Raw genomic sequence first — 57,671 nt, forward strand, 5'->3', positions numbered from 1 at the left:
GATCGCCCGCTCCAGGTCGGAGAAGCGCAGCACCCGCCCGCCGAACAGGTGGAACAGGATGACGAGCTTCCAGCGGCCCTCGAGCAGCTTCAGCGCCTGCTCGACGCCGGCGGCCGCGCTCTCCGGCGTGTGGCGCTCACCGGCGGGTGCGTGACTTACCTTCTCGTGCGTTCTTGTCATTCGGCGAGGATGGGACGATCTCCGGGGCCGACGCAACACAGCACCGGAATCGTCGCATGCCCCTCGTCCTGGCCCCGCCCGTCGCCGCCTATTTCGCCGCAGCGCGTCGCGGCGCCGATATCGGCCCCTGCTTCGGCGAGACCGCCGTCGTGGTGGACGAGCGCGCCACCCATGCGGGCCGGGCCGCCATCCGCCGCTGGCACGACGCGGCGACGGCCACGTACCGTCATGTCGCCGAGCCGCTCGCGGTCGCCGAAGCCGAGGGCCGCACCGTGGTGACGGCGCGGGTGACGGGCGCGTTTCCGGGCAGCCCGATCGACCTGCGCTACGCCTTCGTGCTCGACCGCGACACCATCGCGCGGCTGGAGATCGCGCCCTGACGCGCCAGCGTGGCCCGGGCGACGAGGGGCGAGACGGATGCGTCGGTCGGCAAAGGCGCGGGACGCCCCGTGCCCACGCAGCCCAATCTCGCGACCCGTCGACCGCGTGGGCCCCTCGGCTTTGGCTCCGGTGATCCCCGATCACCACCACGTGACAGAGGTGCGACCAGACGCGCAGCCCCGGCGGATTGTCGGGCCGCCCGCCACCGGATAGCGTCGGTCCGGGGTCACCTCTGTCGCGACCCGCCTGCGCCCACAAGACGAGAAGGTGTCGAGCTTCTCGTCCTCGCCCGGACAAGGCGCAGCGAGCCCATCGGCACATCACCCGTACGAGCGTCGGATCGCGTCGTGCCGCGGAGCATCTCCGCGGCCGCGGCGTCGTGCGCCGGCGCCGTCATGCGTGCCCGCAGCCGCGGGTGCGCCGTGCCCCAGCAAAGGAAACGCTCATGCTCCGCAAGACTTTTGGCGTGACGGTCGCGATCGGCACCCTGGCCGTCGTGACGATCTCGGCGGCCCCGGCCATGCCGCTCGCGCCCGCCGCACCGGACGCCGCGACGCGCGACGTGACCCTCGTCCGGGACGGCTGCGGCCGCGGGATGCGCTTCAGCTATCGGCGCCAGAGCTGCGTGCCGGACTTCGACGGCGGCCCGGGCTACCGGGGCGGACCGGCCTATTACCAGGGCGGCGGACCGACCTACTATCGGGGCGGCGGGCCGACCTACTACCAGGGCGGCGGGCCCAGCCCCTATCGGGGCGGTCGCCCCTACCGCGACGACGGCGGCGCTGCGGCTGCGGCGGCCGCGGCGGCGGTGACGACCGGCGTCGTGCTCGGCATCGTCGCCGGCTCGCGGAAGAACCAGGGCACCACGGTGCGCCGCGGCCCGGGCGGCCCCGGCGGTCCGGGTAGCCCGGGGGGGCCGGGGGGGCCGGGTGGTCCGGGCCGCCGCAACTAGGCGGAAGACACCTCCGGCGCGGGCGGGCGTCGCCTGCCCGCGCCGACCCGAACGGCGCCCCGACGCGTGGGGCGAAACGCCGTGGTCAGGCCGCGGAGGATCGCGGCACGTCCAGGCGCACGTACGAGACGATGGCGTCCGAAAGGTCGTCGGCCAGGGTGGGGTCGCGGCGGATCGCCTCGAAGCTGCGTGGGCGCGGCAGAGGCTCGCCGTCGGCGACCATCAAGGCCAAGTGCCCGCCGAGCGCCGCGGAGGCGTTGTCGAGCGCCTCCTCCAGCGTGTCGCCGGCCGAGATGCATCCCGGCACATCGGGAAAGCTGACCCCGTAGCTCGTCCCCTCGTCCTTGTGCACCAGCGCCAGATAACCTGCCATCACCGCGGCTCCGTGATCCCCGCAGCCCGATAGATCGAGCGTACGGTCTTCGGGTGCAAGTCCTTCCTCGGATGCGGCACCGTGACCTTCCCCGGCTTGATCGGATGCTTGAAGTGATGATGGCTCCCGGTGGCGCCGACGTAAATCCAGCCGTCGCGCTCCAGATCGCGAATGATTTTCCGCGAGTCCGATCCCACGCCACCCTCCGCTGCAACCGGAAGCTGTCGCGAGAATAGCATGCTCATCCTTTGTGAGGTACGCCGGGTGAAGCGTCGCCCGCCCTCACACGGCCTGCACCTCGACGACGCCGGGGACGGCCTTGATGGCGCCGGCGATCTGGGGGGAGACCTTGTAGCGGCCCTTCAGCTTCACCTCGATCTCGGCCTCCGACAACAGGAGGACGATCGACACGTCGCCGCCGCCGCTCTCGCGCGCCGCCGCCGGCGCGATCCCGCCCGGGCGTCCCGCGACGCCCCCTCCCCCGGCCGCCGGACCGCCGCGGCCGGCGCCCTGGCCCCCGGCCGGCTCCAGGCGTTTCGCCACGGCCTCGATCGGAGCCTCGTCGCGCAAGAAGATGCGAAGGCCCTTCTGCTGCTTGGCGGCGGCTTCGTCCAACAGCTCGACGGTCTGGATGCGGGCCCGCACCTCCTCGCCCTCGGCATTGGCGGCGATGAACAGGAGCACGGCGCGGCCGGGCTCCAGGAGGTCGCGGTACTGCGCCAAGGCTTCGGCGAACAGGATCGCCTCGTAGTGGCCGGACGGATCGCTGAGGCCGATGATGCCCATCTTGTTGCCGGTCTTGGTGCGCCGCTCGGTGCGCGACACCACGGTGGCGCCGAGGCGCCCGGCCGTGGCCCCGGCCTTCACGCTGCGCGAAAACTCGGCCCAGGTCTGCAGGCGCAGGCGCTTGAGGAGATGCGCGTAGTCGTCGAGCGGATGGCCGGTGAGGAAGAAGCCGATGGCGTCGTACTCGCGCTGCAGTTTTTCCGCCGGCAGCCAGTGCTCGTAGGCGGGGAGGCGCAGCGGCTCGGGCGCCGCGGCGCCGCCGAAGAAGTCGGTCTGGCCGCTCGCCGCCGCCTCGTGGGTGCGTTGCGCGGTGGCGAGCACCGCCTCGACCGAGGCATGCGCGCGCGCACGGTCCGGCTCGATGCAGTCGAAGGCGCCGGCGGCCGCGAGGCTCTCCAGCACGCGCTTGTTGACCTGGCGCGGATCGATGCGGCGGGCGAAGTCGGCGAGATCGCGGAACGGCTTGCCGTCGCGGCCGGCGACGATCGCCTCGACGGCCTGGCGGCCGATGCCCTTGATGGCGGCGAGTGCGTAGAAGATCGTGTTGCCGTCGACGTCGAAGTCGACGCCCGACCGGTTGACGGAGGGCGGCGCGACCTTGATGCCGAGCCGCTCGGCCTCCGAGCGGAAGTCGGAGAGCTTGTCGGTGTTGCCCATGTCGAGCGTCATCGACGCCGCCAGGAACTCGACCGGATAGTTCGCCTTCAGATAGGCGGTCTGGTAGGAGACGAGCGCGTAGGCGGCCGCGTGGCTCTTGTTGAAGCCGTAGTCGGCGAACTTGGCCAGCAGGTCGAAGATCATGTCGGCCTGTGCCTTGTCGACGCCGCGCTCCATCGCGCCGTCGACGAAGCGGATGCGCTGCTTGTCCATCTCGGCGCGGATCTTCTTGCCCATGGCGCGCCGCAGCAGGTCGGCCTCGCCGAGCGAGTAGCCGGACAGCGCCTGCGCGATCTGCATCACCTGCTCCTGGTAGATGATGACCCCGAAGGTCTCGCGCAGATACGGCTCCAGCTTGGGATGGACGTATTCGGGCTGCTCGTGCCCGTGCTTGCGGGCGCAATACGTGGGAATGTTCGCCATCGGACCGGGGCGATAGAGCGCGACGAGCGCGATCAGATCCTCGAGCCGGTCGGGCCGCATGTCGACGAGCGCGCGCCGCATGCCCTGGCTTTCCACCTGGAACACGCCGACCGTCTCGCCGCGGGTCAGCATCTCGTAGGTCTTCTTGTCGTCGAGCGGGATGTGGGCGAGGTCGATGGTGATGCCGCGCCGCGCCAGGAGCTTGACGGCGGTGTCGAGCGTCGTGAGCGTCTTGAGGCCGAGGAAGTCGAACTTCACCAGGCCCGCCTGCTCCACCCATTTCATGTTGAACTGGGTGACCGGCATGTCGGACTTGGGGTCGCGATAGAGCGGCACCAGATGGGAGAGATTGCGGTCGCCGATCACGATGCCGGCGGCGTGCGTCGAGGCGTGGCGGTTGAGACCTTCGAGCTTCTGGGCGATCGCGAAGGCGCGCGCCACCACGGGCTCGGTGTCGCGGGCCGCCTGCAGCTTCGCCTCGCCCTCGATCGCCTCCTTCAGCGTGACCGGCTTGGCCGGGTTCTGCGGGACGAGCTTGCACAGCTTGTCGACCTGGCCGTAGGGCATCTCCAGCACGCGCCCGACGTCGCGCAGCACGCCGCGGGCCTGCAGCGTGCCGAACGTGATGATCTGCGCGACGTGATCACGTCCGTAGCGCTTCTGGACGTAGTCGATCACCTCGCCACGGCGGTCCTGGCAGAAGTCGATGTCGAAGTCCGGCATCGACACGCGATCCGGATTGAGGAAGCGCTCGAACAGCAGGCCGAAGCGGATGGGATCGAGATCCGTGATGGTGAGTGCCCAGGCGACCACCGAGCCGGCGCCCGAGCCGCGGCCCGGCCCGACCGGGATGCCCTGGCCCTTCGCCCACTGGATGAAGTCCGACACGATCAGGAAGTAGCCGGGAAAGCCCATGCGGGCGATGACACCGAGCTCGAAGGCGAGGCGCTCGCGATACTCCTCCTCGGTGTGGCCGGGGGCGACGCCGTGCGCCTTCAGCCGCGCCTCCAGGCCCTCGGCGGCGCGCGCCCGCACGGTCGCCTCCTCGTCGAGATGCTCGCCCGTCTCGGTGCCGTAATGCGGCAGGATCGGTTTTCGCGTGCGCGGCCTGTAGGCGCACCTTTGAGCGATCTCGACCGTCGCGGCGAGCGCCTCCGGGAGATCGGCGAACAGCGCCGCCATCTCGGCCCGGGTCTTGAAGCGGTGCTCCGGCGTGAGGTGCCGGCGGTCCTCCTCGGCGAGCAGCCGGCCCTCGGCGATGGCGAGCAGCGCGTCGTGCGCCTCGTAGTCCTCCGGGCCGGCGAAGAACGGCTGGTTGGTGGCGACGAGCGGCAGGCCGCGCGCATAGGCGAGGTCGACCAGCGCCGGCTCGACCAGCCGCTCGGCCTGGGTGCCGTGGCGCTGCAGCTCGACATAGAGGCGGTCGCCGAACAGGCGCTCCAAGGTGGCGAGCCGGCTCGCGGCGAGCGCCCCCTGCCCGGCAACGATCGCCTTGTCGAGCGGCCCGTCCGGCCCGCCGGTGAGCAGGATCAGCCCATCGCTGTGCCCCTCCAGCCAACCGATCTCGATGTGCGGCGCCTCGGTCGACGGGGTCTCGAGAAAGGCCCGCGAGTTGAGCCGCATCAGGTTGCCGTAGCCCGCCTCGCGCGCCGCCAGGAGAACGATGCGCGGCAGCGTGCGGGCATGCGGGCCGGCGCGGCCGATGGCACCGCCGGGCTGCTCCTGGTCGCCGAAGTCGACGGCGAGCGAGATGCCGGCGATCGGCTGGATGCCGTAGCCGGTGAGCTTCTCGGAGAATTCCAGCGCGCCGAACAGGTTGTCGGTGTCGGTCAGGGCCAGCGCGGGCTGGCGGTCGGCCTTGGCGAGGCCGGCGAGCTTGCCGATCGGCAGCGCCCCTTCGAGCAGCGAATAGGCCGAGTGGACGTGCAGGTGGACGAAGCCCGGGTCCTTGGCGAGCGGCGGCAGCGGTGGCGGCGCGGGTGCCGGCGCGGCCGCACCGGCGTCCGCTGACGGCGCCGCGGCATTCGGCGTCCCGGCACCTAGGACGGACGGGGTCGAGCTCGGTACGGTCACGGCGGCACTCGCAAGGGTCGGCCGGCCGCCCCGCGGCCGTGCGCACGGCCCGACTCGCCGGCCGGGCCCTCTGCCCCCACATTCGCGAACCGCGCGGGCTCCTGTCTACCGACCGCCCGTCGTCACCCACAGCCGCGACGCGGCAATGCCGCCCGCCGCCCGGCGGCACCTCCGTGCGATCGTCAGATCACCGCGAACAGCTTCGCCCAGACCACGAGCGTGCCGACCAGCAGGGTCATCGAGGTCAGGGCTCGCATCAGATCGCTGGCGGCGGCGCGCATGATCGTCTCCCTCGACATCCTCGACATCGGAAAAGAACATGACGAGAACATTAGTTCTTCCTCCGTTCCTCTGTCAAGTCGGAACGACACGGCCGCGGCGATCAGCGAGCATACGACCCGCCTCCCTCCTGATGGTTTAACGACCCCGACTTTTCGCGATCCAATTAATCGAAATGAAAACCGCGGCTGGCATGGTGCTGCCGATCGCCGGCGGTAACGGGTGGAGCGCGAGGAGGCGCAAGTGGAAGAGCGCCGCAAAGCCAATCGTCTTCGGGTTCTCAAGACGGGCCGCATCGCCACCAGCGACAAGGCCCCGAAGATCGAGTGCGCCGTGCGCAATCTCTCCGACGCCGGCGCCTGCCTGCAGGTCCATTCCGGCACCTTCGGCATCCCGCGCGAGTTCGAGCTGGTCATGGAGGGCGGCCAGCGTCAGGCCTGCCGGGTGATCTGGCGGACCGAGAACCGGCTGGGTGTCAGCTTCGGTTGACGCCAGGCGATCCGAAAAATCGAAGCGTTCCAGAAGTTTGACCGGGACCAATCCGGCGTTCGCGGTGCGTTCCGCCGTCGATGGCGAGTAGCGAGGAGCGAGGAGCGAGGAGCGAGGAGCGAGGAGCGAGGAGCGAGACGGTGGCTCGGCCCCGGGTGCGGTCAAGCGCCAACTACTCGCTATTCGCCATTCGCTACTCGCTCGCGCCCCTACTCCAGCTCGATGATCCGCCCGTCCTTCAGGGTGACGCGGCGGTCCATGCGGGCAGCGATGTCGAGATTGTGGGTGGCGATCACGGCGGCGAGCCGCGAGGCGCGCACCAGCTGGGTCAGCGCCCGGAACACGTGCTCCGAGGTCTTGGGATCGAGGTTGCCGGTCGGCTCGTCGGCCAGCAGGAGGCGCGGCGCGTTGGCGACCGCGCGGGCGATGGCGACGCGCTGCTGCTCGCCGCCCGACAATTCGGACGGCCGGTGTGGCAGCCGATCCTTCAGCCCGAGATAGGACAAAAGCTCCTCGGCCCGATCCTCCGCCTGCTTGCGCGGCAGGCCGCGGATCATCTGCGGCAGCATCACGTTCTCGAGCGCCGTGAACTCGCCGAGCAGGTGGTGCGCCTGGTAGATGAAGCCGACGTCGTTGCGGCGGATACGGGTGCGCTCGCTGTCGGAGAGGCCCGAGGTCGGCACGTCGTCGATGAACACCTCGCCGGCGTCCTGGTGCTCGAGCAGCCCGGCGATGTGCAGGAGCGTCGACTTGCCCGAGCCGGACGGCGCGATCAGCGCCACCATCTGGCCGGACCACACGGCGAGCTCGGCGCCCTTCAGCACGTCGAGCACGACGTCTCCCTGCCGATACTGACGCTCGATCTGGTGGAGGAAGACGACGGGGCTTTCGGTCGCGGCCATCAGGTTCGCCTACTCGTACCGGAGCGTGTCGACCGGATCGAGACGGGCCGCGCGCCATGAGGGATAGAGGGTCGCCAGCAGCGACAGGCCGAGCGCCATCACGACGACCGCGATGGTCTCCGAAGCGTTCATCTCGGCCGGCAGCCTGGAGAGGAAGTAGAGCTCGCGCGGGAACAGATCCGTCTGCGTCACCCAGGACAGGAACTGGCGGATCGAGTCGATGTTCACGCACACCAGCGTGCCGACCACGAAGCCGGTCAGCGTGCCGACCACGCCGATCGAGGCGCCGGTGATCAGGAACACCCGCATGATGGCGCCCTGCGTCGCCCCCATGGTGCGCATGATGGCGATGTCCTGGCTCTTGTCCTTCACCAGCATGATCAGGCCCGACACGATGTTGAGCGCGGCGACCAGCACGATCAGCGTGAGGATCAGGAACATGACGTTGCGCTCGACCTGCAGGGCGTTGAAGAAGGTCGAGTTCCGCTGCCGCCAGTCGATCATGTAGATGGGCCGCTGGGCGGCGTCGGCGACGAGCTTGCGGTAGCGGTCGATCGCGTCGGGATCGTTGGTGTAGACCTCGATCGCCGTCACGTCGTTCGAGCGGTTGAAATAGGCCTGCGCCTCGGGCAGCGGCATGAACACGAAGGCGGCGTCGTATTCCGACATGCCGATCTCGAAGACCGCCACCACCTTGTAGGGCTTTATGCGCGGGGTGGTGCCCATCGGCGTGACGGCGCCGCGCGGCGCCACCAGCGTCAGATTGTCGCCGACCTGCAGCGAGAGCTGATCGGCGAGCCGGCGGCCGATGGCGATCCCCTGCCCCTGGTCGAAGCCCTCGAGCGTGCCCTTCTTGATGTTCTTCGACACCGAGGCGAGCTTGTCGAGGTCGGCGGCGCGCATGCCGCGCACCAGCACGCCGTTCGCCGCGAAGGGCGACGAGGCGAGCGCCTGCCCCTCGACGATCGGCGCCGCGAGCCGGATGCCGGGCACCGCGGCGATGCGCTGCGCCACCGGATCGTAGTCGGTGAGCGGCGATTCGAGCGGCTGGATCAGCAGATGGCCGTTGAGGCCGAGGATCTTGTCCAAGAGCTCGGTGCGGAAGCCGTTCATCACCGCCATGACGATGATCAGCGTCGCGACGCCCAGCATGATGCCGAGGAACGAGAACCCGGCGATCACCGAGATGAATCCCTCCTTGCGCCGCGCCCGCAGATAGCGCAGCGACAGCATCCATTCGAAGGGTGCGAAGGGTCTCGTCCCGGCAGCGTCGGTCATGGCGGCTCTTTCCCCGCGGGATTACACCCGATTCTGCCGGATTCGCGAGCCCCGCGTGTGGGTCGCACCGCGTTACCCGCAGGTTTGATCGGCCCTTCCGATTTCATTGAAATCGGGCGGAATCGGGCCGGGACGGCGAAGCATGCTCGGGTTCTGGAAACGGCACCTGTCTTCCCTCTCCCCGCGCGCGGGGAGAGGTGACACGGGGAACGCCCTCACCCCACCGGCGCCAAGCGCTCCAGCACGTCCGCCGGCGACAGGAGCTCGCGGTCGCCGCCGGAGCGGCGCTTGAGCTCGACCTTGCCCTCCTTCAGCCCCTTCGGGCCGACCAGGATCTGCCAGGGCACCCCGATCAGATCGAGGGTGGCGAACTTGGAGCCGGGGCGCTCGTCGAGATCGTGATACAGCACCTCGACGCCGCGCGCCGTCAGCGCCCGGTACAGCTCGCCCGCGGCCGCGTCGGTCGCCGCGTCGCCCTGCTTGAGGTTGGCGATGCCGACCCGGAACGGCGCGACGGGCTCCGGCCAGACGATCCCGGCCTCGTCGTGCGACGCCTCGATCAGCGCCGCCACCAGCCGGGTCGGGCCGATGCCGTAGGAGCCCATGTGGACCGGCTTCTCGCTGCCGTCCGGATGGGCCACCACGGCCTTCATCGGGGCCGAGTACTTGGTGCCGAAATAGAAGATGTGCCCGACCTCGATGCCGCGCGCCGACACCCGGTCGGCCTCGGGGATCGCCGCAAAGGCGGCCTCGTCGTGCTTCTCCGAGGTCGCGGCGTAGTGCGAGGTCCAGCGGTCGACGATCGCCTGGATGCCGGCGACATCGTCGAAGTCGACGCCCGCCTCCGGCACCGGCAGGTCGAGATAGTCGCGATGGCAGAACACCTCGCTCTCGCCGGTCTGGGCCAGGATGATGAACTCGTGGGAGAGGTTGCCGCCGATCGGGCCGGTGTCGGCGACCATCGGGATCGCCCGCAGGCCGAGCCGCGTGAAGGTCCGCAGATAGGCGACGAACATCTTGTTGTAGGCGTGCTTGGCGCCCTCGTAGTCGAGGTCGAACGAATAGGCGTCCTTCATCAGGAACTCGCGCCCGCGCATCAGCCCGAAGCGCGGCCGCACCTCGTCGCGGAACTTCCACTGCAGGTGATAAAGATTCAGCGGCAAGTCCTTGTACGACCGCACATAAGCGCGGAAGACCTCGGTCACCATCTCCTCGTTGGTGGGACCGTAGAGCATCTCGCGCTCGTGCCGGTCCTTGATGCGCAGCATCTCCTTGCCATAGTCGTCGTAGCGCCCGCTCTCGCGCCACAGCTCGGCCGACTGGATGGTCGGCATCAGCATCTCGACGGCGCCCGAGCGGTCCTGCTCCTCGCGGACGATTCGGCAGACCTTGTTCAGGACGCGCAGGCCGAGCGGCAGGAAGGCGTAGATGCCGGCCGATTCCTGCCGGATCATCCCGGCGCGCAGCAGCAGCCGGTGCGACACGATCTCCGCTTCTTTTGGCGTCTCGCGCAGAATCGGCAGGAAAAACCGGGACAGGCGCATGTCGAAACTCCTCGAGGAATGGTGCAGAGAAACCGGATTAGCGTCGAAAATACAAGGGTGATCGAAGACCGGCCGGACTGCCGGCGGCGTTGCTCTCCGGGCGCTCCGTTTCGTTCACCAAGACAACTCCTGCGCATGCTGCAGCGCGAGACAACTGGGGTGACAAGGCGGAATCCTTTCGCTATGAAACGAACGTCGTTCCTGACGTTCCGGGATTGAAATAATGTTGCGTCAGGAACGCGGTCCAGGTCTGTGGGAGGAAGAGCCAAACGGCGCGCTCGATCGCAGCCGCCCCTAGAACAACATAGCGGGGAAATGGCAAAAAACTCGGCGTAGAAGGCAGGACCGCGGTCCTGCTTTTTTTTTGCCTGCGGGACCGACTCGGCGGCATGCGCAACAGGCCGCCCCATCGGAGCTGCCACGATTTCGAGCCTCTACCCTCGTCCCGAGGAGCCGCCGAAGGCGGCGTCTCGAAGGACACGGCCCGTGCGCTGCCGCGCCCAGTCGGGCGCCGGGTGGCCTCATGGTTCGAGACGGCCGCTTCGCGGCCTCCTCACCATGAGGGGGAGAGCAAGTCTCGTCACCTCGAGGGGGAAGCCGGCGTGGCGCCCGGACCTCGCCCGCCCCTTCACCGCGGGAACAGCCCCCATAGCGTGACAAATCGCTCGATGTCGATCAGGCCGCCCGTCACGGCGAACCAGAACGCGGCGACCAGAACCGTGGTGACCAGCGTCGTCCAGCCCGCCTTGGCGAGGAGCCGCGGCGCCGCCGGGGCCCCCGGATCGGTGCCGGGCGCGATATCGCCGGTCTCGTGCTGCGAGCGCACGCCGAACGGCAGGATCGCGAACAGCACGATCCACCAAGTGACGAAGTAGATGGCCGCGAAGGTGGTCCAGGGCATGGGGGTGAGTGCCCGTCAGGTTCGCCAGGAATTCGTGTCCGTCATGCCCGGCCTTGTGCCGGGCATCCACGTCCTTGCCCGACGCGACTACCCGGCGTGGATGGCCGGGACAAGCCTCGCCATGACGACTCACGACGGCAGCGCGAACGCCCCTGCCCTTCACGCCTGCTCGAGCTCGACCAGCGTGCCGTTGAAGTCCTTCGGGTGCAGGAACAGCACCGGCTTGCCGTGGGCGCCGATCTTCGGGTTGCCGTCGCCGAGAACGCGGGCGCCGCCGGCCTTCAACCGGTCGCGGGCGGCCAGGATGTCGTCGACCTCGTAGCAGATGTGGTGGATGCCGCCGTCCGGGCTCTTCTCCAGGAACTTGGCGATCGGCGAGTTCTCGCCGAGCGGATGCAGGAGCTCGACCTTGGTGTTGGGCAGCTCGATGAACACCACGGTGACACCGTGCGCCGGCTGCGGCAGTGGCTCGGAGACCTTCGCGCCCATGGTCTCGCGGTAGAGCTTGCAGGCCTTCTCCAGATCGCCCACGGCGATCGCGACATGGTTGAGACGTCCGATCATGTCGGTCCCCTCTGGCTGGCGTCGCGGACCACCCGCGCCGCCCGTTATGCCCCTTTATGCCCGATCGCGGCCGGTCAGACTGTCAGTACGTGTACGAGGCAGAGCGGCTTCTTGCCCCAGGACGCCGCAATGCCGCCGCGCACCGCACGGCGCACCGCCTCGGCGACCGTGTCGGGATCGCGCCGGCGGGCGCGCGGGAGATGCTCGACCGTCTCCGCCGCGGTCTGCACGGCCTGCGCCGCGAAGCTCTTGCCGCGGGCGTCGGTCTCCGGGATGCCGATCAGCTCGACTTCCGGATCGGCGCACAGCGTGCCGGCCTCGTCGAGCGCGAGCGCGACCGAGACGACCCCGACGAAGCCGAGCCGCCGGCGGTCCGCGACCGTGCGAGCCTCGGCCTCGACGATGAGATAACCGTCCTTGTAGAGGCGGCCCTGCGGAACCTCGTCGACAATGCCGGCCGGTCCCGGCGCGAGGCGCACGAGGTCGCCGTTGCGGCAGCCGACGACCTCGGGCACGCCGAGCGAGCGGGCGAGCTTCGCGTGCGCCGCGAGGTGCAGCGGCTCGCCGTGCACCGGAATCATGATGCCGGGCTTCACCCAGCCGAGCAGCTCCTTCAACTCGTCGCGCCGCGGGTGGCCCGAGACATGGACGAGATGATCGCGCTCGGTGATCACCTCGACGCCCTGCGCGGCAAGGCCGTTGATGATCTTGTTCACGGCCTTCTCGTTGCCGGGAATCGTGCGCGACGAGAAGATCACCTGATCGCCCTTGGCGAGGCCGATCTCGGGATGCGAGTCGGAGGCGATGCGGGCGAGCGCGGCGCGCGGCTCGCCCTGGCTGCCCGTGCACAGCGCGACCACCTTGTCGCGCGGGAAGTAGCCGTAGTTCGAGGCGGAGCGGAATTCCGGCACGCCGTCGAGATGGCCGGTCTCGCGCGCCACCTGGACGACGCGCTCCATGGCGCGGCCGACCAGCACGACCTCGCGGCCGCAATCGCGGGCGGCGAGCGCGATCGAGCGGATGCGCGCGACATGCGACGCGAAGGTGGTGATGGCGACGCGCTGGGGCGCCGCGGCGATCAGCTTCGCCAGCGTCGCGCCGACCTCGCTCTCGGAGGGCGAGCGGCCGTCGCGCACCGCATTGGTCGAGTCGCCGACCAGCGCGAGGCACCCCTCCTCGCCGAGCCGGCGCAGCCGCGCCTCGTCGGTCGCCGGGCCGACCACGGGCGTGGGGTCGAGCTTCCAGTCGCCGGTGTGCAGAACCTTGCCGAGCGGCGTGCCGATGATCAGGGCGTTCGACTCGGGGATCGAATGCGACATCGAGCAGAGCTCGACCGTGAACGGGCCGAGCTTGATCGTGCCGCCGAGCGGCACGACGTTGACGGGAATCTCCGGCGCGCCGGGCTCCGCCTGGCGCTTCGCCTCGAACAGCGCGGCCGTGAAGGGCGTCGCGAAGATCGGCACCTTCAGGCGCGGCCACAGGTCGATGATGGCGCCGAAATGATCCTCGTGGCCGTGGGTGAGGATCAAGCCGTGAAGGCTCTTGCGCTCCTCCAGCAGGAATCGGATGTCCGGCATCACGAGATCGACGCCGGGCAGATCCTCGCCGCCCCCGAAGGACACGCCGAGATCGACCGCGATCCAGGATTTCTTCCGGCCGCTGCCGTAGCCGTAGACGGAGAGATTCATCCCGATCTCGCCGACCCCGCCGAGCGGGGCGTAGACGAGCTCGTCGGCCTTGGTGATCATGCGTCGTGCCGGTTCGAGGGGAGCGCGTCCGGCCGGTGAAGCGGAAACACGTCGCCGGCGGCGATCTTCTGGACGCCCTCGTCACCGGTGATTAGCAGATTCCCGTGGGTGTCGATGGTCTCGAATCGGCCGGCCGTCTCGGTCCCCTCGAATCGCACCACCAGCGGAGTCCCGGGCACCGGTCCGCGGGCGAGCCAGGCGTCGCGAATCGAGGCGAAGCCGCGGCTGCGGTCCCATTCGGCGAGACGCGCCCGCATGGCGCCGGCGAGCGCCAGGAACACGGCGGCCGGGCTCGCCGCGGCGCCCTCGGCGGCGAGGTCGGTCGCCGGATAGAGCGTGTCGTCGGGATGGTGGGCGCAGTTGACGCCGATGCCGACCACCACCACGAGGCCGTGCCGGGTCTCGCCCTCGACCAGGATGCCGGCGAGCTTCTTGCCGCCGCACAGGAGGTCGTTCGGCCATTTCAGCGCCAGGCGCGGCGCCAGCGCCGGCGCGACGGCGCGGACCGAGTCGTGCACGGCGAGCGCGGCGACGAAGGAGATCTGCGAGGCCTCGGGGATCGGCGCCGGATCGGACAGAAGAAGACTCGCGAACAGGTTGCCGGGCGCCGACGTCCAGGCGCGGCCGCGCCTGCCGCGGCCCGCCGTCTGGCGTTCGGCCGTGATCCACACGGGACCGCGCTCGCCGTCGCGGGCACGGCGCAAGGCCTCGGCGTTGGTGGAGTCGATCTCGTCGAAGGCGAGGTGCGGGATGTCGGCGGCGGTCTCGATCATCTGAATCGAGAGCCCTCAGTCCGGCGCCACCCCCCTCCCCAGCCCTCCCCCACAAGGGGGGAGGGAGCAGGCTGGAGATTGCCGCGGCTCACGATGAGTCCCGGTCTCGGTGAATTCGAAGGACCCGAAGCCTCGGCTCCAGCGTTCCCTCCCCCCTTGTGGGGGAGGGACAGGGAGGGGGGTGAGCCCCAGCCCGTGACCTGTCGAAATCGCCTCGTCACCAGCCCGAGCAGTCCAAAATCAAAACAGCGACTTCGCCGCCGCCGAGGCGGCGTCGACCAGCGGGGCCGGCCAGACGAAGAACAGGAGGACGAACAGTCCGGTCACGGTGAGCACCACGCCGAGCTCGCCGCGCATCGGCGACAGCGCCGGCGCCGGCTCGTCGAAATACATCACCTTGACGATGGCGAGATAGTAGTAGGCGCCCACGACGCTGGTCACCACGCCGATCACGGCGAGCGCATAGAGGCCGGCGTTCACGGCGGCGAGGAACACGTAGAACTTGGCGAAGAAGCCGGCGAGCGGCGGAATGCCGGCGAGCGAGAACATCATCATGCCGAGCAGGAAGGCGACGCCGGGCTTGGTGCGCGCGAGGCCGGCGAGGTCGGCGATGTTCTCGACCGGCCCCTCCTCCCGCTTCATCGCGATGATGCAGGCGAAGGTGCCGAGCGTCATCGCGACGTAGATCGCCATGTAGATCAGCACGCCCTGCACGCCCTCGGCCGTGCCGGCGGCGAGGCCGATCAGCGCGAAGCCCATGTGGCCGATCGACGAGTAGGCCATCAGCCGCTTGATGTTGGTCTGCCCGATCGCCGCGAAGGAGCCGAGCGCCATCGAGGCAATCGAGACGAACACGACGATCTGCTGCCACTGTGGCACCACGGTCGGGAACGCCGTGGTGGCGAGCCGCACGAACACGGCCATGGCGGCGACCTTGGGCGCGGCGGCGAAGAACGCCGTGATCGGCGTCGGTGCGCCCTCGTAGACGTCGGGCGTCCACATGTGGAACGGCACCGCCGAGATCTTGAAGCACAGGCCGGCGAGCAGGAAGACGAGCCCGAAGGTGAGCCCCACCCCGCCCGCGGCCGCGCCCTGCGCGATGCCGGCGAAGGTGACGCTGCCGGTCGAGCCGTAGACCAGCGAGGCGCCGTAGAGCAGCATGCCGGACGACAGCGCGCCGAGAACGAAATACTTCAGGCCCGCCTCGGTCGACTTCAACTTGTCGCGGTCGATCGCGGCGACGACGTAGAGCGACAGGCTCATCAGCTCGAGCCCGAGATAGAGCGCGATCAGGTCGCCGGCCGAAATCAGCATCAGCATGCCGGTGGTGGCGAGCACGATCAGCACCGGATACTCGAAGCGCGCCCGGTCCGGCGACGACAGGAACTCGCCCGACATCACGATCGCGACGGCCGAGCCGATCAGCGCCAGCAGCTTGAAGAACTTCGCATACGGGTCGAGCACGAAGCTGCCGCCGAAGGTGGTCTGTGTCTCGGCCGGCATCAGCGCGACGACGACGCCCGCCGCGATCAGCAGCATCACGGCGAAGCCAGACACCGCGCCGGTCGACTGGTTGCCCCGGAAGGCGCCCATCAGGATCAGCACCATGGCGCCGGCCGCGAGGACGATCTCGGGCATGGCCGGGTACAGGGCGGGAAGCTCGGCGAGGTTGTTCATCGGGATGCCGTTCTTGTCCGGTCAGCGGCCGAGGGCGGCGGCGGTCTTGGTGGCGATCTCTGAGGCGGTCTCGGATGTCGATTTGGCCGCGATCTCGGGCGCCGCGCCGGCGGCCGTCTTGATCGCGCCCTGGTAGTCCTGCACGAGCGCCTGGATCGAGGCCGCCGACATGTCGATCACCGGCTTCGGGTAGACGCCGAACCAGATGGTCAGGACGACGAGCGGCGCGAAGATCGCGATCTCGCGCGGCTCGACGTCGCGGATGTGGGCGAGCGACGGCTTCTCCAGCGCCCCGAACACCACCTTGCGGTAGAGCCACAGCGCATAGCAGGCCGACAGGATGATGCCGAAGCTGGCGAAGAACGCCACCCAGGTATTGACCTTGAAGGCGCCCATCAGCGTGAGGAACTCGCCGATGAAGCCCGACGTGCCCGGCAGGCCCACGTTCGCGAGCGTGAAGATCATGAAGATCGTCGCGTAGACGGGCATGCGGTTGACGAGGCCGCCATAGGCGGCGATCTCGCGGGTGTGCATGCGGTCGTAGATGACGCCGACGCAGAGGAACAGCGCACCCGACACGATCCCGTGCGAGATCATCTGGAAGACGCTGCCGGCGATGCCCTGCTGGTTGCCGGCGAAGATGCCCATCGTGACGAAGCCCATATGGGCGACCGACGAGTAGGCGATCAGCTTCTTGACGTCCTCCTGCATGAGCGCGACCAGCGACGTGTAGACGATCGCCACCACCGAGAGGACGAACACCATCGGTGCGAAGAACTCCGACGCCTCCGGGAACATCGGCAGCGAGAAGCGCAGGAACCCGTAGCCGCCCATCTTCAGGAGCACGGCGGCGAGCACCACGGAGCCGGCCGTCGGCGCTTCCACATGGGCGTCCGGAAGCCAGGTGTGCACCGGCCACATCGGCATCTTCACCGCGAAGGAGGCGAAGAAGGCGAGCCAGGCCCAGGTCTGCAGGTTGGCCGGGAAGTCGTGCGCCAGCAGCGTCGGGATGTCGGTGGTGCCGGCGTTGCCGTACATCGCCATGATGGCGAGCAGCATCAGCACCGAGCCGAGCAGCGTGTAGAGGAAGAACTTGAAGCTCGCATAGACGCGGCGCGGACCGCCCCACACCCCGATGATCAGGAACATCGGGATCAGGCCACCCTCGAAGAACAGGTAGAAGACGACGACGTCGAGGGCCGCGAAGGTGCCGGTCATCATGGTCTCGAGCACCAGGAACGCGACCATGTACTCCTTCACGCGCTTCTGGATCGGCTTCCAGCTGGCGACGATGCACAAGGGCATCAGCGCCGTGGTGAGGATCACGAAGGGCAGCGAGATGCCGTCGACGCCGACGTGGTAGCTGATCGTGCCGGCGAGCCAGGGCGCCTTCTCGACGAACTGGAACTCGGACGATCCGGCATCGAAGCGCCAGACCATGACGAGCGACACCGCGAAGGTGATCACCGTGGTCCACAGCGCGATCCAGCGCGCGTTGGTCTTCACCGAGTCGTCCTCGGCGCGCAGCATCATGATCAGCAGCGCGCCGAGCAGCGGCAGGAAGATGGTGACGGAAAGGACGGGCCAGCTGGCCATCACCGGGCTCCCCAGATCATGAACCACGTCACGAAGGCCGACACGCCGATCAGCATCGCGAAGGCGTAGTGGTAGAGATAGCCGGTCTGCAGCCGGATCACGTTGCGGGTGACGTCGATCACCCGGGCCGAGACGCCGTCCGGCCCCAGCCCGTCGATGACGGCCCCGTCACCCTGCTTCCACAGGGTGCGGCCGAGCCACATCGCCGGCCGCACGAAGATCAGGTCGTAGAGCTCGTCGAAGTACCACTTGTTCAGGAGGAACAGGTAGATCGGCTTGAGGCCCTTGGCGAGCGCGCGCGGAATCGACGGCGCCTTGATGTAGAACAGCCAGGCGACCGCGAAGCCGGCGACCATCATCACGGTCGGCAGGTACACGACCCAGGCCGGGACGTGGTGCATCTCGCCGAGGATGTCGCCGACGACGATCGAGTTGCGGAAGAACTCCTTCACGCCGTCGCCCGCGAAGGCCTCCTTGAACGGCACGCCGGCGAGGATCGAGCCGGCGGCGAGCACCCCGAGCGGGATCAGCATCGGCAGCGGACTCTCGTGCGCCTTGTCGTAGTGGTGCTGGTCGTGCGGTGTGCCGTGGAAGGTCTTGAAGACGAGGCGCCAGGAGTAGAACGAGGTGAGCGCCGCCGCCGCGACGGTGCAGACGAAGGCGTACAGCGCCATCGGGTTGTGATGGCCGTGCTCGCTGGCGAAGGCCGCCTCGATGATCGCGTCCTTGGAGAAGTAGCCGGCGGTGAGCGGAAAGCCGGTGAGCGCCAGCGTGCCGACCAGCATCATGCAGTAGGTGAACGGGATCTTCAGGCGCAGCCCGCCCATCCGGCGGATGTCCTGCTCGTGATGCATCGCGACGATCACGGATCCCGAGCCGAGGAACAGAAGCGCCTTGAAGAAGGCGTGCGTGAACAGGTGGTACATGCCGACCGAGTAGGCGCCGACGCCCATGGCGACGAACATGTAGCCGAGCTGCGAGCAGGTCGAGTAGGCGACGATGCGCTTGATGTCGTTCTGCACGAGGCCGATCGTCGCCGCGAACAGCGCCGTGGTGGCGCCGATGAAGGTGACGACGGCGAGCGCGGTCGGCGCGAGCTCGAACAGCGGCGACAGACGCGCCACCATGAACACGCCGGCCGTGACCATGGTGGCGGCGTGGATCAGGGCCGAGACCGGGGTCGGGCCCTCCATGGCGTCGGGCAGCCAGGTGTGCAGCAGGAACTGCGCCGACTTGCCCATCGCGCCCATGAACAAGAGGAGGCAGATCACGGTCAGCGCGTCGAGATCCCAGCTCAGGAAGTGGATGGTCTTGCCGACCAGCGACGGCGCCTGGGCGAAGACGGTGTCGAAGTCGACCGCCGCCGTCATCACGAACACGGCGAAGATGCCGAGCATGAAGCCGAAGTCGCCGACGCGGTTGACCACGAAGGCCTTGATGGCGGCCGCGTTGGCCGACGGCTTCTTGTACCAGAAGCCGATCAGCAGATAGCTCGCGAGGCCGACGCCCTCCCAGCCGAAGAACAGCTGCACCAGGTTGTCGGCCGTCACCAGCATCAGCATCGCGAAGGTGAACAGCGACAGGTAGCCGAAGAAGCGCGGTCGGTCCGGATCGTCGGCCATGTAGCCGATCGAGTAGAGATGGACGAGCGCCGATACGGTGGTGACGACCACCAGCATCACGGCGGTCAGGCTGTCGACGCGCAGCGCCCACTCGACCTTGAGGTCGCCGGTGAGGATCCACGGCGCGATCGCCTCGCGCACCTCGGCGCCGCCGAAGCCGACGCGGGCGAAGGCGATCCACGACAACGCCATGGAGACGAACAGCAGGACGGTCGTCACCACCTCGGCGGCGCGCGAGCCCGGTGCCGCGGGCTCGGCGTGGTGATGATCATCGTGGCCACCATGCGCCGCCCCGTGCGCGCCGTCCGCGGCACCGTGCGCGCCGTGCGAATGCTCGTCGTGCGACACGGCGACGGCGGCGTGGCTGCCGTGCGGATCGGGCGCGCCGGAGCCGTGCGGCACGGCGTGCGCGTGCCCCTCGTCGGGCGACGGGTAGCCGCCCGGATGAAGCGTGCGGGCGCCGACGACGGCGATCGCGGCGGCGATCAGGAAGCCCAGCAGGGGCAGGAAGACGATGGCCTGGTACATCGCGCCGCTCAGCCCTTCATGAGGTTGATGTCCTCGACCGCGATCGAGCCCCGATTGCGGAAGAAGACGACCAGGATCGCGAGCCCGATGGCCGCCTCGGCGGCCGCCACGGTGAGGATGATCAGGGCGAACACCTGCCCGACCAGGTCACCCATGTGGGTCGAAAAGGCCACCATGTTGATGTTGACGGCGAGCAGGATCAGCTCGACCGACATCAGGATGATGATGACGTTCCGCCGGTTGAGGAAGATGCCGAAGATCCCGATCGTGAACAGGATCGCGGCGACCGCGAGATAGTGGCCGAGGCCGATGGTCATCCTTGCGTCCCCCTCACAGCCCCTGCCCCGGCCGGACGTCCCGGAGCTCGATGATCGCCTCTTTTCGGCGCATCAGCTGGTCCGGGATCGACTGCCGCTTGACGCCGGGCTTGTGGCGCAGCGTCAAGACGATCGCCCCGATCATCGCGACCAGCAGCACGAGGCCCGCCGCCTGGAAGAAATAGACGTAGCGCGTGTAGAGCACGAGACCGAGCGCCTCGACGTTGCTCACGCCGGTCGGGATCGGCAGCGCGACGGTCTTCGGCACGCCGGGCCCGATCGCCCAGGCGCCGGCGATCAGCAGGAGCTCGACCAGGAGCACGATGCCGATCAGCGCGCCGATCGGCAGGTAGTTGTCGAAGCCGCGCCTGAGCTCGGCGAAGTCGACGTCGAGCATCATCACGACGAACAGGAACAGCACCGCGACGGCACCGACATAGACGACGATCAGGATCAGGGCCAGGAACTCGGCGCCCATCATGACGAACAGGCCGGCCGCGTTGACGAAGGCCAGGATCAGGAACATCACCGAGTGGACCGGGTTGCGCGAGGCCACCACCATCACGGCGGAGGCGACGCAGACGCCGGCGAACAGATAGAAGAACAGCGCGGGGATCATGACTTCGTCCTCGGCGGGGCGAACGGAACGAGGCGCGGCGCCAGCTTTCCTTCTCCCCGCCCGCGGGGAGAAGGTGTCTCGCCGCGGCGCGGCGAGACGGATGAGGGGGCGTCTCCGCAGAGCAGAGACCACGAGAGTCGCAAAGACGAGATTCGCGGAGACGCCCCCTCACCCGGATGTCGCGCCGATCGCGCGACATCCGACCTCTCCCCGCACGCGGGGAGAGGTGACCGGGGCGCGCCGACCGCAATGAAGGAGGAGGCGATCATCCGGCTCACCGGTACGGCGCGTCGAGCGCGATGTTCTGGGCGATCTCGCGTTCCCAGCGGTCGCCGTTCGAGAGCAGGCGCGCCTTGTCGTAGTAGAGCTCCTCGCGCGTCTCGGTGGCGAACTCGAAGTTCGGCCCTTCGACGATCGCGTCCACCGGGCACGCCTCCTGGCAGTAGCCGCAGTAGATGCACTTCACCATGTCGATGTCGTAGCGCGTGGTGCGCCGCGTGCCGTCGTTGCGGCGCGGCCCCGCCTCGATGGTGATGGCCTGGGCCGGGCAGATCGCCTCGCACAGCTTGCAGGCGATGCAGCGCTCCTCGCCGTTCGGATAGCGACGCAGCGCGTGCTCGCCGCGGAAGCGCGGCGACAGCGGGTTCTTCTCGAACGGATAGTTGATGGTGGGCTTCGGCTTGAAGAAGTAGCGCATCGACAGGCCGATGGCCTGCACGAACTCCCACAGGAAGAGCTGCTTGGCGGCGAGGTCGAGTCTCATCGGGGGTCCCTCACTTCGGCGCGAGCCCGGTGTACTGCAGCACCCCGGCGACGACGACGACCATCACCAGCGAGATGGGCAGGAACACCTTCCAGCCGAGCCGCATGAGCTGATCGTAGCGGTAGCGCGGCACGAACGCCTTCACCAGGGCGAACATGAAGAAGACGAACAGCACCTTGAGCGTGAACCAGATCACCCCGGGCACCCAGGTGAACGGCGCGGACGGGATCGGCGACAGCCAGCCGCCCATGAACAGGATGACGCACATGGCGCACATGGTGGTGATCGCCACGTACTCGCCCAGCATGAACAGCACGTAGGGGGTCGAGCCGTATTCCACCATGAAGCCGGCGACGAGCTCGGACTCGGCCTCGACCAGATCGAAGGGCGGCCGGTTCGTCTCGGCCAGCGCCGAGACGAAGAAGATGATGAACATCGGGAACAGCGGCAGCCAGTACCAGCCGAGCAGCCCGTACTGCGTGTCCTGCGCCTTGACGATGGCGCCGAGGTTCAGTGAGCCGACGCACAGCAGCACCGTGATGATCACGAAGCCGATCGAGACCTCGTAGGACACCATCTGGGCGGCGGAGCGCAGCGAGGACAGGAAAGCGTATTTGGAGTTCGAGGCCCAGCCGGCCATGATGATGCCGTACACGCCGAGCGACGACACCGCGAAGATGTAGAGGATGCCGACATTGATGTCGGCGACGGCCCAGCCGTCGGCGACCGGAATCACGGCCCAGGCGGACAGCGCCAGCACGCAGGTGACGATCGGCGCCAGCAGGAACAGGCCCTTGTTGGCGCCGTCGGGGATGATCGGCTCCTTGATGGCGAACTTCAGCATGTCGGCGAAGGACTGCAGCAGTCCCCACGGGCCGACCACGTTGGGGCCGCGCCGGATCTGCACGGCCGCCCAGATCTTGCGGTCGGCGTAGAGGATGTAGGCGATCGCCGTCATCAGGATCAGCAGCACGGCGACGCTGTGGATCACGATGAGCAGGAGCGGCCAGATGTAGTTGGTCCAAAGCTCGGCCATCGGGGGCTACTCCGCGGCGCGCAGCGCGGCGCCGCCTTGCGCGAGTGCGGAACACTCGGCCATCACGGCGGACGCGCGGGCGATCGGGTTGGTCAGGTAGAAATCCGTGATCGTCTCGACGAAGGGCGCCGGATCGATCTCGCCCGCCGTGCCGGCCCGCGAGGCGAGCCGTTGCACGTCGTCGCCGCTCGCCGGCGTGATGCGATCGATCCGCTGCAGATGCGGATGCGCCTTGAACAGCGCGGCGCGGAGCTGAGCGAGCGAGTCCCACGGCAGCTTGCGGCCCAGCACCTCGGACAATGCGCGAAGAATCGCCCAGTCCTCGCGGGCGTCGCCCGGCGGGAAGGCGGCGCGCAGGCCCAACTGCGGGCGCCCCTCGGTGTTCACCCAGAGGCCGGACTTCTCGGTGTAGGCGGCGCCCGGCAGGATCACGTCGGCGCGGTGCGCGCCGCGATCGCCGTGGGTTCCGATGTAGACGACGAAGGTCTCGGGCGCGATGTCGATCTCGTCGGCGCCGAGCAGGAACAAGACGTCGAGCGTGCCGAAGGCGGCCATCTTGGTCGCGTCGAGGCCGCCCTGCCCCGGCACGAAGCCGATGTCGAGGCCGCCGACCCGCGACGCCGCCGTGTGCAGCACGCCGAAGCCGTTCCACGTGTCGGTCACGGCCCCGGCCGCCACGGCCGCCTTGGCGGCGAGCGCCGCGATCGCGGCGCCGTCGGGCCGCGCCGTCGCGCCCGCCCCGAGCAGCAGCAGCGGCCGTTCGGCGGCCGAGAGGATCGGGGCGAAGTCGCCCTTGCCGGCGGCGAGATGTCGGCGGGGGTGAGGATCGCCGCCTCGAGACGCGGATCGGCGCCGACGATCACCAGCGCGTCGGCCTGCTCGATGCCGGCGATGGTCGGGTTGAACAGATAGGTGCCGCGGCCGAGCGCCGGATCGAGCGCCGCGCCGTCCTGCCGGCAGTCGATGCTCTGCGAGCCCAGCCCGGAGAGCAGCTCCTTCAGCGCGAACATCTCCTCGACGCTCGCGAGATCACCCGCGATGGCGCCGATGCGGCCCGGCCCGGTGGTGTCGATCTTGGCGGCGATCGCCTTGAAGGCCTCGCCCCAGGAGGCCGGCCGCAGCTTGCCGTTCTCGCGCACATAGGGACGGTCGAGGCGCTGCACCCGGAGGCCGTCGACGACGTGGCGGGTCTTGTCGGAGATCCACTCCTCGTTCACGTCCTCGTTGAGACGCGGCAGGATGCGCAGCACCTCGCGGCCGCGCGAGTCGACCCGGATCGCCGAGCCGACCGCGTCCATCACGTCGACCGATTGGGTCTTGGTGAGTTCCCAGGGCCGCGCCGTGAAGGCGTAGGGCTTCGAGGTGAGCGCGCCGACCGGGCAGAGGTCGACGACGTTGCCCTGCAGCTCGGAGGTCAGCGCGTGCTCGAGATAGCTCGTGATCTCCATGTCCTCGCCGCGCCCGATGGCGCCGAGCTCCGGCACGCCGGCGACCTCGGTGACGAAGCGCACGCAGCGGGTGCACTGGATGCAGCGGTTCATCGAGGTCTTGACGAGGGCGCCGAGATACTTGTCCTCGACGGCGCGCTTGTTCTCCTGGAAGCGCGACGAGTCGACCCCGTAGGCCATCGCCTGGTCCTGCAGATCGCACTCGCCGCCCTGATCGCAGATCGGGCAATCGAGCGGATGGTTGATCAGCAGGAACTCCATCACGCCTTCGCGCGCCTTCTTCACCATCGGCGACTTGGTGAGCATCACGGGCGGCTCGCCGTTCGGGCCGGGGCGCAGGTCGCGCACGTTCATGGCGCAGGAGGCGACCGGCTTGGGCGGGCCACCCTTCACCTCGACCAGGCACATGCGGCAATTGCCGGCGATCGACAGGCGCTCGTGGAAGCAGAAGCGCGGAATCTCGGCGCCCGCCGCCTCACACGCCTGCAGGAGCGTGTACTCGGCCGGGACGTCTACCTCGGTGCCGTCGACGACGATCTTGGTCATCTCGCGTTCCTGCTCGACCGCTGCCCCTGCTTCGTCATCGCCGGGCCCGACCGGCGATCCATCGTCTTCGTCCGATGGATGCCCGGCTCAAGGCCGGGCATGACGCAGAAGCCCTCGGCTGCGCCTCGTTCTCAGTTCACTCCGCCGCCTCGGCAACCGTGTCGGGATCGCGCACGCCTTCGTCGTCGGGGCGGCCCGCATAGTCGTCGATGCGCTTCTCGATCTCGTGGCGGAAATGCGTGATCAGGCCCTGGATCGGCCACGCCGCGGCGTCGCCGAGCGCGCAGATGGTGTGGCCCTCGACCTGCTTCGACACCTCGAGCAGCATGTCGATCTCGCGCTTCTGCGCCCGGCCCTCGGCCATGCGCGACACCACCCGCCACATCCAGCCGGTGCCCTCGCGGCACGGCGTGCACTGGCCGCAGCTCTCGTGGCGATAGAAGTAGGAGATGCGCGCGATCGCCCGGACGATGTCGGTCGACTTGTCCATCACGATCACGGCCGCGGTGCCGAGACCCGACTTCAGCTTCATCAGCGAGTCGAAGTCCATCGGCAGGTCGTCGCAGAGATTCGCCGGCAGGCAGCGCACCGACGAGCCGCCCGGGATGACGGCGAGCAGATTGTCCCAGCCGCCGCGCACGCCGCCAGCATGCCGCTCGATCAGCTCGCGCAGCGGGATGCCCATCTCCTCCTCGACATTGCACGGCTTCTCGACGTGCCCGGAGATGCAGAACAGCTTTGTTCCCGTGTTGTTGGGGCGGCCGATGGACGAGAACCACGATGCGCCGCGACGAAGAATCGTCGGGCCGACCGCGATGCTCTCGACATTGTTGACCGTGGTCGGACAGCCGTAGAGGCCGACATTGGCCGGGAACGGCGGCTTCAGCCGCGGCATTCCCTTCTTGCCCTCGAGGCTCTCCAGCAGCGCCGTCTCCTCGCCGCAGATATAGGCGCCGGCGCCGTGATGGACGTAGAGGTCGAAGTCGAAGCCGTGGATGTTGTTCTTGCCGATCAGCCTGGCCTCGTAGGCCTGGTCGATCGCCGCCTGCAGGCGCTCGCGCTCCCGGACGAACTCGCCGCGCACATAGATCCAGCCGACCGAGGCGCCCATCGCGAAACCGGCGACCAGGCAGCCCTCGATCAGCAGATGCGGATCGTGGCGCAGGATCTCGCGGTCTTTGCAGGTGCCGGGCTCCGACTCGTCGGCGTTGACGACCAGATAGCTCGGGCGTCCGTCCGCCGAGGTCTTCGGCATGAACGACCATTTGAGCCCGGTCGGGAAGCCGGCGCCGCCGCGCCCGCGCAGGCCCGAGGCCTTGATCTCGGCGATGATGCCGTCGCGGCCTTTCTCCAGCAGCGCCTTGGTGCCGTCCCAGGCGCCACGTTTGCGCGCGCCTGCGAGGCCCCAGTCGTGGAGGCCGTACAGATTGGTGAAGATGCGATCGCGATCGTGCAGCATCATTCGCGCCTGGTGCTTCTGCCGCCGCGGGGACCGACCCCGACCGGCGGCTTGGGAACGGCTTCGTCACGCACGTTGGCGGCCTCGCCGGGCCGCTTGGCGTCGCTGTCGGCGAGCGCCGGCTCCTTCTCGGTCGCCGGCGCACCCGTCCCGGCGTCCCCGGTCAGCGTGGTCGGCCCGCCGACCGGCGCCGAGAACTGCCGATCGATCTGCGGCCCGGTCTTCACCTCGCGGCCCGCCGCGAGATCGTCGAGCAGCTTGGCGAAGTTCTCGGGCGTCAGATCCTCGTAGTAGTCGTAGTTGATCTGGGCCATCGGGGCGTTGACGCAGGCCCCCAGGCACTCGACCTCGACCCAGGAGAAGGTGCCGTCGGCCGTGACGTGGTGCTCGTGGCCGATCTTCTCCTTGCAGACCTTCTTGAGCGCCTCGGCGCCGCGCAGCACGCAGGGCGTCGTGCCGCAGAGCTGGACGTGATGCTTTCCGACCGGCTCGAGGTTGAACATCGTGTAGAAGGTCGCGACCTCGAGCACCCGGATCACCGGCATGCCGAGCAGCGCGGCGACGTGCTCGATCGCCTTCTGCGGCACCCAGCCGCCGGCCTGCTCCTGTGCCCGCCACAGAAGCGGGATCACGGCCGAGGCTTGGCGTCCCTCCGGATACTTGGCGATCTGGCCCTTGGCCCATTCGAGATTCTCGGCCGTGAAGGCGAACGCCTCCGGCTGCTTCTCGGCGGGAGCGAGACGACGGACGGCCATTAGCGGTCAACCTCCCCGAACACCAGGTCGAGCGAGCCGATGATGGCGGTCATGTCGGCCAGCATGTGCCCCTTGCTGATGTGATCGATCGAGCTCAGATGCGCGAAGCCGGTCGCCCGGATCTTGCACTTGTAGGGCTTGTTGGTGCCGTCGGCGACCAGATAGACGCCGAGCTCCCCCTTGGGGGTCTCGGCCGCCGCGTAGACCTCGCCGGCCGGCACGTGGAAACCCTCGGTGTAGAGCTTGAAGTGATGGATGAGCGACTCCATCGAGCGCTTCATCTCGCCCCGGCGCGGCGGCGTCACCTTGTTGTCGGTGGCGAGCACCGGCCCCTGCCCGTCCGGCTGCTTCAGCTTGGCGAGGCACTGCCTCATGATGCGGATCGACTGCCGCATCTCCTCCATGCGCACCAAATAGCGGTCGTAGCAGTCGCCGTGCTTGCCGACCGGGATGTCGAACTCCATCTCGTCGTAGCACTCGTAGGGCTGGGCGCGGCGCAGGTCCCAGGCGCCGCCGGCGGCGCGCACGAGCGGGCCCGAATAGCCCCAGCCCCAGCACTCGTCGAGCGTCATGATCCCGATGTCGACCATGCGCTGCTTGAAGATGCGGTTCTCGGTGAGCAGCGCGTCGAGATCCGCGATCATCTCGAGGCATGGGTCGCAGAACGCCTCGATGTCGTCGAGCAGCGCCTGCGGCACGTCCTGGTGCACGCCGCCCGGACGGAAGTAGTTGGCGTGCATGCGGGCTCCCGAGGCGCGCTCGTAGAAGCCCATGATCTGCTCGCGGAACTCGAAGCCCCACAGCGGCGGCGTCAGCGCGCCGATGTCGAGCGCGCCGGTCGTGATGTTGAGAATGTGGTTCTTGATGCGGGTCAGCTCGAGGAACAGCACACGCAGGAGCTGGCCGCGACGCGGCACCTCGAGCCCGAGCAGCCTTTCGATCGCCAAGCAGAAGACGTGCTCCTGCGACATCGGCGAGGAGTAGTCGAGGCGATCGAAATACGGGATCGCCTGCATGTAGGTCTTGTACTCGATCAGCTTCTCGGTGCCGCGATGGAGGAGCCCGACATGCGGGTCGGCCCGCTCCACCACCTCGCCGTCGAGGTCGAGCAGCAACCGCAGCACGCCGTGCGCCGACGGATGTTGCGGCCCGAAGTTGATCGTGAAGCTGCGGACGGACGTTTCGGCCATGCTCAGGTCGCCTGTGAGACGCGAGTAGCGGGTAGCGAGTAGCGAATAGCGAGTAGCGAGTAGCGAGTAGCGTAGCGAGTAGCGAGTAGCGTAAGGTCCGTAGCGATCGGCGCCATCGCGCCATCGCGCCGTCATCCGGCCTTGTTCTGCAGCGACCGGATGAGCGAGCGCAGCATCTTTCCCACCGTTTCGCAGTCCGCCATGATCGAGGCGATGGCCGCGCTCTCCACCACTCCGACCCTGACCGCCAGGAGAAGATGGGTCTCCAGCTCCTTCAGCGATCCTTGAGCGATCCTCAGATGCTGAACGAAGCTTCCCCGATGCTCCCGTCCGTGGCCTTCCGCGATGTTGGCCGGCACCGAAGCCGCCGCACGCCTGATCTGCGCCGACAGTCCGAACAGCTCTTCCCTCGGGAACACCTTGGTGAGCCGATAGCAGAATTCGGCGAGCGCCATCGCGTCCTGCCAGACGCGCAGGTCCCGATAGGAGCTGATCTCTCGACCGCTCACGATTCGCCCCTGTCTGCCGCATCCTGACCACGCCGGATCGCTTCCTCTATTCGCTATTCGCTACTCGCCATTCGCCCGCGAAGCGGTCTCAGCCCGTCTTCGCCTTCTCGTCGCCCGGCAGCACGTAGTCGGTCCCCTCCCAGGGCGAGAGGAAGTCGAAGTTGCGGAACTCCTGGCCGAGCTGCACCTTCTCGTAGACGACCCGCTTCTGCTCGTCGTCCCAGCGCACCTCCAGGAACCCGGTGAGCGGGAAGTCCTTGCGCAGCGGGTGCCCCTCGAAGCCGTAGTCGGTGAGGATGCGGCGCAGGTCCGGATGCCCGTCGAACACCACGCCGTAGAGATCGTAGACCTCGCGCTCGAACCAGTCGGCGCCCGGATAGACCGAGATGATCGACGGCACCGGCGTCGTCTCGTCGGTCTGCGTCTTGATCCGGATGCGCCAGTTCTTGGTCGGCGACAGCAGGTGGTAGACCACGTCGAAGCGCTTCGGCCGCTGCGGCCAGTCGACCGCCGTCACGTCGACGAAGCCGACGAAGGCGAACTCCGGATCGTCGCGCAGCCGCTTTGTGACCGCGACGATCTCCGCGGCCACGGCCGTGATCGTCAGCTCGCCGACGGCCACGCTGTACCCCGTCACGGCGCCCGGCAACGCGCGCAGGACGGCCTGTCCGAGCTCGTCGAGCCTGTCCACGACGACCTTGTCGTCCATGCGATCCTCGCGCCTATCGTTCGATGGTGCCGGTCCGGCGGATCTTCTTCTGGAGCAGCAGAACGCCGTAGAGCAGCGCCTCCGCGCTCGGCGGGCAGCCCGGGACGTAGACGTCGACCGGGACGATGCGGTCGCAACCGCGCACCACCGAGTAGGAGTAATAGTAGTATCCGCCGCCGTTGGCGCACGAGCCCATGGAGATGACGTAGCGCGGCTCCGGCATCTGGTCGTAGACCTTGCGCATCGCCGGCGCCATCTTGTTGGTCAGCGTGCCGGCGACGATCATCACGTCGGACTGGCGCGGCGAGGCGCGAGGCGCGAAGCCGAAGCGCTCGAGGTCGTAGCGCGGCATCGCCGCGTGGATCATCTCGATGGCGCAGCAGGCCAGCCCGAACTGCATCCACATCAGCGAGCCGGTGCGCGCCCAGTTGATGATCTCGTCGGTCGCCGTGACGATGAAGCCCTTGTCGGCGAGCTCGTCGTTCAGGCCGACGAAGAAGGGGTCGTCGGCCCCGACCGGCTTCCCGGTGCGCGGATCGAGGACGCCGGTCGCGGCCGGGGCCACCAGGGTCCGGTCGGATTGGGTCCGGTCGGTCAATCCCATTCGAGGGCTCCCTTCTTCCATTCGTAGACGAAGCCGATGGTCAGGACGCCGAGGAAGACCATCATCGACCAGAAACCGAACAAGCCGATCTCGCCGAACGCCGCCGCCCAGGGAAACAGGAACGCGACCTCGAGGTCGAAAATGATGAACAGGATGGAGATCAAATAGAATCGAACGTCGAATTTCATGCGGGCGTCGTCGAATGCGTTGAACCCGCATTCATAGGCCGAGAGCTTTTCCGCGTCGGGATTCTTGTAGGCGATGAGGAACGGCGCGACCATCAGGCCGAGCACGATCACGAGGGCGATGGCGACGAACACCACGATCGGCAGATAGTCGAGCAGCAAGGCGTTCATTCGAGACCCCTGATCGCGATCGACATTCCGACGGGAGGGAGGCCCCTGCCGGCGGTCGTTTTCGTGCTTCTCGGTCCCGGACGGTTCCGGTCCAGGCAACCCCGCTGTGCCCGCGTCGCGGCGTCCCTGGACAATCGATTGGAGCGGTTCCAGGGCGGCGACGCGAGACGCTTACCGCAGTGCCCCACAGGCCGCAAGCGGCCCGGGTGCCGGAAGAAGGGGCAGCGGCTCTGCATCGCCAGGGCATCCGGACGCCGCGACCGAGGTGGCCGGGGCGGCGTGGTGCAGGTTCCCTAAATAGGCATACTCCAAGGCATTTCCACCCGAGCACGACACCTCCGCCGGCAGTTCTCGAAGCGCCGGCGACGCGCCGCGTCGGTGCCGTCCGCGGTATCATGAGAAGGATGACTCGGTGCCGCAAGGCAAGATGTAGCGAATCAACATTCCGCCCCCTGTCCGGCCGGCGCCTGCGCGCCGGCCGGAGCCACCCGGGCCGGCCGTGCGCGCGAGCTCGTGCGCGGGAGCCCCCGTGAGGACGAGCCCGCGCGGGCGAGACAGCCCCTCGGCGAGCTTGCCCGCCTCACTCCGCCGCGCTCGCGACCGGCCCCTCGGCGCTGAGGTCGAGGACCACCTTGCACAGGCCCGGATCCTCCGGGTCGTGCTCGATGCGGAAGCCGAGGTCGGTGCACATGCGCAGCATCGTGGTGTTGTCGCGCAGCACCTGGCCCTCGACCTCGGAGAGGCCCTCGGCCCGGGCGTAGTCGATCATCCGCTGCATCAGCACCCAGCCGAGCCCCCTGCCCTTGAGGTCGGAACGAACCAGCACGGCGTACTCGCCCTTCTCGTAGTTCGCGTCCGAGTGGATGCGCACGCCGCCCAGCATCTCGCCCGTGCGCTCCTCGATGGCGACGAAGGCCATGGCGCGGGCGTAATCGATCTGCGTCATGCGGGCGATGAAGGTGTGGCTGAACTCCTTCACGGGCGCGAAGAAGCGCAGCCGCAGGTCGTGCTCGCTGACGTGCTTGAAGAAGTCGAGATAGAGGTGCTCGTCCTCCGGGCGCACCGGCCGCAGCAGCACCGGGTGGTCGTCCCAGCCCGGCACGTGCATCTCCAGCTCCTTGGGATACGGCCGCACGGCGAAGCGGGTGCGGGCGCCGGCCGCCACGGCCGCGATGGTGATCCGACCGTCGACCGCGATCACGCCGCTCTCGTCGGCCAGGACGGGATTGAGGTCGATCTCGCGGATCTCCGGCATGTCGGCGAGGAGCTGCGAGATCTTCACCAGCACCAGCTCGATCGCCTGGCGGTCGGCCGGCGGCACGTTGCGGTAGGCGCCGAGCAGCGGGCCGGCGCCGGTGCGATCGACGAGATCGCGGGCGAGCTTCATGTCGAGCGGCGGCAGCGCCAGCGCCTTGTCGTTGAGCACCTCGACCGCCATGCCGCCGCGCCCGAACACCACCACGGGTCCGAAGATCGGATCCTCGGTGGCGCCGACGATCAATTCGCGCGCCTTCGGCTTGACCACCATGGGATGCACGGTCACGCCGATCAGGCGCGCCTTCGGCATCGCCACGCGGGCGCGGGCCAGAATGTCCTCGGTCTCGCGGCGGACCGCCTCCTCGCTCAGGATGTTGAGGCGGACGCCGTCGATCTCCGACTTGTGGACGATGTCGGGCGACAGGATCTTCAGGACCACGGCCTGGCCCTTGGCCAGATACGGCCGCGCCGCGCGTGCCGCCTCGAAGCCGTTGCGGGCGAGGTGGCTGGGCGCCACCGGGATGCCGTAGGCGCCGAGCAGCGTCTCGATCTCGATCGGGTCGAGCCAGGTCTTGCCGGCAGCGAGCGCCTTGGTGATCACACCGCGCGCCGTCTCGGTGTCGGAGACGAACTGGGTCGGCACGCTCGGCGGCGTCTCCATCAGCGAATCGTTGGCCTCGCGATAGCGGACCAGATGCATGAACCCGCGGATCGCCTCGGTCTCGCTGTCGTAATGCGGAATGCCGGCCTGGTCGAAGATGCGGGTCGCCTCGCCGCGATCGCCGACCCAGACGCACAGCACGGGCTTGCGCATCATGCTCCGCGCACGCTCGCGCTGGATCACCTCGACGACGGCGGCGGCCGACTCGGCCGGCGAGGCGAGCGCGGTCGGGCAATTCATCACCAGCACGGCGTCGTTGTCGCGGTCGGAGATGAGCTGCTCCAGCGCGGCGCGGTAGCGCTTGGCGTCGGCGTCGCCGATCAGGTCGACCGGGTTGGAGCGCGACCAGGACTTCGGCAGCACGGCGTCGAGCTCGGCGACGCGCTTCTCCGACAGGGTCGCCAGCGTGCCGCCGAAGTCGACCAGCCGGTCGACCGCCAGAACCCCGATGCCGCCGCCGTTGGTCATGATGGCGAGGCGCTTGCCCTCGAACGGGCTCAGATGGCCGAGCGTCTCGGCGGCGGCGAACAGCTCGTCGAGGTCGAGCACGCGCAGGAGGCCGGCGCGCCGGAACGCCGCGTCGTAGACGGCGTCGGCGCCGGCGAGCGCGCCCGTGTGGGTCGCGGCGGCGCGCGCCGCCTCGGTGTGGCGGCCGGACTTGACGACGATCACGGGCTTGACGCGGGCGGCGCCGCGGGCCGCCGACATGAACTTGCGCACGTCGGTGATCGACTCGACATACATCAGGATCGCGCGGGTCTTGCGATCGAGCGCGAAGTAGTCGAGCAGGTCACCGAAGTCGACGTCGACGGCATCGCCCATCGAGGCCACGGCCGAGAAGCCGATCGAGCGGCTCGCCGCCCACTCGACCAGGCTGGAGGCGATGGCGCCCGACTGCGAGATCAGCGCGAGGTCGCCGACCTTCGGCATGCGGGTGGCGAAGCTGGCATTGAGCGCGAGGCTCGGCACCAGGACGCCGAGGCAGTTCGGCCCGAGCACCCGCAGGCCATGCGGCCGCGCCGCCTGCGCCGTGGCTTCGGCGAGCGAGCCGGGGCCGTGGCCGAGCCCCGAGGTGATGATCACGGCGGCCGGGATGTTCAGCGCGCCGGCCTTCGCCACCAGCCCCGGCACCTCGGCCGGCGGCGCCGTGATGACGAGCATGTCCGGCGTCCCCTCGAGCTGGTCGAGGCTCGCCACCGCCGGCACGCCGTCGATCTCGGCGTGGCGCGGATTGACGAGCTGCAGCTTGCCCTTGAAGCCGGCGTCGCGAATGTTTCGAAGAACGATACGCCCGAGGGAGAGATCGCGCGGACTCGCTCCGGCGAGCGCCAGCGACTTCGGGGCGAAGAGCGACTGCAGTCGGTAGGTGCTCATGGATTCGCCTCGTCTGGCGCCGAGGACCTGCAGCGGACAGATCCCCGGCAGAATGGTCGGCTCGATGCGCGATTTTCGCGGCTTGCGAAAACGCGGCATTGCTGCAACGCAAAACTACGAAGGCGGCGTGCAAACGAAAAGACGACGAACGGCGCAGGCTGCGGATGGAAAAGGTCGGGCGGGAGACCGGGCGACTCCCGAACTAATACAAAAAGCGTCGAGAACGTCGGGAGATAGGGACCGGCCTCGGGGCTCTGTAGCCCGACTCGCGCGGCCCTTACATGCGCAGTTTACCGAAGGCGCGACCCAGCGACGCGGTGGGGGCTCCGTCATTCCGGGGCGGCCAGACGCCCCGCGAGGTCATTCCGGGGCGGCGCACAGCGCCGAACCCGGAATCCAGCCCAGAATGTCGAGTTCGCCGCTGGATTCCGGGTTCGCGCCTTCGGCGCGCCCCGGAATGACAGATGATGCAAAGCCCGCGCGAAAACACGGTCAGGGGCGTCGGAGCACTCGGCTCCTGGATGCCCGCTTTCGCGGGCAAGAGCGGAGGACGGAAGCCTCTCAGCCCCGCCTACCGCTTGATCGGCTCGAACGGCACCTTGAGGTCGCCCGACTTGTACTTGGCCGGGTGCAGGATCACCTGCTTGCCTTGCTTCTTGAACTGCTCGAGGTCGTTGCCCTCGATGCCGCGGTACTGGATCAGCAGGATGCGCGGCTCCGCCCATTCGCCCCGGTCGCCGAAGGCGATGTCGCCGACGATCGTCGTGAACTTCGTCTTGCGGATGTGATCAGCCAGCGCCTTGTCGTCGAGCGAGCCGACCGCCTGCACGGCGGCGCCGAGGATCTGCATCTCCGAATAGGCGAAGGGCGGGATGTAGAGGCCGAGCGGATCGACGCCGGCGGGCGCGGCGCGCTCGCGATACTTCACCAGGAACTGCTCGATGCCGGGGAAGTTCATGGTCGGCTCGGGGACGTAGAGATCGTAGGCGACGACGTTCTCCAGCATCGGCCCGAGCTGCTGCTTCAGCGCCGCGAACTGCAGCCCGATCATGCCGCCGCCGACCATCCGGGCGCCGAGCCCGACCTCGTGGACGGTACGGATCATGCCGGCCGAGTCGGGCGGATAGGACGCGATGAACAGGAGATCCGGATTGGCTGCCTTGATGGCCCGGACGATCGGCGTGAAGTCGACCGTGGAGGGCGGATAGGTGCGGTCGTAGACGATGCGGAAGCCGGCCTTCTTGGCGTTCTCGCGCGCACCTTCGAGCGCCAGGATCGAGAACTCGGCGTCGGCGCCGACCAGCGCGACGGTGCGGGGCTTCGGGTCGAGCTTGCCGGCCAGTTCGAAATAGCCCTTCGAGAACTCGAACTTCGCCTCCGGCCCGTTGGGCTGGATCTGGAAGTAGCGGTCGTAGCGGAACTGGTCGTTGGCGGCGAGGGCGAACAGCGACATGAACAGCTTGCCGCGCTGGATCACCACCGGCATGGCGGCGGCGGTCGGCACCGTCGCGTAGCCGGAGATCACCAGGTCGACCTTGTCGACGTCGAGGAGCTTCGTGTAGATGCCCGGCACCGTCGCCGGATTGGACTGGTCGTCGTAATAGACGAGCTCGACCTTGCGGCCGAGCAGGCCGCCCTTCTGGTTCACCTCCTCGGCCCAGATCTGATAGGCGAGCAGCGCCGCGCGACCGCCGCCGGCGAGCCCGCCGGTCAGCGCCATGCTGAACCCGATTTTTATGGGCGCACCCTGCCCGGCCGCCGTTCCCGGCACCGAGAAGGCAGCGAGCGTGCCGGCGAGCGCCGTGCCGCCGCGGACGAGCGTCTCGCGTCGCGTGAAGTCGGTCACTTGTTTCTCTCCCTTGGCCGCTCCCGTCCCGGCCCGTTCTGGTCCGCGAGACGAGGCTCGCGGATCGACGGTGCCGGCGGAGCGGTCCTGTTCGTTGGTCGCCTGTCGACGATAGGTCGCCGGGCGCGCCGGAGCAACGGCCGCGATGGGCCTCAGCGCGGCAGCGAGCGGCGGACGTAAGCGTCGAGCCGGTCCGGCCCGAGCATCGCAGTCGCCTGCAGGGTGAGCGCCCGCCCGGCAGTCAGCGCCGCGAGCGAAACCCCCTCCAGGGGATCGATGCCGTCCGGGCCGATCACCTGCGGCCCGTGCAGCAGCACCGCCGCATCGATCAGGTCGGCGCGCAGAAGCGCGGCCGCGACGGTCGGGCCGCCCTCGACCAGCAGCCGGGTGATGCCGAGGCCGCCGAGCGCCCGCAGCGCCGCGGCCGGGTCGACGCCTGGACCGGTGTCGGCCGGCGCGACATGGATCAGACGGGCGCCGGCGTCGCGCAGCCGCGCCGCCGCGTCGGCCGGCGCATCGGGCCGCGTGACGATCCACAGCGGCGTCTCGCGTGCCGTCGTCACCAGCCGCGATGCGAGCGGCAGCCTCAGCGTCGCGTCCATCACCACCCGCACCGGCGAGCGCGGAAAAAGGCCCGACAGCCGGCAGGTGAGCAGCGGGTCGTCGGCCAGCGCCGTGCCGATGCCGACCAGGATCGCGTCGTGCATGGCGCGCATCAGGTGGACGCGAGCGTTCGCCGCCGCGCCCGTGATGGCGACGGGTCGCCGGCCGGCGAGCGCCACCTTGCCGTCGGCCGAAAGCGCCATCTTGAGCGTGACGTGCGGCCGCCCCTCCAGCACGCGCCGGATGTGGCCGGCATGCGCCGCGAGCGCCTCCGCGGCACCGACCCCGATGTCGACCGCGATCCCGGCGTCGCGCAGGATGGCGTGGCCGCGCCCCGCCACGCGCGTGTCCGGATCCGCGATCGCCGAGACGACGCGGGCGATGCCGGCCGCCCGGATCGCGTCGACGCAGGGCGGCGTCCTGCCGTGATGCGAGCACGGCTCGAGCGTGACGTACAGGGTGGCGCCGCGGGAAAGGTCGCCGGCGCGCGTCAGCGCCTCGGTCTCGGCATGCGGGCGGCCGCCCGGCTGGGTCCAGCCGCGGCCGACGATGCGGGGCGCGCCGCGGTCGAACCGCACGACCACGGCACCGACTGCCGGGTTCGGCCAGGTGTTGCCGAGCCCGCGGCGGCCGAGCGCCAGCGCCAGCGCCATGAAGCGCGCGTCGAGGGCGGGATCGGCGGGAGTGCTTTTCGGCGCGGGCACGGCGGTTCTGCACGGTTCGGACGAAGGGCCGCGACCATGCCGGGCCGGCGGTCGCGTCGCAAGCGTGTCGCGCGAATTCCGCATTTCCGCTCCGAAGCCGGCGGCATGGACGCCCGCGCGGGCCGGGTATCTAATCCACCCGCCCCCGCCTCTCGGCCGCGCCTGTCCGTTCGCGCGCGGCGATCCGGAGACCATCGATGAAAACCTTCGTGCTGGTGCACGGGGCGTGGCACGGCGGCTGGTGCTGGCGCCGCGTCTCCGACCTGCTCGTCGAACAAGGACATCGCGTGTTCGCCCCGACCCTGACCGGGCTCGGCGAGCGCAGCCATCTGCTCGGCCCGACGGTCGGGCTCGACACCCACGTCGCCGACGTCGTCAACGTGATCAAATGGGAGCGGCTCGCGGACGTGATCCTGGTCGGCCACTCCTATGCGGGCTTCATCCTCTCGGGCGTCGCCGAGCAGGTCGCCGACAAGATCGGCGCCCTCGTCTTCCTCGACGCCTTCATGCCGGAGAACGGCTCGGCCATGATCGACGGCACGTCGCAGGGCGTCCGCGACGCCATCGCGGCCGCGCCGCAGACCGGCGAGATCGCGCTCAAGCCCTACCCCGCGTCGGCGCTCGGGGTCGCCGAGCCGGACCGACCGTGGGTCGACAGTCTCTGCACACCACACCCCATGAAGACCTACACGGACCGCATGGTGCTGACGGGTGCGCGCGAGAAGATCGCCAGGAAGGTGTTCATCCGCGCCAAGGGCTTCCCCAGCGCCGCCTTCGACGCCGTGACGGCGAAGCTCGCCGCCGACCCCTCGTGGAAGATGGAGGCGCTCGCCTGCGGCCATGACGCCATGGTGGCCGACCCGCAGGGCGTCGCCCGCATCCTGCTGGCGGTGTGAGTTCGTTCCCACCCATCGGCGCCGTCATTCCGGGCCGGCGCCATCGGGTCCGACCTTCGGCCGGCCCGACGACAGGCTCCGCGCCGGACCCGGAATCCAGCCAGAAACGCGCTCGTCGTCGCTGGATTCCGGGTTCTCGCGTTCCGCGCGCCCCGGAATGCCGACAGGTCATATATAGTCGGAGCGACGGCGCCCGCGACTCGGGAGAGGGGTGCCGGCGCGTCGTGCCGTTCACGGCCTATCGCCGGACCAGCTTCGAGCTTTGCCGGCACGCGCACGCTGCAGAGTCTCTCTCGGTAGCTCGCCGTAACGTTGCCGATACAGCCGCGAGAACTCGCCGAGATGGCTGAAGCCGGTCGCGACGGCGATTCCCGTAACGGTCGCCTCCGGGTCCGCCTGCTCCAGCCGGTCTCGCGCAAGCGCCAGGCGGTGGTCGCGCACATACTGCACGATGGTCTTGTCGAACTCACTTCGGAAGCGGAACTGCAGCGTCCGCAAAGACACACCAGCGTAACGTGCTAGAGCGGCGAGATCGACATCGCCCTCGGCATGAGCGTGAATGAACTCCATGGCACGAGGCAGCGCGACGCCGCCACGCGAGGGGCCGCGCTGTCGCGAGTGGCGCGCCGCCGCCGCGATGACGCGCGCGAGGCGAAGAACGAGGATCTGCTCGTGCGCGCTCCGGAAGCGGTCGAAGTCGACCAGCGCGGCCGGCTCCTGATCGATGCTGGCGACCAAGTGATGAACGTGCTCGGCGAAAAGCCGCAGTCCGTCGAGGCGCGGATCGCAGCCGAACCGATCGAGCACGGCGCCGATCTCGGCATTGCACTCCAGCAGATCCATCGCCCCGGCGAGGCGCGACCTCGGCATCCGCACCTCGAGGAAATGCCCGGCTCCGGCTTGGCCGTCCAAGCCGCGTGCCGGCATCAGCGCCGCCCGGCCGAAACCGGCGAACTCGCGGGTCCAGCGCCCGCCCTGGATGCAGAACGCGGCCGAGGTCGGCAGCAGCACTCGCACGGCCTCGATCGGCTCCATTCGCGCCAGCACACCGACCGAGGTGACGGCCGAGCCGAGGATGACCGAATCGGAAGCCTTTCCAAACGTGAAGGCCGCAATCTGACCCTTGAAGGCCTCTCGCGCCGCGGGCTCGAATCTGGAGACCTCCGGAGTGAACACGCGCCCGCCCGCGCGATACTCGTCGAAGCTGCTGGATCGGACGATCACGAAGCGGTCGAGCATGCCGTCCCCTCCGTTCGATTTTTCTCTTCTTGCCCGCTCCGGCCGGCCACTGGAAAGGCCGGAGCGAGTCGGGGTGGTTCGTCGGGAGCCAGTCAGCGGCGGCCGCTGTCCTTGCCTCCTGTGAGCATTGTCGCATTCCCGTCGGGCATCATCACGACACCGTCCACGGCGAGGATGCTGGTCATGATGACGGAGCGGAGCCGCGCGCGGGCGCTCGCCATCACGGCCTTCGACTCGGCGATCCGGTTCTGATGATCGTTAGCGTCCGGGAGATCGGCCGCCGCCCGGTCCAGCGCGTCGAGGATCGCCATCAACGGCTGCGTGCAGTCGAGCAGCGAGCCCAGCAGTCGGTGAGCGTCGGTCGGACCGGTCTCGGGAGCGTTCTCGGCCAGCGGCACCTTGGGGAAGTCGACGATGTTCGACATTGGATCACTCCTGTGAGGACGATTCGCGTCATGCCGAACGGACGTTCGCCAGAAACCGGTCGACCTCCAGCTTGAGACGGTTGCTCTCACCGGCCAGCGACTGCGCCGATGACAGCACCTGGGAGGAGGCCGACCCTGTCTCGCCGGCGCCGCGGTTGACCTGCGTGATGTTGCTTGCGACCTCGGTGGTGCCGGCCGCCGCCTGCTGGACGTTCCGGGCGATCTCCGAGGTCGCCGCACCCTGCTCCTCGACGGCGGCCGCGATGGTGGCGGAGATCTCCGAGACACGCGCGATCGTCCCGCCGATCGCCTTGATCGCGACGACCGAAGCCTGGGTGGCCGATTGCATCCCGGCGATCTGGGACGAGATCTCACCCGTGGCCTTGGCGGTTTGGGCCGCCAGCGCCTTCACCTCCTGAGCGACGACGGCAAACCCCTTGCCGGCCTCGCCCGCCCGCGCCGCCTCGATGGTCGCGTTCAGGGCCAGCAGATTGGTCTGCTCGGCGATCGCCGTGATCAGCTTCACGACGTCGCCGATGCGGCCCGCGGCGACCGAGAGGTGGCCGATCTGAGTGTCGGTCTCCTGCGCCTCCCGCACCGCCTCCCCGGCGATCCGGGTCGACTCCTGGACCTGGCGGCTGATCTCGCTGACCGACGCGGCCATCTCGTTGGTGGCGGACGCGACGGACTGGACGTTGGTGGAGGCCTGCTCGGAGGCGGCCGCGACGGTCGCCGAGAGATGCTGCGTGGTCTCCGCCGTACGGGTGAGCGTGCCGGCCGCCGCCTCGAGCTCGGTCGCCGCGGACGACACCGTCTCGACGATTCCGCCGACCGCCCGCTCGAAGCCGTCGGCGAGCCGGACCATCTCGGCCTTTCGCTCGGCGCTCGCGCGCCGGTCCTGCTCGGCCTTCTCCTCGGCCTCGCGCTGCGCCCGCTCGGCCGCCTTGACCTTGAACGCCTCGACGGCCGCCGCCATGGCGCCGACCTCGTCGCCGCGGCCGAGGCCCGGCAGCACCACCGAGAAATCACCTTCGCCGAGCCGCTTCATCGCGGCGACCAGGCCGACCAGCGGTCGCGAGATACCGCGGCCGATCACCACGGCGAGAGCGAGCCCGAGCACCACGGCGGCGATGCCGAGGCCGATCATCAGGACGTTCGTCTGGGCGACGACCTGATGCGTCTCGGACTGGATGTGGGCGAGGCCGGCGCGCTGCGCCTGGCTGTACGCGCCGAGCGCCGTGTTGATGCGGTCGGCGAGCGCGACGAAGGTGCGGTCGAGCAGCGCGTTCAGCTCGGCGGTCTCCTTCACCACCGCCTCGAACGCCTGAGCGTACGCGTGCATCGTCTGGGTCGTCTCGGCCGCGAGGCGGCGGTGCTCGGGATTGCTCAGACGCCGGTCGAGCCCGGCTGCCGCCGTGTCGAACGCGGCAAGGCTGGTGCGGAACCGGGACACCGTCGCCTGATCGGGCTTGCCGAGAAACCGCAGGGCGTCGAGGCGCGCCAGCATCAGGGCCTCGCGCACCAGCGCCGCGGCGGCCACGGCTTCGGCCTCCCCGTCGGCCGTCAGCTTGCGCACCAGCTCGGCCACCGTCGCGCGCGCTTTCGTCCCGAGCGGATCCATGCGCTCGGCGACCGTCTTCTCGCGCGCCGTGCGCAGCGTCACGGCCGTGCCGATCTCCCCGACATACTGGTCGACGAGCGGCCTGACCGCCTGCAGGGCCGCCTTCCGCTCGGCGACGATCAGGGCGTCGGTCAACGCAGCGATGTCCTTCGGCAGGGCAGCCGCCAACTCACGCGCCCGCTCCAACGCCTCGGGGCTGCCCGTCGTCGTGTAGGCCAGCACGTTTCGACGCAAGCCGATGAAGTTGCGCTCGATGGCGAGGCCCGCGACCGTGTTGGTGCTGATCGTCCCGTAAGTGTCGAAGGACTGCCCGATGGAGTTGATGCTGCGCACGGCCAAGAGGGCGAGCGCGACCAGCAGGACCAGGGTGACGCCGAACGCGGCATAGATTCGCGTGCCGATCGGGAGCCGGCTGACCAGGAGGCTCAGGCGGCTCGATTTCGACACCGGGACCGGCGGGCTGGACATGGACATGGCTATGGACATGGGGCCTTGTTCCTCGACGGTGCATCCGCCGGAGCACACGTCGTCTGAGGGCCGCGCACAGGGGTTCACCTGCACCGAGCCGCGTGACGTGTCGCTCCGTTGTGCGGAGGTTTCAGCGAACGATCTGAACTGGACTAGGCACCGACCGGATGATGACTCACGGTCACGGCGATACGCCGTTGTTACTGTTTTGACTGTTTGCGGATTAATTTTTAGTAAAAATTCAAAAGTACTTCAACAAGACAACTCATGTGTTCTTTGCGATACAGTGGGCATGAAGGTTATTCTCGTTTCTTTCTGCGAAAATGAATGTATTCGCTGGATTTCAATTGTCGGATTCGCGCAGGAATGTCGGATTTCCGCGAAGGAGGTATGAAGATCGGGGGCTCTTCGGATGGCAAAAATGAATCGGCCTCGCGCGAAAGCTGCGGCTTTCCGCGTCAGCTTCGTAGAGTCGCCGTTGCACGCCAAGCGTGCGCCACCATTGTTCTGGTCCGCGCAGATAAAGGCGGCGCTGCGTTCTGTCGGGCAAGGAGCCCCCCAGCGACGTAGCGATCCGTGCTGACGAGGGTGCGGCACGCCGAGCTGGTCGCCGGCGACATGCCCCAGTGGTCACCCTCGATCCGCGATGCGCTGTCGCCGGGATGCCGGGGCGGGAGTTCATGGCCCGGCCTGCGCGACCATCAGCTCCGTCGATCCGCGCCGCGTCGACCGGCACCGAGAGGCCGCCGTCGCCGTCCCGGTGCTCGGCCTTCCCTGCTCGCGCTGCGACCCGCACGCGCCGATGTCACGACCAACGATCAGTCCCTCACGCCCGCGAAATTCGCGCCGGCAGGCCTTGGCGGACCGAGGTGCCGGAGACCGGGTCGAGCCAGACCGACAGGTCCTTGCGGGTCGGGTCCGACAGGCCGAGATCGTTGAGGTTGATGCCGGCGCCGAGCGCCTTTCCGTCGGCCTGGCGGTTCCCGCCGATCTGGTGCGACCGCGCCCCGAACTCGGTGTGGCCGAAGCCGTGCTCGACGGCGATCACGCCGCGCATCACGCCCTTGCGAACCAGCGCCGTGCCGACCACCGTGCCGCCCGGCGTCGCGATCCGCACCGTGTCGCCGTTGGCGATGCCGAGCCGCGCCGCGTCGTCGGCGTGCAGGGCGACCGGGTTCTCCGGATGGATGCCGCGCAGCCGGTCGAGCCCGATCGTGTAGGCGCTCATCAGCACCGACTTCTGGCTGATCAGCAGCATCGGCCACTCCGTCTCCGAATAGACGCTCCGCATCGGCGTGCCGTCGCAGAAGCACGGCGGCGTCCATTGCGGCACGCCGGAGTGGCGCTTGCCGGTCATCGAGCTTTTGGCCGTGCCGACCTGCTCGTTGTAGAGCGTCAGGGCCGGCGCGAATTTCTGGGCCATGCGGTCGCCGTCGTAGGCTTGGCCGTAGGGCTGATAGCGCCCGCCGCGCGTGAACACGTGGGCGGCCTTGCGCCACTCCTCGGGCTTCAGCGTCGCCTGCAGGGCCGGCACGTGGCGGCCGAAGCCGGTCAGCGCGACGTCCTCGTCGGTGGCGTCGTTCACGGGCTTCTGGCCGGCGAAGCCGACATTGGCGGCAGCGCGGAAGAACCAGTCGGTCGGCTTGTCGAGCGACAGCAGCGTGCCGAACGAATCCGCCATGGCGTTCGGCCCAAAACCCGGCAGGCCGAGCGTCTTTCCGAGCGCGATGAAGAACGCCTCCATGGAGATCGGCTCGCCGTCGGCCGTCCTCGCGTTTTTGGAGTCGACCACCGGCCAGCGCGCCGTCGAGGTGCGGCTCGGCACCGCGTGCCAGGGCGCCGCGAAGCCCCAGGTCTCGAACAGCAGCGTGTCCGGCAGGATGTAGTCGGCGAAGGCCCCGGTCTCGTTGATGAACGGGTCGATCGAGACGATCAGCGGCAGCCTCTTCGGATCCTTCAGCGCCGTCGCGACCGCGCCCTTCAGGCCCGGGATGCCGTAGATCGGGTTGGCGTTCCAGACGAACAGCGCCTTCAGCGGATACGGATAGCCGTTGAGCGCGCTGGTCAGCCACTCCGACCCGAGCTGCGGCGCGGCAGGATACCACGGCGCCTGTGACGGATACGGCTTGCCGGCGTCCTTCTTGCGCTTGAACTCGCTGGAGCGCTCGTAGGGCACGTTGCGCGACAGCGGTGTGCCCTTCGGCGTCACCCGGCCGGGGAAGTCGTCGAGGTCGTAGCGCGGCCCCTTGCCTTCCGCCGGGAAGGCGCCGCCCGGCACCATCGTGCCGCCCTTCACGTTGATGTTCCCGATCAACGTGTTGAGTGTGACGAGCGCGAAGGCGCTGTAGAAGCCGTTGCCCGCCATGGTGCCGCCATGGGTGTTCACGGCCGCCTTCTTGCCGTGGCTGGTGAACTCCTCGGCGAGTCCCGCCAGCGTCTCGGCCGGGATGCCGCAGACCGCCGCATACTCCTCCAGCGAGAAGCGCCGCGCGCTCTCGGCATAGAGATCGAACGACGAGCGCAGACGAATCGACTTGTCGCCGACCGTGAAGGCGTCGCTCACGAACAGCGCGGCCGGGCCGGCCAGCGCCGCGTGCGGCACGAGTTGCCCGGTCGCCGGATCGACCACGACGAACGGATCCTTGTCGGCGTATTTCTCTCCCTCGATCACCAAACCCAGATCGGACCCGCGCAGCATGAAGCCCTCGCGCGGATGACCCGGCTCGGCGACGACCAGATGCGTCGCGTTGCTCCAGCCGGCCTCGCCGGCGGCGGCCGCCGCCTTGGGGCTCGGCTGCGTCAGGAAGTTTCGGTCGTAGCGCTCGTTGTCGATGATCCAGCGGGCGAGCGCCATGGCGAAGGCGCCGTCGGTCGCCGGCTTGATCGGGATCCAGCGGCCGCGATGCTTGGCCGCGAGGCTGTCCGAGTGGCCGATCACCGGATCGACGACGACGTAGCTCAGCTTGCCGTCGGTGCGGCCTTTGGCGACCATCGCGGCCTGCCGCTTGAACGGATTGCCCGCGTTGGCCGGCGCCGTGCCGCAGAAGATGATGAACTCGCAATTGGCGAAGTCGGGCTTGGCATGCGGCAGCGTCTTGACGTTGCCCATGGCGGCGGCCGAGCCGGAGCGGTAGGAGCCGCCGCAATAGCCGCCGTGGCCGATGAAGTTGAGCGAGCCGAACGCCTTCTGCACGAAGCGCCGGGCGAAGTTCTCACGACCCTCGTTGGTCGACGACAGGAGGCCGACCTGATTGACCTTCGGCCCGAGCTCGGGCGCCTTCGGGTCGATCGGATCGAAGCTGCGCAGCGCGCGCAGGCCGTCGACATGGCCCTCGCCGAACAGGTCGCCGCCCTCCGCGACCTCGCGCACCATCTGCTCGAACGAGATCGGCTGCCAACGCCCCTCGCCGCGCGGGCCGACGCGCTTCAACGGCTGCGTGATGCGATACGGGCTCGTCATCCAGCCGAGCATCGCCGAGCCGCGCCCGCACGTGGTCGAGCGCCCGTCGAGGCCCTTCTCGCCGGCCCGCGACACCGCGACGAAACTGTCCCGGATCGACATGTCGGGGGGCAGCGGCGGATCGGCGGAGAGCGGGTGGAACGGATTTCCGGCGACCCGCAGGACCGCGCCGCTCGTCTTGTCGACGCGCACGCGGACGCCGCAATAGGTCGTGCAGCCCATGCACATCACATAGGAGACCTGCTGGTCCGGGTTCGACGTCAGCTGGCCGGTCGCGGGATCGACCGTGAACTCGGGCTTCAGCGAGGCGCCGTGGATGTCGGCGGCCTTCGCCTTGGGAGCGAGCGAGTCGACGACGCCCTCGACCACCTTGCGGCCGGTCTCGGCATAGCCGGCCGCGAAGGCCCCGAGCCCGCCGACGGCGACGCCGGTCTTCAGAAGGGTTCTGCGGTCCATGGCGGATCTCCTACTCGGCGGGCGCCAGCGCGGCGCGCGACCGTGCAGCGGTGGCGTCGGGCAGCAGCGTGGTGATCAGGACGAAGACGAACAGCCACAGGCCGAGCGAGCCGGCGATGCCGAGCAGGCCGTCATGGCCGAGCGGGAGCTGATAGACGTAGAGGCCGGCGCCGGTCTTCGGCACGGTCTGGCCGCCGATGAACACGGTCCAGCGGAACATCCAGGCGGCGTGCAGGCCGAGCAGGCCGACGAGCCAGGCCCAGCCGGGCGGCCGCAGCCACAGCAGCAGGAGCGGCAGGGCCGTCGCGGCGCCGGCCCACACGGCCGTCACCTGCCAGGCGCGATGGCCGGCGACGCTTTCCAAAGCCCGGGCATGCGTCTCGCTGAGCCCGACGGCGCCGAGGGCATACCAGACGAGACCGAGCGCGATCGTCGAGAGCAGCGCCGCCGTCATCCACCGCGCCGCGACCGCGTCGGCGGCGAGCGTCGCGTCGCCGCGCAGCCGGGCGATCAGCAGCGTCAGGCCGACCGCGCCCGTGAAGGCGGTGGCGGCGAACTGCAGCGGCAGCACCGGCGTGTTCCACAGCGGCCGCGCCTTCACCACCATGGTCTCCATGCCGGTGTAGAGCAGGATCAAGAGCCCGAACACGACAGTCCAGCCAGCGAAGATCTTCGTCAGCCGCGGGCTCGGCGTGCCGCCCATGGCGATCAGCCGGCGCAGGCGCGACACGAGGTCGTCGCCCTGCCCCGCCGCGGCGAGATCGCCACGCAGCGCCGCCCAGGCGTAGGCGAGCAGGCCGGCCACGTAGCACGGGATGAAGAACGCGCCCCACGCCATCCAGGAGCCGAGATTGGGGTTCGCATAGAAGCGCCAAAAGCGGCCGGGCTGGTGGAGGTCGGCGAGCAGCGCGACGGGCGCCACCAGCCCGCAGGCGAGCGCGCCGATCAGCGCGTTCTTGGCGAAGCCGCGCTGGCTCCGCGCGCCCAGCGCGAGGCCGGGCACCGAGACGAGAAAGCCGGCGACCGACAGGCCGACGAGGAAGAAATACTGCACGGCCCAGGGCAGCCAGGTGACGTCGCGCGAGACGTTGACGACTTCGAGGATGGTCATGCGTGCGTCTCCCGGTGCGACGGGTGCCACAAGGTGGGCTCGCCCTCGACCTTGCCGGCGAGCCGGTCGTCGAGGCCGAGATAGAAGACGTGCGGGCGGGTGCCGAGCTCGGGCTTGAGCACCTTCGCCTCACCCTTCGCCACCAGCTTGGCGACCGTGCTGCTCGGGTCGTCGAGATCACCAAAAATGCGGGCGCCGCCGACGCAGGACTCGACGCAGGCCGGCAGCAGCCCCGCCTCTACCCGGTGGGCGCAGAACGTGCACTTGTCGGCCTTCTGGGTGTCGTGATTGACGAAGCGGGCGTCGTAGGGGCAGGCCTGGACGCAGTAGGCGCAGCCGACGCAGGCATTGGCGTCGACCACCACGATGCCGTCCGCCCGCTGCGTGGTGGCGCCGACCGGGCAGACCGGCAGGCAGGGCGCGTCGGCGCAGTGGTTGCAGAGCCGCGGCAGCATCACCATGGCGGCGCGGTCGCCCTCCTGCACCTCGTAGGTCGAGACGATGGTGCGGAATGAATCCTCCGGCACGGCGTTCTCGTGGATGCAGGACACCGTGCAGGACTGGCAGCCGATGCACTTCGCGACATCCACCACCATGGCGAAGCGCGGCGTCCGGCCGGGCGATGCGGCGGCCCCTGCGGCGGTGGCGCCGGCCGCGACCGGTCCGGCAGCCGCGGCCGGCGCGGCGCTCGCGGCCTTGGCCGCGCTCGCCGCACCGACCGTCACGGCGCCGAGGGTTCTGAAGAAATCACGTCTCGTGTCGGCCATGCCGGGCTCCTCCTCGCCGGAGGGCCACGACACGCAAACGCGCGCCCGGCCGCTCCGCGGCATGCCGGAACGCTACGCCGATCCCCAGCCGGCGGTAATTTGGAGATTTCCCCCAAGGACTTAGGGGTTAACCCCTAATGCGTCGGCCGGGATGAATCGGACCCGACGTCCGCTCGTCCCCGCAAGGCGGGGACCCAGGGGCGGCACGACGTGTGATTCTGGATCCCCGCCTTCGCGGGGATGAGCGGAGTATGGGTCGGCCTAGGCAGATGTCCGGTTTACGTCTGCGCGGCGCCTGCCAGCGTCAGCATCCGGGCGAGGTCGGCGCCCGTGGTCGCCGCCATCTTCTCCATCGCGTTGTGGCGGTGGATCTCGACGGTCTTCAGGCTGATGCCGAGCGCGTGAGCGATCGCCTTGTTCTGCTTGCCGGCGGCGACGAGGTCGGCGACCTCGCGCTCGCGCGCCGTGAGCTTCTCGACACGCGCCCGGATGGCGCCGATTTCTCGCGCGGCGGCGAGCTTCGTCTCGGCGAGCCGCAGCGCCTGGTGGATGCGCTCGATCAGCACCTGGTTGTTGAGCGGCTTCTCGATGAAGTCGAGCGCGCCGGTGCGCATCGCCCGCACCGCCATCGGCACGTCGCCGTGGCCCGTGATGATCACGACCGGCATGACGGCGCCGCGGCGCAGCAGCTCCTCGTGCAGCTCGAGCCCGCTCATCCCGGGCATCCGCACGTCGGCGACCAGGCAGGCGACACGATCGGGATCGTAGCCGGCCAGGAATGCCGCGGCGGAGGAGAACGCCTCGACGGCGAGGCCGAGCGGCTCCAGCAGGAAGACGAGCGAATCCCGCATCGCGTCGTCGTCGTCGACCACGTAGACGACCGGCGGCCTCGTCCCGTCCGCGCTCATGCACTCGCCCCGCGCAACAGGTCATTCCGGGGCGCGGACCGGCGGGTCCGCGAACCCGGAATCCAGTCGCGCACGCCGGACTCGTGGCTGGATTCCGGGTCCGGCGCTCCGCGCCGTCCCGAAATGACCGGTCCTGTGATCGCGCTCATGTGTTCTCCCCCGACGGTTTCGTCTCCCCGCAGACCGCGCCGTCCGCGGCCGGCAGCCACAGCCGCATCACGGTGCCGCCGCCGTCGCGGTCGACCGCCTGCAGGCGGCCACGATGCTCCTCGACGATCGAATGGCACAGCGCGAGGCCGAGGCCGAGGCCGGCCGGCTTGGTGGTGAAGAACGGCTCGAACAGCCGCGCCTTCACCTCGTCCGACATCCCCTCGCCGCGGTCCGCGACCGCGACGCAGGCGCCGCCGTCGCAGGCGAGCGTCTCGACCCGCACGGTCCACGGCCCGGGGCCGCGGCCGACCGAGGCGTCGGCGGCGTTCTGCAGGAGGTTGAGGATCACCTGCTGCAGCTGGATGCGATCGCCGCAAACGAGCGGCAGACTTTTCGCCGGCGCCGTCTCCAACACCACGCCGCTGCGCCGCGCCGGGCCTTGAAAGAACTCCAGCGCCTCGGCCACCACCTCGTTCAGGTCGAGCGGCGCGTGCACGGGCTCGCGCTTGCGCACGAAGGCGCGCATGCGCTGGATCACCTGGGCGGCGCGCTCGGCCTGCTGGCGGATCAGCCGGGTCGCCTGCACCAGCGCGCCGGTGTCGACCGGCGTGCCGGCCGGCGCCTGACGCAGCCGCAGCTCGCAGCCGTCGGCGTAGTTGGCGATGGCGGCGAGCGGCTGGTTCAGCTCGTGCGCCATGCCGCCCGCCATCTCGCCCAGGATCGACAGCCGCGCCGCGTGGTCGAGCTCCTTCCTGTGCAGCGCCTCGCGCTCCTCGATGCGGCGGCGATGATCGATCTCGCGGACGAGGTCGGCGTTGACGGTGGCGAGCTCGGCGGTGCGCCGGCGCACCAGCCGCTCGACCCGCAGCGCATGCACGGCCCAGGCGCCGAGCGCGATGCCGAAGATCGCCAGCACCTGCCAATAGCGCGTCAAAAGCTCGCGCGCCGTGACGTGGCGCAGCGCCTCGTAAGGGCCGATCTTCAGATCCCGGAACGCCTCGTGGACCGGCTGGTAGTCGAGCGGCACGGTCCAGCCCGGCACGCCGGCGGGCGGCTGGAAGGTCAGCAGCGCGGTGGCGACCCGCTTCGCGTCGGCGGCCGAGGTGGCGCGCAGCTTGGCGATCGGCCAGTCGGGATAGACGCGGCTCGACACCACGCAGGTCGTGCCGGGGTTTTCACGCGGCGCCACGACGCGCAGAGCCCCCGGCGCAAACGCGCCTTCGGCCTCCTGCTGCTCCAGCAGGCAGCCGCGCAGAATGCCGGCGTCGACCCGGTTGGACAGCACGGCGTCGATCACCCGGGTCATCGGGAAGCCGACCGTGTCGAGCCCGGCGAGATCGCGGAACGGATCGATCCCGGCCGCGGCGAGCTCCCGCCACGCCGCCTGGAAGCCGCCGAACGCCGTCGGCCCGACGATGGCGACGCGCTTGCCGGCGAGGTCGGTGAGGCTCTTCAGGTCGGTGCGGTCGCGCCGCACGACGATCGCCGAGGCGACCGGCAGGCCGGAGTCCAGCGTCGCGATGCGGCTGATGCCGTGCGCCACCTCCAGCTCGACGTAATGGCCCGGATTGGTGATCACGTAGTCGACGGCGCCGTCCGCCACGGCGCGGTCGAGCCCGGCGTGGTCGTAGGGCACGATCACCACGGTGCTGCCCGGCAGGCCGGCCTCGACGGCGCGCGCGGTCGGCCCCCACTCCTCCAGGCTGTGCTCTGCCCCGAGGAACGCCAGCACGCCGATCCGGATCGTCTCGGCACGCGCCGACGCGCCCGCGAGCGCCGCCAGCACGGCGCCGAGCAGAAGGGCGATGACGGGGCGGAAGGACGCCCTGCGGCCGCCGGACGGGCGCAGGGCACGGCGGACCAGGCACATGGTCTGCCGATGTGACCGGTTCCGTCCGGGATTTCAATCCGAACGACGCCGGAGGCCTGCGGGCCGCGCTACTGCAGCCGCACCAGCACGCTGTCGGTGGCGCCGCGCGTGTCGGTGACGGTGAGGCGGACGAAGCCGGGGCCGTCGGGCGTCACGGTCGCGGTCTTGCGGTCGCGCAGCGTCGCCCGCGGCAGGCCGTCGACCATGACGGTGACGGGCCCGGAGCCGCCGGCGATCTTCACCGGCAGCGAGGCCACCTCGCCGGCCTCGGCGGCGAGTTCCACACGCGCGCCGTTCGGCGGGAACACGATCTTCAACGGCGGCTCGGCGCCGGCGCTCGGCAGCGAGCCGGGACGGAACCGCTGAAGCGGCAGCGGCAGCTTGCCCGTGGAGGCGAACAGGGCGCCGCGTGGCGCCGGCGGCAGCGCCGCGATGGGTTTCCCCAGCCGGGCGAAGGCGTCGAACAGGATCGGCGCCGCGGTGCCGCGGCCGATCATCCCGGGGACCGGCGCGCCGTCCGGCCGGCCGACCCAGACCCCGATGGTGCGCTTGCCGTCGAAGCCCACCGCCCAGGCGTCGCGATAGCCGTAGGACGTGCCGGTCTTGAAGGCGATCCTGCCGCCGGCGGCGTTCTCGGGCGGCGGCGCGCCGATCAGGACGTTGCCGACATACCAGGCGGCGACCGGGTCGAGCAGGCGCAGCGTCTGCTCGGGTGGCGGCGCCGGCACGAGGCCGGTGTCGTCGAGCCGCTCGGTGAGCGGGATCGAGGTGCCGAGCCGGGCCAGCCCACCATAGAGCCGGACGAGGTCGGCGAGCGTGACGCCGGTGCCGCCGAGCCCCATCGCGAGGCCGGGCGCCTCGCCGGGCGGCAGCACGAGGCGACCGCCGGCCTGGGCGATGCGGGCGGCGAAGCGGTTCGGCCCGACCTTTTCCAGCACCTGCACGGCCGGAACATTCAACGAGAGCTGCAGCGCTTTGCGGGCCGTGACCGTGCCCTGATAGGTCAGGTCGAAATTCTCGGGCGCATAGACGCCGTAGCGGACCGGACGGTCGTCGAGCAGCGTCTCGGGGTGGACGAAGCCGTCCTCGAAGCCGAGGCCGAAGATGAACGGCTTCAGGGTCGACCCGGGCGAGCGCACCGCCAGCGTCATGTCGACCTGGCCGGCGCGCCGCGCGTCGGCCCAGTCGGCCGAGCCGACCCGGGCCAGCACCTCGCCGGTCGCGTGCTCGACGGCGAGGATCGCGATCGAGATGTCGGGACCGAGGGCGGTCGCCCGGTCCTTCGCGAGCGCTTCGAGCACGACCTGAAGCGGCGCCTCCAAGCTGGTGCGATGCAAGCGCTTTTCCGGCGCCGCGCCGACCAGTCGGTCGGCCGTGTGCGGGGCCAGCATCGGCATCGGCCGTCGCCCTGTCGGCACCGGCTCGGCCTTGGCGCGCTCGATCTCGCCCGGCTCGACGACACCGGCCGCCGCCATGCGGTCGAGCACCCGGTCGCGCGCTCTTCGCGCGACGTCCGGGAAGCGATCCGGCCGGCGCGCCTCCGGCGACTGCGGCAGCGCCACCAGGAGCGCCGCCTCGCCGAGCGTCAGCCGTCGCGGCTCCTTGCCGAGCCAGGCGAGCGACGCCGCCCGGATGCCCTCCAGGTTCCCGCCGTAGGGCGCCAGCGAGAGATAGAGGCCGAGAATCTGGTCCTTGGTCAGCGCCCGCTCGAGCTGCACGGCCCGCACGATCTGCCGGAGCTTCGTGGTGAGCGACCGCTCGCCGCGCGGCTCCAGCAGCCGAGCCACCTGCATGGTCAGGGTCGAGCCGCCCGAGACGATCCGGCCGTTGCGGCCGAGCTGCACGGCGGCGCGCCCGAGCGCGACCGGGTCGACGCCGGCATGCTCGGCGAAGCGCCGGTCCTCGTAGGCGAACAAGAGCTCGAAGAAGCGCGGGTCGACCGTGTCCCGCGCCGCCTGCAGCCGCCACCGCCCGTCGGGCGTCGCATAGGGGCGAAGGATGCGCCCCTCGCGGTCGGCCACCACGGTCGACCAGGCGAGATCTTTTCCCAGCGGCGGCGGGCCGAGGGAGTTCACCCACAGCGCGGAGGAGCCGAGGCCGAGGAGGACGGCGGCGGCAGCGAAGGCGATCTTCGCCCGACGCCGGCCCCGCCCTCGGTCATTCCGGGGCGCGGACCGAGAGGTCCGCGAGCCCGGAATCCATACGCCCTGCACCAGTGGCTCACGACAGACAGGGGTTATGGGTTCCGGGCTCGGCCCTTCGGGCCGCCCCGGAACGACGGAGGTCTGGTCTTCGCTCATCGATCGCTACTGCCGCGACACGCTCACCTCGACCGTGCCGGTGCCGGTGCGGCCGAAGCGGTCGGGGCGGTACATGTCCTCGACATAGGCCTGCGGCAGCACGTAACGGCCCGGCGACACGGCCCGCACCACGTAAGCCACCGTGAACACGGCCGGCGACTTGCCGTTGCGGGTGAAGGCCGCCGAGAAGCGGTCGTCGCGGAACTCGGCCTTCTCGGGCTCGGCGGCGTCCTGGATCCAGTCGAGCGTCCCGGTCTCGCCCGAGGAGACGAGCCTGGGGTTGTCGATCTCGAACCCGGCCGGCAGCGGGTCGACGACCAGCACGCGGCCGTATTGCGGCTGCGGCTCGGTGATCTTCAAGACCACGGCGAACCGCTGGTTCTGCCGCGCCTTCGAGGCGTCGACCTTCTCGCCGTCGAGCGTGAAGTAGGTCCGCTCGATCTTGAAGCCCTTGTCGGCGGCGGGCTCCGGCACCAGCGGCGCGCCGGAGACCGACACCACGGCCTGCACGGGCGCGTCGCCCGTGTTGGTGACGCGCAACGGCGTCGTGAGCTCGGCCGGCCGGAAGGCGCGGTAGAGCGGGCTCTTGCGCGCCGCGCCCGCGACCTCGATCGACAGCGGCACCGACTTCGACAGCGCGCGCGCCGCCAGCACCATCCAGGCGTTCTCCTGCGTGGAGGTGTAGAAGGCCCGCGCCCGCGCCTCCTCGACGCCCTTGAGGGCCGCCGGCAGCAGGCTCGCGGCGGCGTTGCTTTCCGCGGCGAGGGCCGTCACGGCGGCGGCATCGCGCAGCGAGGAGCCGAAGTCGGGCCGGCCGAACTCCAGGACTTTCGGCGGCTCGATCGCCTGCACGGCGGCCGCGAACACCCGCTCGGCCCGGACACGGTCGCCCAGCATGGCGAGCGCCGCGCCGATCTGCGCCTTGGCGGTCGGGGTCGAAAACTCGCCGAGCTTGGTGTCGGCGATGTAGCGGAGATCGCCGACCGGCGCCTCGCCGTTGCGGGCGAGGACGTAGAGCGCATAGGGCAGATCGCGCGCCCCCTCCTTGCCGGGCTCCGGCGCGTTGACGACGTAGTTCTTCAACCGCTCGAGGGCGAGCTTGAAGGCCGTGTCCGGCACCACGAAGCCGCGCTCGCGCGCCCGCGTGAGGAAGTCGCTCACATAGGCGTCGAGCCAGACGTCGTTGCCGCCGACGCCCCACAGGCCGAACGAGCCGGAGGAGTCCTGCCGGGCCAGCAGCCGGTCGATCGAGTCGCGGATGCGCTGGTCGGCGTCCTGGTCGAGCGCCAGATGCGCCTCCACGGACATTTCATTCACGTAGAGGAGCGGCAGCGCCCGGCTCGTGATCTGCTCGGAGCAGCCGAACGGGTAGCGGTCGAGCGCCTTCAGGAGCGTCGCCGCGTCGAGCGCCGTCGACGGACCGACCGAGAGGGCGAGCCCGCCGGTGCCCGGGACGAGATCGCCGAACAGGTCGGCACCGAGCGACAGGCTCTCCCCCTTGGCGATCGTGCGCACCGTGCGGCGCGTGGCGATCTGGGTCGCCGGCTTCACGGCGAGCGGATAGGTCCGCTCCAGCGCGAAGCTGTCCGGCCCGGTCACGGCGATCTTGACGATCGCGGTGCCGGCCGCCGTCGCCGTGATGGGCAGCGACAGCGAGGCGCGCTGCTTGGCCGCCATCCGCACGCTCTGCGGACCGGTGCCCTGCCCGGCCTGCCCGCCGATCTGGGCCGGCCCCTCGACCGAGGCGGCGACCCGGTAGTCGCCGGCTCGGCCCTCGACATTGTCGAGCTCGAGCTGGACGGTCGAGCGGTCGCCGGTGAGCAGGAAGCGGGGCAGCGTCGCGGTGAGCACGACGGGGTCGCGCACCGTCACGTCGGCGTTGGCGCGGCCGACCTTGCCGGCCGACCAGGCGACCGCCATCACCCGCACGGTGCCGGCGAAGGCCGGAATGTCGAACGTCACCTCGGCCTTGCCGTCCGGCCCGACCGGCACGACGCCGGAGAACAGGGCGACGGGCGGCTGAGTGGGCGGCGAGCCCGACAGCTCGGCCGCGCCGCCGTCGCCGCCGGAGCGGATCGCCCCGACCGTCCCCTGCATGCCGTCGATCAGATGGCCATAGAGGTCGCGCAGATCGGCGGAGAGCCGGCGCTGGCCGAGATAGTGCTCGTCGGGCGCCGGCGGCTTGTAGCCGGTGAGGTTGAGGATGCCGACATCGACGGCCGCGACCGTGATGCGCGCCTCCTGCCCCGCTTGGCCGGCGCCGCCGGCGAGCCCAGCGATGGTGACCGGCACGCGCAGCGTCGTGTTGGGACGCATCAGTTGAGGCGTCGCGAGCGACACCTGCAGGGTCTTCGCCGCGCGGTCGACCGCGAGCCACTGCACCCCGATGGCGCGGCCCGGCATGCGCTTGGCCTGCGCATCGAGCGGCCGCAGATGGGTCGCGACCACATAGGCCCCCGTGCCCCAGTCGGAGCCCACCGGCAGACGGATCTGGCTCGTGCCCTGCGGCACCTCCTGGGTGACGCTGGTGATCAGCCGGTCGCCGATCACCGAGAGACGGACCCGGCCGGCGGAGCGGGCCGTCACCGACACGGTGAGCGTGTCGCCGGCCTTCACCTCGGGCTTGTCGAGGGCGATCTCCAGGAGGTCCGGCGTGTCGGCCGAGGCTTCCGCGAAGAAGCCGGCGTCGAACGAGATCGACGTGGTCGGCCCGTCCGGATCGCTGGAGGAGACATCGAGCCGGTAGCGGCCCCACTGGACCGGCGCGGCGATGCGGCCGGGCTGGCCGGGCGCGACGTCGAGCGTGCCGTCGGCGACCCGCTTGGTCGACTTCACCGCCTCGTAGCTCCAGGCGCCGTCGGCCCGGTACCACTGATAGCGCGTGTCGACCTTCAGGAGCTCGTATTTCAGGCCGCGGCGCGCCAACGCCTGGCCGTCCGGCGCGACCACGACGACGTCGAAGGTCGCGGTCTCGCCCTCGCCGAGCGAGCGGCCGGAGAACAACGGCTTCACGCCGATCATCGGCCCCTCGGGCACGACCGGCAGGGTGATCTTGCGCTCGACCGCACGGCCGCCGGTCTCCGCCATGCGGACGACGACCTGCGCCTCCAGCGGCCGGCTGGTCTCCGGCAGTTTTTCCAATGTCACCGGGACGGTGGCGCGGCCCTTCTCGTCGGTCGCCGGGAGGTCGTCGAGGGTGATGCGGCTCGACTCGGCGTCGGCCTCCGCCTCGTCGTCGACGGTGCCGAACTGATAGCCCGGGAAGCCGGCGCGCTCCTTGGCCTCCTTCAGCGTCACCTCACCGGACAGCTCCAGATTCGAGGCTGGGGCGCCGTAGAGGAAGCGGCCGTCGACCGCGATCTCCACGGGCGTGCCCTTGGTGATGCCGGTCGCCTTGGTCGACAAATCGAACTCGATGCGGTCGGGGACGTAGTCCTCGACCATGAAGGTCGTCTCGCCGACCGGCGGACGCTTCGGATCCGTGTAGGCCTTGAGCCGCCAGGTGCCGGTCGGCGCCGTGGAGACGATCGGCAGGTCGTAGGCGCGGCCGCCGAGGCCCTGGTCGGCGACCACGGCGCGGCGATGCTCGACGCCGTCCGGCCGCTCGAAGACGAGGGTCAGGGGAACGCCCGCAGCCGCGACGCCGAGGCCATCGCGCAAGAGCGCCGTGACGTGCACGGTCTCGCCGGTGCGATAGACGCCGCGCTCGGTGACCACGAAGGCGTCGAGGCCGGTCGGGGCCGCCCTGCCCTTCACGCCGCGGTCGGAGAGATCGAAGGCCGGCGCCTTGAGGCTGAGAAAGCCGTAGTCGCGGCCGGTGTCGTTGACGCCGACGATCATCACGGGCGCGGAGCCGCCCTCGCCCCGCGTAAGCCCCGCCTCGAAGACGGCATGGCCGTCGGCGTCGGTCTTGCGGACCGCCAGCACCTCGTTGTTGCGGGCGACGAGCCGCACCTCGGTCTGCGGCTTGGGCTGGGCGGTCGCCAGCGAGTTGACGAAGACGTGGATGCCGTCGCCGCCCGACATGGCGGAGAGGCCGAGGTCGGACACCACGAACCACTGCGTCGCGAGCGCGGTCCAGTCGTCGTCGCCGCGCGGTCCCTTGGCCTCGGCCGACATCACGTAGACGCCGGGCTTGAGATCGCCGACCGCCTGGGTGACCGGGAAGGCCGTCGTCACCTCGGCATTGAGGGGCGACTGCACGGCGAGCTCGCCCGACCACACCTTCGCGCCCTTGGTCTCGGCGATGCGCTCCAGCTCGTAGCGGTCGAGATTGCGTTCCAGATCCTCAGCCGCAACCGGGTCGACCAGGTTCCGGTCGCCGATCCGGTAGACGTTGATGCTCACCGCCGAGGTGTTGACGGTGACGACCGGGATGCCCTGCTGGCCGGTGCGCGGCAGCACATAGGCCTTGCCGGAGAATCGCACGAAGGGCTTGCGGTCGCGGACGTAAAGATTGAATTCGGACGCCTTCTGCAGCGTCTCCTTGACCGTCGACGGCAGGCCGGGCCGGATCGTGACGGCATAGCGCTCGCCGTGCTTGAGGCCCTCGACGCACAGCGCGCGGTCGTCGGCCGCGACGGCCGGCTTGTCGAGCCCGGCGACCGAGACGAAGGGCGAGAGATCCGTTCGCGGACCGGGCAGCGCCTCGGAGAACTGGAAGCAGGCGCGCGGCGAGGCCGTGTCGGCGTCGACCGAGTAGTCGAGCAGGCGGAAGCCGTGGTCGGTGCGCAGCGTCTCGTAGCGGGCGCGGACGTCGGCGACCTCCTTCAGCTCCAGCGACAGCCGCAGCGCGTCGAGCGCCGGGCGCCACACGCGGCGGTCCGCATAGGCGCGGCCGACCAGCACCAGGGCGTCGGCCTCCTCGGCCGGCGTTCCGGCGCGCTGATAGGCGATGTAGGCGGCGGTGGCGCCGCGCTCCCACAGGGTGTTCTGCTCGCGGCTGTCCGCCCCCTTCACCTGCAGGATGGCGCGCGACAGGCGCAGCCAGTTGGAGGCGACGTCCGGCGCAGCCGTGACGAGCAGGCCCAGCACGGTGAGCGCCGTGCGGGTGTCGTTGCGGGCGAGCGCCGCCTCGGCGTCGCGGCGGAGCTGGTCGGGCGATTTCGTGACGTTCCCGGCGTCCTTCTTGATCTGCGCCTCGAGGCGCAGCGCGCCGTCGGCGAGCTCGTCGCGCTGGAACGCCTTCTCGGCGGCAGCGGCGGGCGCCACTCCGGCAGAAGCGAGAAGGACCGGAAGCAGAAGCAGCGCGGCCATCGCGGCAGCGCGGAGACGGGCGAGCATCGAAGCGACCTCCCTGGCGCGCCGGCGCAAAACGCGCAACGTTGCGCATCCCCCGGACCGCAAGGCCGGGTCCGACACGCCACCGGTCCGCGACAATCGTGACCGGCGCATGGCGGTATTCGTGGCGGTATCGAACACGTGATCGGCGGCGCACACGCCCCGCCACCGGCTTGGTGTTTCGGGGACGGCGAAAGGTTCGAGAGGCGGATCACGGGGGGACAAACAACCTCCCTTT

General features: G+C 69.7%; 41 protein-coding genes and 2 pseudogenes. 4 read left to right on the forward strand and 39 right to left on the reverse strand.

From position 1 onward, the window contains the following. Positions 1 to 180: winged helix-turn-helix transcriptional regulator (locus ABTU92_RS18605; protein ID WP_408093133.1), on the reverse strand; the 180-nt coding region annotated here is incomplete at its 3' end. Between the two features lie 56 nt (positions 181 to 236). Here ABTU92_RS18605 and ABTU92_RS18610 point away from each other — a divergent pair. Together ABTU92_RS18610 and ABTU92_RS18615 are read left to right on the forward strand one after the other, a co-directional pair. After that, on the forward strand, positions 237 to 560 hold the full coding sequence (locus ABTU92_RS18610) for a nuclear transport factor 2 family protein (protein WP_408093134.1): 324 nt from the start codon (positions 237 to 239) through the stop codon (positions 558 to 560). A 446-nt stretch (positions 561 to 1,006) separates the two neighbouring features. Continuing rightward, the gene (locus ABTU92_RS18615; protein ID WP_408093135.1) at positions 1,007 to 1,513 is read left to right on the forward strand and encodes a hypothetical protein; all 507 of its coding nucleotides are present in this window, start codon (positions 1,007 to 1,009) and stop codon (positions 1,511 to 1,513) included. Positions 1,514 to 1,598: 85 nt separating this feature from the next. Here ABTU92_RS18615 and ABTU92_RS18620 read toward each other — a convergent pair whose 3' ends face one another. The 3 genes from ABTU92_RS18620 to dnaE form a co-directional block, all read right to left on the reverse strand. Continuing rightward, positions 1,599 to 1,886 (reverse strand): type II toxin-antitoxin system HicB family antitoxin, encoded by a 288-nt coding sequence (locus ABTU92_RS18620; protein ID WP_408093136.1) that lies wholly within the window; start codon positions 1,884 to 1,886, stop codon positions 1,599 to 1,601. Next, positions 1,886 to 2,083, reverse strand: coding sequence for a type II toxin-antitoxin system HicA family toxin (locus ABTU92_RS18625; RefSeq protein WP_408093137.1), 198 nt, complete (start codon positions 2,081 to 2,083; stop codon positions 1,886 to 1,888). Before ABTU92_RS18625 ends, ABTU92_RS18620 begins: the two co-directional genes overlap by 1 nt. Before the next feature lie 85 nt (positions 2,084 to 2,168). Then, positions 2,169 to 5,717 carry a DNA polymerase III subunit alpha gene (gene dnaE, locus ABTU92_RS18630; protein WP_408093170.1) on the reverse strand — a complete coding sequence of 1,183 codons (3,549 nt, stop codon included), beginning with the start codon at positions 5,715 to 5,717 and terminating at the stop codon, positions 2,169 to 2,171. Positions 5,718 to 6,347: 630 nt separating this feature from the next. Between dnaE and ABTU92_RS18635 the strand changes: the two genes are divergently transcribed. After that, positions 6,348 to 6,593, forward strand: coding sequence for a PilZ domain-containing protein (locus ABTU92_RS18635; RefSeq protein WP_408093138.1), 246 nt, complete (start codon positions 6,348 to 6,350; stop codon positions 6,591 to 6,593). A gap of 209 nt (positions 6,594 to 6,802) precedes the next feature. Here the strand turns inward: ABTU92_RS18635 and ABTU92_RS18640 are convergent, their stop codons facing one another. The 25 genes and pseudogenes from ABTU92_RS18640 to ribD all read right to left on the reverse strand — a co-directional run bounded on the left by ABTU92_RS18640 (position 6,803) and on the right by ribD (position 36,431). Continuing rightward, positions 6,803 to 7,495, reverse strand: a complete 693-nt coding sequence (locus tag ABTU92_RS18640) for an ABC transporter ATP-binding protein (RefSeq protein ID WP_408093139.1) — start codon at positions 7,493 to 7,495, stop codon at positions 6,803 to 6,805. Positions 7,496 to 7,504: 9 nt separating this feature from the next. Further along, positions 7,505 to 8,773: a lipoprotein-releasing ABC transporter permease subunit gene (locus ABTU92_RS18645; protein ID WP_408093140.1), complete on the reverse strand. Its 1,269-nt coding sequence runs from the start codon at positions 8,771 to 8,773 to the stop codon at positions 7,505 to 7,507. 215 nt (positions 8,774 to 8,988) lie between these two features. Further along, positions 8,989 to 10,317, reverse strand: a complete 1,329-nt coding sequence (proS, locus tag ABTU92_RS18650) for a proline--tRNA ligase (RefSeq protein ID WP_408093141.1) — start codon at positions 10,315 to 10,317, stop codon at positions 8,989 to 8,991. A 628-nt stretch (positions 10,318 to 10,945) separates the two neighbouring features. Next, on the reverse strand, positions 10,946 to 11,218 hold the full coding sequence (locus ABTU92_RS18655; RefSeq protein WP_408093142.1) for a DUF1467 family protein: 273 nt from the start codon (positions 11,216 to 11,218) through the stop codon (positions 10,946 to 10,948). Between the two features lie 159 nt (positions 11,219 to 11,377). Then, the gene (mce, locus tag ABTU92_RS18660) at positions 11,378 to 11,782 is read right to left on the reverse strand and encodes a methylmalonyl-CoA epimerase (protein WP_111360167.1); all 405 of its coding nucleotides are present in this window, start codon (positions 11,780 to 11,782) and stop codon (positions 11,378 to 11,380) included. Positions 11,783 to 11,856: 74 nt separating this feature from the next. Further along, complete coding sequence (locus tag ABTU92_RS18665) at positions 11,857 to 13,527, reverse strand: ribonuclease J (RefSeq protein WP_408093171.1); 1,671 nt, start codon at positions 13,525 to 13,527, stop codon at positions 11,857 to 11,859. After that, a complete protein-coding gene (locus ABTU92_RS18670; protein ID WP_408093143.1) occupies positions 13,527 to 14,303 on the reverse strand; it encodes a biotin--[acetyl-CoA-carboxylase] ligase in 777 nt (258 codons plus the stop codon). Before ABTU92_RS18670 ends, ABTU92_RS18665 begins: the two co-directional genes overlap by 1 nt. A 240-nt stretch (positions 14,304 to 14,543) precedes the next feature. Then, positions 14,544 to 15,980, reverse strand: a complete 1,437-nt coding sequence (nuoN, locus tag ABTU92_RS18675; RefSeq protein ID WP_408093144.1) for an NADH-quinone oxidoreductase subunit NuoN — start codon at positions 15,978 to 15,980, stop codon at positions 14,544 to 14,546. 99 nt (positions 15,981 to 16,079) lie between these two features. Next, positions 16,080 to 17,576: pseudogene (locus ABTU92_RS18680) on the reverse strand (NADH-quinone oxidoreductase subunit M); the annotation flags it as partial. Further along, complete coding sequence (gene nuoL / locus ABTU92_RS18685) at positions 17,576 to 19,726, reverse strand: NADH-quinone oxidoreductase subunit L (protein ID WP_408093145.1); 2,151 nt, start codon at positions 19,724 to 19,726, stop codon at positions 17,576 to 17,578. The pseudogene ABTU92_RS18680 and the gene nuoL, both read right to left, overlap by 1 nt. Positions 19,727 to 19,734: 8 nt before the next feature. After that, positions 19,735 to 20,043: an NADH-quinone oxidoreductase subunit NuoK gene (nuoK, locus tag ABTU92_RS18690; protein WP_111359287.1), complete on the reverse strand. Its 309-nt coding sequence runs from the start codon at positions 20,041 to 20,043 to the stop codon at positions 19,735 to 19,737. 13 nt (positions 20,044 to 20,056) lie between these two features. Then, positions 20,057 to 20,662, reverse strand: a complete 606-nt coding sequence (locus tag ABTU92_RS18695; RefSeq protein WP_408093146.1) for an NADH-quinone oxidoreductase subunit J — start codon at positions 20,660 to 20,662, stop codon at positions 20,057 to 20,059. Between the two features lie 274 nt (positions 20,663 to 20,936). Then, entirely contained in the window at positions 20,937 to 21,425 is a 489-nt protein-coding gene (gene nuoI / locus ABTU92_RS18700; RefSeq protein ID WP_408093147.1) for an NADH-quinone oxidoreductase subunit NuoI, read from the reverse strand. Between the two features lie 10 nt (positions 21,426 to 21,435). Further along, positions 21,436 to 22,461 (reverse strand): NADH-quinone oxidoreductase subunit NuoH, encoded by a 1,026-nt coding sequence (nuoH, locus tag ABTU92_RS18705; RefSeq protein ID WP_408093148.1) that lies wholly within the window; start codon positions 22,459 to 22,461, stop codon positions 21,436 to 21,438. Between the two features lie 6 nt (positions 22,462 to 22,467). Beyond that, positions 22,468 to 24,455, reverse strand: a pseudogene (gene nuoG / locus ABTU92_RS18710) (NADH-quinone oxidoreductase subunit NuoG). A gap of 136 nt (positions 24,456 to 24,591) precedes the next feature. Beyond that, a complete protein-coding gene (gene nuoF, locus ABTU92_RS18715; RefSeq protein ID WP_408093172.1) occupies positions 24,592 to 25,914 on the reverse strand; it encodes an NADH-quinone oxidoreductase subunit NuoF in 1,323 nt (440 codons plus the stop codon). Next, positions 25,914 to 26,669, reverse strand: coding sequence for an NADH-quinone oxidoreductase subunit NuoE (gene nuoE, locus ABTU92_RS18720; RefSeq protein ID WP_408093149.1), 756 nt, complete (start codon positions 26,667 to 26,669; stop codon positions 25,914 to 25,916). Before nuoE ends, nuoF begins: the two co-directional genes overlap by 1 nt. Beyond that, on the reverse strand, positions 26,669 to 27,859 hold the full coding sequence (locus tag ABTU92_RS18725) for an NADH-quinone oxidoreductase subunit D (RefSeq protein ID WP_408093150.1): 1,191 nt from the start codon (positions 27,857 to 27,859) through the stop codon (positions 26,669 to 26,671). Before ABTU92_RS18725 ends, nuoE begins: the two co-directional genes overlap by 1 nt. A gap of 131 nt (positions 27,860 to 27,990) precedes the next feature. Next, on the reverse strand, positions 27,991 to 28,368 hold the full coding sequence (locus ABTU92_RS18730; RefSeq protein WP_408093151.1) for a four helix bundle protein: 378 nt from the start codon (positions 28,366 to 28,368) through the stop codon (positions 27,991 to 27,993). Positions 28,369 to 28,456: 88 nt separating this feature from the next. Next, a complete protein-coding gene (locus tag ABTU92_RS18735; RefSeq protein WP_408093152.1) occupies positions 28,457 to 29,077 on the reverse strand; it encodes an NADH-quinone oxidoreductase subunit C in 621 nt (206 codons plus the stop codon). A 13-nt stretch (positions 29,078 to 29,090) separates the two neighbouring features. Beyond that, on the reverse strand, positions 29,091 to 29,702 hold the full coding sequence (locus ABTU92_RS18740; protein ID WP_408093153.1) for a NuoB/complex I 20 kDa subunit family protein: 612 nt from the start codon (positions 29,700 to 29,702) through the stop codon (positions 29,091 to 29,093). After that, entirely contained in the window at positions 29,672 to 30,037 is a 366-nt protein-coding gene (locus ABTU92_RS18745) for an NADH-quinone oxidoreductase subunit A (protein WP_408093154.1), read from the reverse strand. Before ABTU92_RS18745 ends, ABTU92_RS18740 begins: the two co-directional genes overlap by 31 nt. 580 nt (positions 30,038 to 30,617) lie before the next feature. After that, on the reverse strand, positions 30,618 to 33,329 hold the full coding sequence (locus ABTU92_RS18750) for a GNAT family N-acetyltransferase (protein WP_408093155.1): 2,712 nt from the start codon (positions 33,327 to 33,329) through the stop codon (positions 30,618 to 30,620). Positions 33,330 to 33,900: 571 nt separating this feature from the next. After that, positions 33,901 to 35,175: an amino acid ABC transporter substrate-binding protein gene (locus ABTU92_RS18755; RefSeq protein ID WP_408093156.1), complete on the reverse strand. Its 1,275-nt coding sequence runs from the start codon at positions 35,173 to 35,175 to the stop codon at positions 33,901 to 33,903. Between the two features lie 152 nt (positions 35,176 to 35,327). Continuing rightward, positions 35,328 to 36,431: a bifunctional diaminohydroxyphosphoribosylaminopyrimidine deaminase/5-amino-6-(5-phosphoribosylamino)uracil reductase RibD gene (gene ribD / locus ABTU92_RS18760; protein WP_408093173.1), complete on the reverse strand. Its 1,104-nt coding sequence runs from the start codon at positions 36,429 to 36,431 to the stop codon at positions 35,328 to 35,330. A gap of 248 nt (positions 36,432 to 36,679) precedes the next feature. On the opposite strand from ribD, the gene ABTU92_RS18765 reads away from it, so the two are divergent. Then, a complete protein-coding gene (locus tag ABTU92_RS18765) occupies positions 36,680 to 37,378 on the forward strand; it encodes an alpha/beta fold hydrolase (RefSeq protein WP_408093157.1) in 699 nt (232 codons plus the stop codon). Positions 37,379 to 37,609: 231 nt separating this feature from the next. Here ABTU92_RS18765 and ABTU92_RS18770 read toward each other — a convergent pair whose 3' ends face one another. The 10 genes from ABTU92_RS18770 to ABTU92_RS18815 form a co-directional block, all read right to left on the reverse strand. Further along, positions 37,610 to 38,617 carry a helix-turn-helix domain-containing protein gene (locus tag ABTU92_RS18770; RefSeq protein WP_408093158.1) on the reverse strand — a complete coding sequence of 336 codons (1,008 nt, stop codon included), beginning with the start codon at positions 38,615 to 38,617 and terminating at the stop codon, positions 37,610 to 37,612. Between the two features lie 92 nt (positions 38,618 to 38,709). Then, complete coding sequence (locus ABTU92_RS18775; protein ID WP_408093159.1) at positions 38,710 to 39,042, reverse strand: hypothetical protein; 333 nt, start codon at positions 39,040 to 39,042, stop codon at positions 38,710 to 38,712. 28 nt (positions 39,043 to 39,070) lie between these two features. Beyond that, a complete protein-coding gene (locus ABTU92_RS18780) occupies positions 39,071 to 41,149 on the reverse strand; it encodes a methyl-accepting chemotaxis protein (RefSeq protein WP_408093160.1) in 2,079 nt (692 codons plus the stop codon). 808 nt (positions 41,150 to 41,957) lie between these two features. Further along, a complete protein-coding gene (locus ABTU92_RS18785; protein ID WP_408093161.1) occupies positions 41,958 to 45,047 on the reverse strand; it encodes a molybdopterin dinucleotide binding domain-containing protein in 3,090 nt (1,029 codons plus the stop codon). A 10-nt stretch (positions 45,048 to 45,057) separates the two neighbouring features. Further along, positions 45,058 to 46,158 carry an NrfD/PsrC family molybdoenzyme membrane anchor subunit gene (nrfD, locus tag ABTU92_RS18790; RefSeq protein WP_408093162.1) on the reverse strand — a complete coding sequence of 367 codons (1,101 nt, stop codon included), beginning with the start codon at positions 46,156 to 46,158 and terminating at the stop codon, positions 45,058 to 45,060. Then, entirely contained in the window at positions 46,155 to 46,925 is a 771-nt protein-coding gene (gene dsrO / locus ABTU92_RS18795) for a sulfate reduction electron transfer complex DsrMKJOP subunit DsrO (RefSeq protein WP_408093163.1), read from the reverse strand. The genes nrfD and dsrO overlap by 4 nt, the downstream gene beginning before the upstream one ends. A 278-nt stretch (positions 46,926 to 47,203) precedes the next feature. Continuing rightward, positions 47,204 to 47,833 carry a response regulator transcription factor gene (locus ABTU92_RS18800; protein ID WP_408093164.1) on the reverse strand — a complete coding sequence of 210 codons (630 nt, stop codon included), beginning with the start codon at positions 47,831 to 47,833 and terminating at the stop codon, positions 47,204 to 47,206. Positions 47,834 to 47,978: 145 nt separating this feature from the next. Then, the gene (locus ABTU92_RS18805) at positions 47,979 to 49,853 is read right to left on the reverse strand and encodes a PhnD/SsuA/transferrin family substrate-binding protein (RefSeq protein ID WP_408093165.1); all 1,875 of its coding nucleotides are present in this window, start codon (positions 49,851 to 49,853) and stop codon (positions 47,979 to 47,981) included. Between the two features lie 68 nt (positions 49,854 to 49,921). Then, a complete protein-coding gene (gene pbpC, locus ABTU92_RS18810) occupies positions 49,922 to 52,153 on the reverse strand; it encodes a penicillin-binding protein 1C (RefSeq protein ID WP_408093166.1) in 2,232 nt (743 codons plus the stop codon). Positions 52,154 to 52,159: 6 nt separating this feature from the next. Then, entirely contained in the window at positions 52,160 to 57,436 is a 5,277-nt protein-coding gene (locus ABTU92_RS18815) for an alpha-2-macroglobulin family protein (RefSeq protein ID WP_408093167.1), read from the reverse strand. Positions 57,437 to 57,671 lie beyond the last annotated feature (235 nt).

Origin of the sequence: Rhodoplanes sp. SY1, from assembly GCF_046000175.1 — a bacterium.
Taxonomy (GTDB): domain Bacteria; phylum Pseudomonadota; class Alphaproteobacteria; order Rhizobiales; family Xanthobacteraceae; genus Rhodoplanes.

Bases quoted from the DNA above. Each gene is read 5' to 3' on its own strand.
- ABTU92_RS18610 (WP_408093134.1), top strand. From the start codon at position 237: ATGCCCCTCGTCCTGGCCCCGCCCGTCGCCGCCTATTTCGCCGCAGCG.
- ABTU92_RS18615 (WP_408093135.1), top strand. From the start codon at position 1,007: ATGCTCCGCAAGACTTTTGGCGTGACGGTCGCGATCGGCACCCTGGCC.
- ABTU92_RS18620 (WP_408093136.1), bottom strand. From the start codon at position 1,886: ATGGCAGGTTATCTGGCGCTGGTGCACAAGGACGAGGGGACGAGCTAC.
- ABTU92_RS18640 (WP_408093139.1), bottom strand. From the start codon at position 7,495: ATGGCCGCGACCGAAAGCCCCGTCGTCTTCCTCCACCAGATCGAGCGT.
- ABTU92_RS18645 (WP_408093140.1), bottom strand. From the start codon at position 8,773: ATGACCGACGCTGCCGGGACGAGACCCTTCGCACCCTTCGAATGGATG.
- proS (WP_408093141.1), bottom strand. From the start codon at position 10,317: ATGCGCCTGTCCCGGTTTTTCCTGCCGATTCTGCGCGAGACGCCAAAA.
- ABTU92_RS18655 (WP_408093142.1), bottom strand. From the start codon at position 11,218: ATGCCCTGGACCACCTTCGCGGCCATCTACTTCGTCACTTGGTGGATC.
- mce (WP_111360167.1), bottom strand. From the start codon at position 11,782: ATGATCGGACGTCTCAACCATGTCGCGATCGCCGTGGGCGATCTGGAG.
- ABTU92_RS18670 (WP_408093143.1), bottom strand. From the start codon at position 14,303: ATGATCGAGACCGCCGCCGACATCCCGCACCTCGCCTTCGACGAGATC.
- nuoN (WP_408093144.1), bottom strand. From the start codon at position 15,980: ATGAACAACCTCGCCGAGCTTCCCGCCCTGTACCCGGCCATGCCCGAG.
- nuoL (WP_408093145.1), bottom strand. From the start codon at position 19,726: ATGTACCAGGCCATCGTCTTCCTGCCCCTGCTGGGCTTCCTGATCGCC.
- nuoK (WP_111359287.1), bottom strand. From the start codon at position 20,043: ATGACCATCGGCCTCGGCCACTATCTCGCGGTCGCCGCGATCCTGTTC.
- ABTU92_RS18695 (WP_408093146.1), bottom strand. From the start codon at position 20,662: ATGATCCCCGCGCTGTTCTTCTATCTGTTCGCCGGCGTCTGCGTCGCC.
- nuoI (WP_408093147.1), bottom strand. From the start codon at position 21,425: ATGAGACTCGACCTCGCCGCCAAGCAGCTCTTCCTGTGGGAGTTCGTG.
- nuoH (WP_408093148.1), bottom strand. From the start codon at position 22,461: ATGGCCGAGCTTTGGACCAACTACATCTGGCCGCTCCTGCTCATCGTG.
- nuoF (WP_408093172.1), bottom strand. From the start codon at position 25,914: ATGCTGCACGATCGCGATCGCATCTTCACCAATCTGTACGGCCTCCAC.
- nuoE (WP_408093149.1), bottom strand. From the start codon at position 26,669: ATGGCCGTCCGTCGTCTCGCTCCCGCCGAGAAGCAGCCGGAGGCGTTC.
- ABTU92_RS18725 (WP_408093150.1), bottom strand. From the start codon at position 27,859: ATGGCCGAAACGTCCGTCCGCAGCTTCACGATCAACTTCGGGCCGCAA.
- ABTU92_RS18735 (WP_408093152.1), bottom strand. From the start codon at position 29,077: ATGGACGACAAGGTCGTCGTGGACAGGCTCGACGAGCTCGGACAGGCC.
- ABTU92_RS18740 (WP_408093153.1), bottom strand. From the start codon at position 29,702: ATGGAAGAAGGGAGCCCTCGAATGGGATTGACCGACCGGACCCAATCC.
- ABTU92_RS18745 (WP_408093154.1), bottom strand. From the start codon at position 30,037: ATGAACGCCTTGCTGCTCGACTATCTGCCGATCGTGGTGTTCGTCGCC.
- ABTU92_RS18750 (WP_408093155.1), bottom strand. From the start codon at position 33,329: ATGAGCACCTACCGACTGCAGTCGCTCTTCGCCCCGAAGTCGCTGGCG.
- ribD (WP_408093173.1), bottom strand. From the start codon at position 36,431: ATGGCGCTGGCGCTGGCGCTCGGCCGCCGCGGGCTCGGCAACACCTGG.
- ABTU92_RS18765 (WP_408093157.1), top strand. From the start codon at position 36,680: ATGAAAACCTTCGTGCTGGTGCACGGGGCGTGGCACGGCGGCTGGTGC.
- ABTU92_RS18770 (WP_408093158.1), bottom strand. From the start codon at position 38,617: ATGCTCGACCGCTTCGTGATCGTCCGATCCAGCAGCTTCGACGAGTAT.
- ABTU92_RS18775 (WP_408093159.1), bottom strand. From the start codon at position 39,042: ATGTCGAACATCGTCGACTTCCCCAAGGTGCCGCTGGCCGAGAACGCT.
- ABTU92_RS18780 (WP_408093160.1), bottom strand. From the start codon at position 41,149: ATGTCCATAGCCATGTCCATGTCCAGCCCGCCGGTCCCGGTGTCGAAA.
- ABTU92_RS18785 (WP_408093161.1), bottom strand. From the start codon at position 45,047: ATGGACCGCAGAACCCTTCTGAAGACCGGCGTCGCCGTCGGCGGGCTC.
- nrfD (WP_408093162.1), bottom strand. From the start codon at position 46,158: ATGACCATCCTCGAAGTCGTCAACGTCTCGCGCGACGTCACCTGGCTG.
- dsrO (WP_408093163.1), bottom strand. From the start codon at position 46,925: ATGGCCGACACGAGACGTGATTTCTTCAGAACCCTCGGCGCCGTGACG.
- ABTU92_RS18800 (WP_408093164.1), bottom strand. From the start codon at position 47,833: ATGAGCGCGGACGGGACGAGGCCGCCGGTCGTCTACGTGGTCGACGAC.
- ABTU92_RS18805 (WP_408093165.1), bottom strand. From the start codon at position 49,853: ATGTGCCTGGTCCGCCGTGCCCTGCGCCCGTCCGGCGGCCGCAGGGCG.
- pbpC (WP_408093166.1), bottom strand. From the start codon at position 52,153: ATGAGCGAAGACCAGACCTCCGTCGTTCCGGGGCGGCCCGAAGGGCCG.
- ABTU92_RS18815 (WP_408093167.1), bottom strand. From the start codon at position 57,436: ATGCTCGCCCGTCTCCGCGCTGCCGCGATGGCCGCGCTGCTTCTGCTT.